The organism is Stenotrophomonas sp. SRS1, from assembly GCF_026130205.1.
Lineage (GTDB): Bacteria > Pseudomonadota > Gammaproteobacteria > Xanthomonadales > Xanthomonadaceae > Stenotrophomonas > Stenotrophomonas rhizophila_B.
Genome location: NZ_JAINFD010000001.1, coordinates 864,829 through 920,187, shown reverse-complemented (window position 1 = coordinate 920,187; position 55,359 = coordinate 864,829). Strand labels below are relative to the sequence as shown.

General features: G+C 61.0%; 53 protein-coding genes and 1 tRNA gene (2 of these 54 cut by a window edge). 29 read left to right on the top strand and 25 right to left on the bottom strand.

The genetic code is table 11. The features are described from left to right. The 5 genes from K4043_RS04075 to hutI form a co-directional block, all read right to left on the bottom strand. Nucleotides 1-1,152: the 5' portion of a serine hydrolase domain-containing protein gene (locus K4043_RS04075; protein WP_265308294.1), read on the bottom strand. It extends 282 nt beyond the left edge of the window; the window shows 1,152 of its 1,434 coding nt (coding positions 1-1,152); it begins with the start codon at nucleotides 1,150-1,152; its stop codon lies off the left edge, out of view. Between the two features lie 116 nt (nucleotides 1,153-1,268). Next, on the bottom strand, nucleotides 1,269-2,936 hold the full coding sequence (hutU, locus tag K4043_RS04070; RefSeq protein ID WP_265308293.1) for a urocanate hydratase: 1,668 nt from the start codon (nucleotides 2,934-2,936) through the stop codon (nucleotides 1,269-1,271). Then, a complete protein-coding gene (gene hutG / locus K4043_RS04065) occupies nucleotides 2,933-3,766 on the bottom strand; it encodes an N-formylglutamate deformylase (protein WP_265308292.1) in 834 nt (277 codons plus the stop codon). The genes hutU and hutG overlap by 4 nt, the downstream gene beginning before the upstream one ends. Then, nucleotides 3,763-5,304 (bottom strand): histidine ammonia-lyase, encoded by a 1,542-nt coding sequence (gene hutH, locus K4043_RS04060; protein WP_265308291.1) that lies wholly within the window; start codon nucleotides 5,302-5,304, stop codon nucleotides 3,763-3,765. Before hutH ends, hutG begins: the two co-directional genes overlap by 4 nt. Before the next feature lie 23 nt (nucleotides 5,305-5,327). Continuing rightward, the gene (hutI, locus tag K4043_RS04055) at nucleotides 5,328-6,527 is read right to left on the bottom strand and encodes an imidazolonepropionase (RefSeq protein ID WP_265308290.1); all 1,200 of its coding nucleotides are present in this window, start codon (nucleotides 6,525-6,527) and stop codon (nucleotides 5,328-5,330) included. A gap of 63 nt (nucleotides 6,528-6,590) precedes the next feature. Here hutI and K4043_RS04050 point away from each other — a divergent pair, with 63 nt between their 5' ends. Both K4043_RS04050 and hutC read left to right on the top strand, forming a co-directional pair. After that, on the top strand, nucleotides 6,591-7,967 hold the full coding sequence (locus K4043_RS04050; RefSeq protein ID WP_265308289.1) for a formimidoylglutamate deiminase: 1,377 nt from the start codon (nucleotides 6,591-6,593) through the stop codon (nucleotides 7,965-7,967). Nucleotides 7,968-7,994: 27 nt separating this feature from the next. Further along, on the top strand, nucleotides 7,995-8,723 hold the full coding sequence (hutC, locus tag K4043_RS04045) for a histidine utilization repressor (protein ID WP_123729625.1): 729 nt from the start codon (nucleotides 7,995-7,997) through the stop codon (nucleotides 8,721-8,723). 3 nt (nucleotides 8,724-8,726) lie between these two features. On the opposite strand, the gene K4043_RS04040 is transcribed toward hutC, so the two are convergent. The 3 genes from K4043_RS04040 to K4043_RS04030 form a co-directional block, all read right to left on the bottom strand. Then, entirely contained in the window at nucleotides 8,727-9,713 is a 987-nt protein-coding gene (locus tag K4043_RS04040; protein ID WP_265308288.1) for a restriction endonuclease, read from the bottom strand. Between the two features lie 267 nt (nucleotides 9,714-9,980). Then, nucleotides 9,981-10,475, bottom strand: coding sequence for a phasin family protein (locus K4043_RS04035; RefSeq protein ID WP_123729623.1), 495 nt, complete (start codon nucleotides 10,473-10,475; stop codon nucleotides 9,981-9,983). Nucleotides 10,476-10,573: 98 nt separating this feature from the next. Then, entirely contained in the window at nucleotides 10,574-10,849 is a 276-nt protein-coding gene (locus K4043_RS04030; RefSeq protein WP_123729622.1) for a polyhydroxyalkanoic acid system family protein, read from the bottom strand. A gap of 121 nt (nucleotides 10,850-10,970) precedes the next feature. Here K4043_RS04030 and K4043_RS04025 point away from each other — a divergent pair, with 121 nt between their 5' ends. From K4043_RS04025 to aroA, 4 genes are all read left to right on the top strand, one after another. After that, complete coding sequence (locus K4043_RS04025; protein WP_265308287.1) at nucleotides 10,971-11,771, top strand: FHA domain-containing protein; 801 nt, start codon at nucleotides 10,971-10,973, stop codon at nucleotides 11,769-11,771. Between the two features lie 252 nt (nucleotides 11,772-12,023). Further along, complete coding sequence (gene serC, locus K4043_RS04020) at nucleotides 12,024-13,109, top strand: 3-phosphoserine/phosphohydroxythreonine transaminase (RefSeq protein ID WP_265308286.1); 1,086 nt, start codon at nucleotides 12,024-12,026, stop codon at nucleotides 13,107-13,109. A gap of 51 nt (nucleotides 13,110-13,160) precedes the next feature. Continuing rightward, nucleotides 13,161-14,357 carry a prephenate dehydratase gene (gene pheA, locus K4043_RS04015; protein WP_123729619.1) on the top strand — a complete coding sequence of 399 codons (1,197 nt, stop codon included), beginning with the start codon at nucleotides 13,161-13,163 and terminating at the stop codon, nucleotides 14,355-14,357. A gap of 117 nt (nucleotides 14,358-14,474) precedes the next feature. Continuing rightward, nucleotides 14,475-15,788, top strand: coding sequence for a 3-phosphoshikimate 1-carboxyvinyltransferase (aroA, locus tag K4043_RS04010; protein ID WP_265308285.1), 1,314 nt, complete (start codon nucleotides 14,475-14,477; stop codon nucleotides 15,786-15,788). Nucleotides 15,789-15,891: 103 nt separating this feature from the next. Here aroA and K4043_RS04005 read toward each other — a convergent pair whose 3' ends face one another. Beyond that, nucleotides 15,892-16,470: an energy transducer TonB gene (locus K4043_RS04005; protein WP_265308284.1), complete on the bottom strand. Its 579-nt coding sequence runs from the start codon at nucleotides 16,468-16,470 to the stop codon at nucleotides 15,892-15,894. 148 nt (nucleotides 16,471-16,618) lie between these two features. Then, the gene (locus tag K4043_RS04000; protein ID WP_123729616.1) at nucleotides 16,619-17,254 is read right to left on the bottom strand and encodes an energy transducer TonB; all 636 of its coding nucleotides are present in this window, start codon (nucleotides 17,252-17,254) and stop codon (nucleotides 16,619-16,621) included. 112 nt (nucleotides 17,255-17,366) lie between these two features. On the opposite strand from K4043_RS04000, the gene serS reads away from it, so the two are divergent. After that, nucleotides 17,367-18,647: a serine--tRNA ligase gene (gene serS, locus K4043_RS03995; RefSeq protein ID WP_265308283.1), complete on the top strand. Its 1,281-nt coding sequence runs from the start codon at nucleotides 17,367-17,369 to the stop codon at nucleotides 18,645-18,647. 126 nt (nucleotides 18,648-18,773) lie between these two features. On the opposite strand, the gene K4043_RS03990 is transcribed toward serS, so the two are convergent. Next, on the bottom strand, nucleotides 18,774-19,133 hold the full coding sequence (locus K4043_RS03990) for an SH3 domain-containing protein (RefSeq protein ID WP_265308282.1): 360 nt from the start codon (nucleotides 19,131-19,133) through the stop codon (nucleotides 18,774-18,776). 319 nt (nucleotides 19,134-19,452) lie between these two features. Here K4043_RS03990 and K4043_RS03985 point away from each other — a divergent pair, with 319 nt between their 5' ends. Beyond that, nucleotides 19,453-20,100 carry an OB-fold putative lipoprotein gene (locus tag K4043_RS03985; RefSeq protein ID WP_265308281.1) on the top strand — a complete coding sequence of 216 codons (648 nt, stop codon included), beginning with the start codon at nucleotides 19,453-19,455 and terminating at the stop codon, nucleotides 20,098-20,100. A gap of 98 nt (nucleotides 20,101-20,198) precedes the next feature. On the opposite strand, the gene K4043_RS03980 is transcribed toward K4043_RS03985, so the two are convergent. Beyond that, the gene (locus K4043_RS03980) at nucleotides 20,199-20,780 is read right to left on the bottom strand and encodes an NAD(P)H-dependent oxidoreductase (RefSeq protein ID WP_265308280.1); all 582 of its coding nucleotides are present in this window, start codon (nucleotides 20,778-20,780) and stop codon (nucleotides 20,199-20,201) included. Between the two features lie 126 nt (nucleotides 20,781-20,906). On the opposite strand from K4043_RS03980, the gene K4043_RS03975 reads away from it, so the two are divergent. The 3 genes from K4043_RS03975 to K4043_RS03965 all read left to right on the top strand — a co-directional run bounded on the left by K4043_RS03975 (nucleotide 20,907) and on the right by K4043_RS03965 (nucleotide 23,603). After that, the gene (locus K4043_RS03975; RefSeq protein WP_019184298.1) at nucleotides 20,907-21,899 is read left to right on the top strand and encodes a LysR substrate-binding domain-containing protein; all 993 of its coding nucleotides are present in this window, start codon (nucleotides 20,907-20,909) and stop codon (nucleotides 21,897-21,899) included. Between the two features lie 73 nt (nucleotides 21,900-21,972). Continuing rightward, nucleotides 21,973-22,062 (top strand) — tRNA-Ser (locus K4043_RS03970). 86 nt (nucleotides 22,063-22,148) lie between these two features. Then, entirely contained in the window at nucleotides 22,149-23,603 is a 1,455-nt protein-coding gene (locus K4043_RS03965; protein WP_265308279.1) for a site-specific integrase, read from the top strand. A gap of 379 nt (nucleotides 23,604-23,982) precedes the next feature. Here the strand turns inward: K4043_RS03965 and K4043_RS03960 are convergent, their stop codons facing one another. Next, nucleotides 23,983-24,258 (bottom strand): hypothetical protein, encoded by a 276-nt coding sequence (locus K4043_RS03960; protein WP_265308278.1) that lies wholly within the window; start codon nucleotides 24,256-24,258, stop codon nucleotides 23,983-23,985. A gap of 303 nt (nucleotides 24,259-24,561) precedes the next feature. On the opposite strand from K4043_RS03960, the gene K4043_RS03955 reads away from it, so the two are divergent. The 4 genes from K4043_RS03955 to K4043_RS03940 all read left to right on the top strand — a co-directional run bounded on the left by K4043_RS03955 (nucleotide 24,562) and on the right by K4043_RS03940 (nucleotide 27,523). Next, nucleotides 24,562-25,644 (top strand): ankyrin repeat domain-containing protein, encoded by a 1,083-nt coding sequence (locus K4043_RS03955; RefSeq protein ID WP_265308277.1) that lies wholly within the window; start codon nucleotides 24,562-24,564, stop codon nucleotides 25,642-25,644. 66 nt (nucleotides 25,645-25,710) lie between these two features. After that, complete coding sequence (locus K4043_RS03950; RefSeq protein ID WP_265308276.1) at nucleotides 25,711-26,379, top strand: hypothetical protein; 669 nt, start codon at nucleotides 25,711-25,713, stop codon at nucleotides 26,377-26,379. 88 nt (nucleotides 26,380-26,467) lie between these two features. Beyond that, the gene (locus K4043_RS03945) at nucleotides 26,468-26,701 is read left to right on the top strand and encodes a hypothetical protein (protein ID WP_265308275.1); all 234 of its coding nucleotides are present in this window, start codon (nucleotides 26,468-26,470) and stop codon (nucleotides 26,699-26,701) included. 159 nt (nucleotides 26,702-26,860) lie between these two features. Continuing rightward, nucleotides 26,861-27,523: a hypothetical protein gene (locus tag K4043_RS03940; protein ID WP_265308274.1), complete on the top strand. Its 663-nt coding sequence runs from the start codon at nucleotides 26,861-26,863 to the stop codon at nucleotides 27,521-27,523. A 188-nt stretch (nucleotides 27,524-27,711) separates the two neighbouring features. Here K4043_RS03940 and K4043_RS03935 read toward each other — a convergent pair whose 3' ends face one another. After that, the gene (locus K4043_RS03935) at nucleotides 27,712-28,662 is read right to left on the bottom strand and encodes a DUF6216 family protein (protein ID WP_265308273.1); all 951 of its coding nucleotides are present in this window, start codon (nucleotides 28,660-28,662) and stop codon (nucleotides 27,712-27,714) included. A 363-nt stretch (nucleotides 28,663-29,025) separates the two neighbouring features. On the opposite strand from K4043_RS03935, the gene K4043_RS03930 reads away from it, so the two are divergent. Next, nucleotides 29,026-29,640 carry a hypothetical protein gene (locus tag K4043_RS03930; RefSeq protein ID WP_265308272.1) on the top strand — a complete coding sequence of 205 codons (615 nt, stop codon included), beginning with the start codon at nucleotides 29,026-29,028 and terminating at the stop codon, nucleotides 29,638-29,640. Between the two features lie 39 nt (nucleotides 29,641-29,679). Here the strand turns inward: K4043_RS03930 and K4043_RS03925 are convergent, their stop codons facing one another. Beyond that, nucleotides 29,680-30,168 (bottom strand): hypothetical protein, encoded by a 489-nt coding sequence (locus K4043_RS03925; RefSeq protein WP_265308271.1) that lies wholly within the window; start codon nucleotides 30,166-30,168, stop codon nucleotides 29,680-29,682. Nucleotide 30,169: 1 nt separating this feature from the next. Next, nucleotides 30,170-31,183: a toll/interleukin-1 receptor domain-containing protein gene (locus tag K4043_RS03920; RefSeq protein ID WP_265308270.1), complete on the bottom strand. Its 1,014-nt coding sequence runs from the start codon at nucleotides 31,181-31,183 to the stop codon at nucleotides 30,170-30,172. 166 nt (nucleotides 31,184-31,349) lie between these two features. On the opposite strand from K4043_RS03920, the gene K4043_RS03915 reads away from it, so the two are divergent. Next, entirely contained in the window at nucleotides 31,350-31,682 is a 333-nt protein-coding gene (locus tag K4043_RS03915) for a GrlR family regulatory protein (protein WP_265308269.1), read from the top strand. Between the two features lie 804 nt (nucleotides 31,683-32,486). On the opposite strand, the gene K4043_RS03910 is transcribed toward K4043_RS03915, so the two are convergent. Continuing rightward, the gene (locus K4043_RS03910; protein ID WP_049429742.1) at nucleotides 32,487-33,428 is read right to left on the bottom strand and encodes a LysR substrate-binding domain-containing protein; all 942 of its coding nucleotides are present in this window, start codon (nucleotides 33,426-33,428) and stop codon (nucleotides 32,487-32,489) included. A 127-nt stretch (nucleotides 33,429-33,555) separates the two neighbouring features. On the opposite strand from K4043_RS03910, the gene K4043_RS03905 reads away from it, so the two are divergent. The 4 genes from K4043_RS03905 (at nucleotide 33,556) to K4043_RS03890 (ending at nucleotide 36,592) form a co-directional block, all read left to right on the top strand. Continuing rightward, the gene (locus K4043_RS03905; protein ID WP_049429741.1) at nucleotides 33,556-34,116 is read left to right on the top strand and encodes a hypothetical protein; all 561 of its coding nucleotides are present in this window, start codon (nucleotides 33,556-33,558) and stop codon (nucleotides 34,114-34,116) included. Further along, the gene (locus K4043_RS03900; protein WP_049429740.1) at nucleotides 34,109-34,435 is read left to right on the top strand and encodes a hypothetical protein; all 327 of its coding nucleotides are present in this window, start codon (nucleotides 34,109-34,111) and stop codon (nucleotides 34,433-34,435) included. Before K4043_RS03905 ends, K4043_RS03900 begins: the two co-directional genes overlap by 8 nt. Nucleotides 34,436-34,444: 9 nt before the next feature. Then, nucleotides 34,445-35,296, top strand: a complete 852-nt coding sequence (locus tag K4043_RS03895) for an MBL fold metallo-hydrolase (RefSeq protein WP_265308268.1) — start codon at nucleotides 34,445-34,447, stop codon at nucleotides 35,294-35,296. A 138-nt stretch (nucleotides 35,297-35,434) separates the two neighbouring features. Then, complete coding sequence (locus K4043_RS03890; RefSeq protein ID WP_265308267.1) at nucleotides 35,435-36,592, top strand: SMEK domain-containing protein; 1,158 nt, start codon at nucleotides 35,435-35,437, stop codon at nucleotides 36,590-36,592. A 206-nt stretch (nucleotides 36,593-36,798) separates the two neighbouring features. On the opposite strand, the gene K4043_RS03885 is transcribed toward K4043_RS03890, so the two are convergent. Further along, nucleotides 36,799-37,704, bottom strand: a complete 906-nt coding sequence (locus K4043_RS03885; RefSeq protein ID WP_265308266.1) for a LysR family transcriptional regulator — start codon at nucleotides 37,702-37,704, stop codon at nucleotides 36,799-36,801. Nucleotides 37,705-37,844: 140 nt separating this feature from the next. Between K4043_RS03885 and K4043_RS03880 the strand changes: the two genes are divergently transcribed. Continuing rightward, a complete protein-coding gene (locus tag K4043_RS03880; protein WP_265308265.1) occupies nucleotides 37,845-39,239 on the top strand; it encodes an amidohydrolase family protein in 1,395 nt (464 codons plus the stop codon). An 8-nt stretch (nucleotides 39,240-39,247) separates the two neighbouring features. Next, entirely contained in the window at nucleotides 39,248-39,727 is a 480-nt protein-coding gene (locus K4043_RS03875) for a DMT family transporter (protein ID WP_265308264.1), read from the top strand. An 890-nt stretch (nucleotides 39,728-40,617) separates the two neighbouring features. On the opposite strand, the gene K4043_RS03870 is transcribed toward K4043_RS03875, so the two are convergent. Both K4043_RS03870 and K4043_RS03865 read right to left on the bottom strand, forming a co-directional pair. After that, a complete protein-coding gene (locus K4043_RS03870) occupies nucleotides 40,618-41,700 on the bottom strand; it encodes a DUF3800 domain-containing protein (protein WP_049429735.1) in 1,083 nt (360 codons plus the stop codon). Between the two features lie 74 nt (nucleotides 41,701-41,774). After that, nucleotides 41,775-43,166 carry a site-specific integrase gene (locus K4043_RS03865; protein WP_265308263.1) on the bottom strand — a complete coding sequence of 464 codons (1,392 nt, stop codon included), beginning with the start codon at nucleotides 43,164-43,166 and terminating at the stop codon, nucleotides 41,775-41,777. Nucleotides 43,167-44,190: 1,024 nt separating this feature from the next. Here K4043_RS03865 and K4043_RS03860 point away from each other — a divergent pair. The 3 genes from K4043_RS03860 (at nucleotide 44,191) to K4043_RS03850 (ending at nucleotide 46,492) form a co-directional block, all read left to right on the top strand. Continuing rightward, a complete protein-coding gene (locus K4043_RS03860; protein ID WP_265308262.1) occupies nucleotides 44,191-44,967 on the top strand; it encodes a toll/interleukin-1 receptor domain-containing protein in 777 nt (258 codons plus the stop codon). Between the two features lie 140 nt (nucleotides 44,968-45,107). Beyond that, complete coding sequence (locus tag K4043_RS03855; protein ID WP_265308261.1) at nucleotides 45,108-45,617, top strand: TIR domain-containing protein; 510 nt, start codon at nucleotides 45,108-45,110, stop codon at nucleotides 45,615-45,617. 14 nt (nucleotides 45,618-45,631) lie between these two features. Beyond that, entirely contained in the window at nucleotides 45,632-46,492 is an 861-nt protein-coding gene (locus K4043_RS03850) for a macro domain-containing protein (RefSeq protein WP_265308260.1), read from the top strand. 1,508 nt (nucleotides 46,493-48,000) lie between these two features. Here the strand turns inward: K4043_RS03850 and K4043_RS03845 are convergent. Continuing rightward, nucleotides 48,001-48,480: a hypothetical protein gene (locus K4043_RS03845; RefSeq protein WP_265308259.1), complete on the bottom strand. Its 480-nt coding sequence runs from the start codon at nucleotides 48,478-48,480 to the stop codon at nucleotides 48,001-48,003. A gap of 326 nt (nucleotides 48,481-48,806) precedes the next feature. Further along, on the bottom strand, nucleotides 48,807-49,469 hold the full coding sequence (locus K4043_RS03840; RefSeq protein WP_265308258.1) for a hypothetical protein: 663 nt from the start codon (nucleotides 49,467-49,469) through the stop codon (nucleotides 48,807-48,809). A gap of 300 nt (nucleotides 49,470-49,769) precedes the next feature. Here K4043_RS03840 and K4043_RS03835 point away from each other — a divergent pair, with 300 nt between their 5' ends. The 3 genes from K4043_RS03835 to K4043_RS03825 all read left to right on the top strand — a co-directional run bounded on the left by K4043_RS03835 (nucleotide 49,770) and on the right by K4043_RS03825 (nucleotide 52,918). Beyond that, nucleotides 49,770-50,681 (top strand): PDZ domain-containing protein, encoded by a 912-nt coding sequence (locus K4043_RS03835; RefSeq protein WP_265308257.1) that lies wholly within the window; start codon nucleotides 49,770-49,772, stop codon nucleotides 50,679-50,681. A 152-nt stretch (nucleotides 50,682-50,833) separates the two neighbouring features. Next, a complete protein-coding gene (locus K4043_RS03830) occupies nucleotides 50,834-51,826 on the top strand; it encodes a DUF4917 family protein (protein WP_102789643.1) in 993 nt (330 codons plus the stop codon). 327 nt (nucleotides 51,827-52,153) lie between these two features. Further along, a complete protein-coding gene (locus K4043_RS03825; RefSeq protein WP_265308256.1) occupies nucleotides 52,154-52,918 on the top strand; it encodes an OST-HTH/LOTUS domain-containing protein in 765 nt (254 codons plus the stop codon). Nucleotides 52,919-53,043: 125 nt separating this feature from the next. Here K4043_RS03825 and K4043_RS03820 read toward each other — a convergent pair whose 3' ends face one another. The 3 genes in view from K4043_RS03820 to K4043_RS03810 are tightly spaced (each overlapping or abutting the next) and all read right to left on the bottom strand, a layout consistent with a single transcriptional unit that may run on beyond the window. Then, nucleotides 53,044-53,520: a Mov34/MPN/PAD-1 family protein gene (locus tag K4043_RS03820; RefSeq protein ID WP_083279769.1), complete on the bottom strand. Its 477-nt coding sequence runs from the start codon at nucleotides 53,518-53,520 to the stop codon at nucleotides 53,044-53,046. Then, the gene (locus K4043_RS03815) at nucleotides 53,508-55,133 is read right to left on the bottom strand and encodes a ThiF family adenylyltransferase (protein WP_265308255.1); all 1,626 of its coding nucleotides are present in this window, start codon (nucleotides 55,131-55,133) and stop codon (nucleotides 53,508-53,510) included. Before K4043_RS03815 ends, K4043_RS03820 begins: the two co-directional genes overlap by 13 nt. Next, nucleotides 55,130-55,359 carry the 3' end of a cyclic GMP-AMP synthase DncV-like nucleotidyltransferase gene (locus K4043_RS03810; RefSeq protein WP_102789646.1) on the bottom strand. Its footprint extends 910 nt past the window's final position, so 230 of the gene's 1,140 nt are visible here — the last part of the coding sequence; its start codon lies off the right edge, out of view — the gene reads right to left on this strand; its stop codon occupies nucleotides 55,130-55,132. Before K4043_RS03810 ends, K4043_RS03815 begins: the two co-directional genes overlap by 4 nt.

Sequence of the window (55,359 nt, the reverse complement as noted above, 5' to 3'; positions counted from 1 at the left end):
CTCCAACGCGTAGGTGATCAGCGTTTCCGACAGGGCCTCCCGAGGGAACTGCATCGGGGCCACCACCGCCATGGTGCTGTCCACCAGCGTGCGCGACCACACATTCTTCGCACTGCCGTTGGTGAGGTAGATGAAGCTGTAGGTATCCCCGCCCAAGCCGTCCATGAAGGCTATCCGCGCCCGTACCCGCGTGCCACCGTCATGCCCCACGAAGCGGTAGTCGCCGCTTTCTTCGAATTCCCAACCCGTGGAGAAGCCGCTGCGTTGTCCGCTGCTCAGCAGCTGTGGCTGCCACAGCTGCTGCAGCGTGGCACGACCCACCAGCTCACCACGGGTCAGGGCCAGCAGGAAGCGGTCCAGATCACCGACGGTGGTATGCAGCGCGGCATGCCCGTAGGCATAGGATGGCCAGGCGATGTCGTCTTCGCGCTGCAGGGCGCCCTGCTTGCCGATGTAGGCGATGGCGATCTCGTGGCGCGCATCCGTCGCCGGGCCAAGCGAGGTATGCGTCATCGACAGCGGTCGCAGCACGCGGTCTCGGACGATCTGCGCATAGGGCTGCTGGTATTGCGCTTCCAACAGCGCGGTGAGGACCAGATAGTTGGTCTGCGTGTACCGGTTGGCGGTACCCGGCGTGAACTGGAGCGGCGCCCCGGCAAGTTCCTTGAACACCTCTGCCGGCGTGGCCTGGAAGCGGCGGTTGCCCTGCGAGGTGATCACCTCACCATCCCGATACTGGAAGTACTCGGGAACGCCGGACGCATGGTTGAGGAACTGCCGCACGGTGATCGCCTGCCAGGCCTCGGGCAGATCGGGAAGATAGCGGCTGGCCGGTGCATCCAGCTCGACCCTGCCGGCCTCCACCCGTTGCATGACCAGAGCGCTGACCAGCAGTTTGGCCAGGGAGTAAGCATTGAACACCGTTTCGGCGGTCACCGCCCGATGCGTGGTGACGTCGGCCTCTCCGGCGACGGCCTGCGCGAGAAGCGCGCCGTTGTGCCGTATCAGCACCGACTGCCCGGCGATGCCATAGCGCTCCGCGTTGGCATGGAGCTGCCGGGAGATCCGAGCGTCGAGGTCATCGGCACGAGTGGCGCCGGACGGCGTCGATACCGCGAGCAGCAGGACCGCGACAAAGGCGAAACGACGCATTGCGGGCATCCTCGTGGGTGAGCCCGCACAGTAGGAAGCGCTGGCACCCCGGTCAATGCGGCGGAAGTCACCCCCGGTCGTGAAAGGCCCCGACCGTCGGCCGGGGCCCACCCGCATCAGCCCAGAATCCCAGGCAGATCCAGCCCCTTTTCCTTCGCGCAGTCCACCGCGATCGCATACCCCGCGTCGGCATGCCGCATCACGCCCGTGGCCGGGTCGTTCCACAGCACGCGCGCGATGCGCTTGGCCGCCGCTTCGGTGCCGTCGCAGACGATGACCATGCCCGAATGCTGCGAGAAGCCCATGCCGACGCCGCCGCCGTGGTGCAGCGATACCCAGGTGGCACCGCTGGCGGTGTTGAGCAGGGCGTTGAGCAGCGGCCAGTCGGAGACGGCATCGGAGCCGTCCTGCATGGCCTCGGTTTCGCGGTTGGGCGAGGCGACGCTGCCCGAATCCAGATGATCGCGGCCGATCACCACCGGCGCCTTCAGCTCGCCATTGGCGACCATTTCGTTGAACGCCAGACCGAGTCGATCACGATCGCCCAGGCCGACCCAGCAGATGCGCGCGGGCAGGCCCTGGAACTTGATCTTCTCGGCGGCCATGTCCAGCCATCGGTGCAGGTGCGGGTTGTCCGGGATCAGCTCCTTGACCTTCGCATCGGTCTTGGCGATGTCCTCCGGATCGCCGCTCAGCGCGGCCCAGCGGAACGGGCCGATGCCGCGGCAGAACAGCGGGCGGATGTAGGCGGGCACGAAGCCGGGGAAGTCGAAGGCATCTTCCACGCCTTCTTCCAGCGCCATCTGGCGCAGGTTGTTGCCGTAGTCCACCGTCGGTACGCCGAGCGAGTGGAAACCGAGCATGGCGCGGATGTGGTTGGCCATCGATTCGCGTGCGGCCGCTTCCACTTCCTTCGGCGCGGAGACGCGCTTGGCGTCCCATTCTTCCACCGTCCAACCCTGCGGCAGGTAACCGTTGACCGGGTCGTGCGCGGAGGTCTGGTCGGTCAGCAGGTCCGGCTTCACGCCGCGGATCAGCAGCTCGTCGAGCACGTCGGCGACGTTGCCGAGCAGGCCGACCGAGAGCGGCTTCTTCGCGGTGCAGGATTCCTCGATCAGACGCAGCGCTTCGTCGAGGTCGTCGGTCCAGGTGTCCAGATACCCGGTGCGCAGGCGCATCTCGATGCTGCTCTTGCGGCATTCCACCGCCAGGCACGAGGCGCCGGCCATCACCGCGGCCAGCGGCTGCGCGCCGCCCATGCCGCCCAGCCCGCCGGTGAACAGCCATTTGCCGGCCAGGCTGCCGTTGTAATGCTGGCGGCCCATCTCCACGAACGTTTCGTAAGTGCCCTGCACGATGCCCTGGGCGCCGATATAGATCCAGCTGCCGGCGGTCATCTGGCCGTACATGGCCAGGCCCTTCTTATCGAGTTCGTTGAAGTGGTCCCAGTTGGCCCAGCGCGGCACCAGGTTGGAGTTGGCGATCAGCACGCGCGGGGCATCGACGTGGGTGCGGAACACGCCGACCGGCTTGCCGGACTGCACCAGCATGGTCTGGTCATCCTCGAGCCGCTGCAGGGTCTCGATGATCTTGTCGTAGCTCTCCCAGTCGCGCGCGGCGCGGCCGATGCCGCCGTAGACCACCAGCTCCTGCGGGCGCTCGGCCACGTCCGGGTGCAGGTTGTTCATCAGCATGCGCAGCGGGGCTTCGGTCAGCCAGCTCTTGCAGGTGAGTGTGGTGCCGGTCGGGGCGAGGATGGTGCGGGTGGAATCGAGACGGGTCATGCAGCACTCCGGGACGTAGCGAAGTCGAGACAGGCATCGAGCACCTGCTGCAGCGTGGCGCGCAGCGGGGCGGCGTGATCGGGATCCAATGGCGTGGGCCAGCTGTGCTCATCCACGGCCTCGGGCTCGTGCATGTAGCCGCGGCAGGCCAGCTCCATCTGCAGCGTGTGCACGCCGCCGGGGATGTCGCTGTAATGGCGGGTGATGTAGCCGCCCTTGAAGCGGCCGTTGCGCACATGGCTCATGCCGCTCATCGCACACAGGTTGTCGACCACATCGGTCAGGGCGTTGTCGCAGGTGGTATCGCCGTTGGTACCGAGGTTGAACTGCGGCAGCTGGCCATCGAACAGGTGCGGGATGTGCGAGCGGATCGAGTGCGCGTCATACACCACCACGGTGCCGTGCAGGGCACGCAGGCGCGCGATCTCCGCGGCGAGGGCGTCGTGGTAGGGCGCGAACCAGGTATCGCGGCGGCGCGCGATCTCCGCCTCGTCCGGGCCGTGGCCATCGCGGTACAGCGGCTGGTTGTCGAAGGTGGTCAGCGGGCACAGGCCGGTGGTGTTCTGGCCCGGGTACAGCGAGGTGCCGCTGGGGTCGCGATTGACGTCGATGACCGAGCGCGACACCGCGGTGCGCACCGTCGTGGCGCCCATCTGCTGCGCGAAACCGTACAGCTCATGCACCCACCAGTCGGCGTCGCGGCGGGCCAGCCACGGCGACACGAACTGCGCGGCCAGTGCATCGGGCAGCTCGGTGCCGGTGTGCGGGAAGCTGACGATCAACGGCACATCGCCGCGGTGGATCTGCAGCCAATCCGGTTGGGTCGTCATGCCAGCGGCTCCAACGGCGGCAGGATGTCAGCCAGCCCCTCAGCCAGCACACCACTGCGCACCAGGTCGGTCGCGGCCACCATGTCCGGGTGGAAGTAACGGTCGTCTTCCAGCGTCGGCACCTGCGCGCGCAGGCGCTGGCGCACCGCTTCCAGTGCATCGCTGGAGCGCAGCGGGGCATGGAAATCGCAGCCCTGTGCAGCGGCGAGCAGCTCGATGCCGATCACGTTGGCCGCGTTCTCGGCCATCGCCATCAGACGGCGCGCACCGTGTGCGGCCATCGAGACGTGGTCTTCCTGGTTGGCCGAGGTCGGGATCGAGTCGACGCTGGCCGGGTAGGCGCGCTGCTTGTTTTCCGAGACCAGCGCTGCGGCAGTGACCTGCGGAATCATGAAGCCGGAATTCAAGCCGGGCTTCGGGGTGAGGAACGCGGGCAGCCCGGACAGGGCCGGGTCGACCAGCATTGCGGTGCGGCGCTCGCTGATCGAGCCGATCTCGCACACGGCCATCGCCAGCATGTCCGCCGCGAAAGCGACCGGCTCGGCGTGGAAGTTGCCACCGCTCAGCGCCTCGTTGGTATCGGTGAACACCAGCGGATTGTCGGACACGCCGTTGGCTTCGATCGCCAGCGTGGTGGCGGCCTGGCGCATCACGTCGAACGCGGCGCCCATTACCTGCGGCTGACAGCGCAGGCAGTACGGATCCTGCACGCGCACGTCGTTGTCGCGGTGCGATTCGCGGATCGCCGAGCCCTGCATCAGGGTGCGCAGCGCGGCGGCGGTGGCGATCTGTCCGCGCTGGCCACGGATGCTGTGGATGCGCGGGTCGAACGGGGTGTCAGAGCCCTTGGCCGCTTCCACCGACAGCGCGCCGGTGACCAGCGCCGCGCGGAACACGGTATCGATCGCGAACAGACCGGCCAGTGCATAGGCGGTGGAGTACTGGGTGCCGTTGAGCAGGGCCAGGCCTTCCTTCGCGCCCAGCACCAGCGGGGCCAGGCCGACCTTGGTCAGCGCCTCGGCCGCCGGCAGGCGCTCGCCCGCCACGAAGGCTTCGCCGACGCCGATCATCACGCTGGCCAGGTGCGAAAGCGGAGCCAGATCGCCGGAGGCACCGACCGAGCCCTGGCATGGAATTACCGGAATGAAGTCGTGCTGCAGGAAGGCTTCCAGCAAGGCCAGCGTCTGCGGGCGGATACCGGAGGCGCCCTGCGCCAGGCTGGCCAGCTTCAACGCCATCATCAGGCGCACCACGGGGGCCGGCATGGGCTCGCCGACGCCGGCCGCATGCGAGAGCACGATATTGCGCTGCAGGGTTTCCAGGTCGTCGCGCTCGATGCGCACGCTGGCCAGCTTGCCGAAGCCAGTGTTGATGCCGTACACCGGAGCGCCCTTGGCGACGATGTCGGCCACGGTCTGCGCACTGCGCAGCACCGCCTCGGCCGAGGCCGGGTCCAGCCGCACCCGCGCGCCGTCATGGATCGCGCGCCATTGCGCCAGCGTGACGGCGCCGGGGTGCAGGGTCAGGGTAGTGCTCATGAAATCTCCAGACATCACTAGATTCAAACGGGTTGGCCGCGCATCACGCGGCCGTGCAGGGGGTTGAAGCCCATGCGGTAGACGAGGTCGGCAGGCGCCTCGATGTCCCACAGGGCGAGATTGCAGTCCAGGCCGACGGCGAGCCGGCCGATCCGGTCCTGCCGACCAAGGGCGCGTGCCGCTTCACGGGTGAAGCCGGCGATGCACTCCGCCACCGTCATGCGGAACAGGGTGGCGGCCATGTTCATCGCCAGTAGCGGGCTGGTCAGCGGCGACGTGCCGGGATTGGAATCGGTGGCCAGCGCCAGCGGCACGCCGGCCGCGCGCAGGTCGGCGATCGGGGGCAGGGTGGTATCGCGGGTGAAATAGAACGCGCCCGGCAGCAGCACGGCCACGGTGCCGGCGCTGCGCATGGCGGCGATGCCGTCGGCATCGAGGTGTTCGATATGGTCGGCCGACAGTGCGCCGTGACGTGCCGCCAGGGCGGCACCGTGCTGATTGCTGAGCTGCTCGGCATGGATCTTGATCGCCAGCCCGTGTTGCTGCGCGGCGACGAAGACCTGCTCGGCCTGCGCGGCGCTGAAGGCGATGTTCTCGCAGAACACGTCCACCGCCTCGGCCAGCCCTGCCGCCGCGACGGCAGGAATCATGACCTTGCAGACCTCGTCGATGTACTCCTGCGCTTCGCGGCCCGGCGGGATCGCATGCGCGCCCAGGAAGGTCGGCACGATCTCGACCGCGCGCTGGCGGCCCAGTTCGCGCGCGACGGTCAGCTGCTTGGTCTCGTCAGCCAGGGTCAACCCGTAACCGGATTTGATTTCGAGCGTGGTGATGCCTTCGGCCAGCATGGCATCCAGCCGGGGCAGGCTGGCGGCGAGCAGGTCGGCCTCGCTGGCGGCGCGGGTGGCGCGCACGGTGGAGACGATGCCGCCGCCGGCGCGGGCGATGTCGGCATAGCTCACGCCCTGCAGGCGCTGCTCGAACTCGCCCGCGCGGTTGCCGGCATAGACCAGGTGGGTGTGGCAGTCGATCAGACCGGGGCTGATCCAGCGCCCGGCGCAGTCGATGCGCTGGGCGGGCTGCAGGTGATCGGCAGAACCGGCCGCACCGACATGCACGATGCGCCCATCGGTCGCGGCGACGATGCCATCCTCGATCACGCCGAGGCCCGGGCCATCGACGGTGATCAGGTTGGCGTGGTACCAGAGGGTGTCACAGTGCATGGCAGCAACCACATCGGTGTATATGTCTATACAATATAGGCGCCTCTTCCGGGATGTCCAGTGATGCCAGCCACGCCCGCACCGATCCTTTGTTTCCACGCTGCCCACGCGCTGCTGCCACACGGCTGGGCGCGCGACGTGCGCATCCTCAGCCAGGGTGGCACGCTCCTCGAGGTGACCGAAGGTGTGTCAGCCGCGCCGGGCGATACCCCATTGGCGATCGCGCTGCCCGGTCTGGGCAACCTGCACAGCCACGCTTTCCAGCGCGGCATGGCCGGACTGACCGAGATCGGCGGCAACAGCGGCGACAGCTTCTGGAGTTGGCGTGAGCTCATGTACCGCTTCCTGGCGCATCTGCAACCCGAGGCCATGCAGGCGATCGCCGAGCAGGCCTATGTGGAAATGCTGGAATCCGGCTTCACCCGGGTCGGCGAGTTCCACTATCTGCACCATGGCCCGGACGGCGTGCCGTATGCCAACCGTGCCGAGATGGCCGACCGTATCGCGGCCGCCGCCCACTCGAGTGGCATCGGCCTGACCTTGTTGCCGGTGTTCTACGCGCATGCCGATTTCGGTGGCGCCGCGCCGAACCCGGCCCAGCGCCGTTTGATCCACGACGTCGACGGCTTTGCCGAGCTGCTGCAGCGCTGCACGCGCGCGCTGCAGGGCCAGGACGATGCGGTGCTCGGTTTCGCCCCGCACAGCCTGCGCGCGGTGACCGGCGAGGAACTGTCGGCGCTGCTGCCGCTCACCACCGGGCCCGTCCACATCCACATCGCCGAACAGACCCGCGAGGTCGATGCCTGCGTCGCTTGGAGCGGCATGCGCCCGGTGCAGTGGCTGTACGAACACGCGCCGGTGGATGCGCGCTGGTGTCTGGTGCATGCCACCCACATCACCGAGGCGGAGATGCAGCAGATCGTGGCCAGCCGTGCGGTGGCCGGGCTGTGCCCGATCACCGAGGCGAACCTGGGCGACGGCCTGTTCCCGGTGCAGGCCTTCGCGCGTGCCGGTGGCCGGTTCGGCGTGGGCTCGGATTCCAACGTGCTGATCGACGCGGCCGAAGAGCTGCGCCTGCTCGAGTACGGCCAGCGCCTGCAGCTGCGCGGGCGCAACGTGCTGGCTCCGGGCGATGGGCAGTCCACCGGCCGCTGGCTGTACGAACAGTCGTTGAACGGTGCTGCGCAGGCCCTGGGCGTGGCCACCGGGCTGCAGGCAGGTGCACCGGCCGATCTCGTCGAACTCGATCCGGACCACCCGGCGCTGATCGCCCGCGACGGCGATGCCTTGCTTGACAGCTGGGTGTTCGCCGCACGTAATGGCGCCGTGCGATCGGTGTGGCGCCAAGGGCGCCAGTTGGTCCGTGATGGTCGCCACCCGCAACGCGAGGCGGTGGCCGCACGGTTCGCCGCGGCACTTCGACCGTTGTTGAGGGTCTGATCCGACCCTCCCATGCAGGAATCCAGAGTGACGGGCAAGAAAGCAGCAACCCTCAATCAGCGCATCCGTGCTGATCTGGAAAGCCGCATCCTCAGTGGACAGTGGGAGCCTGGCTTCCGCATCCCCTACGAACACGAACTGATGGAGCAGTACGGCTGCTCGCGGATGACCGTGAACAAGGTGCTGACTGCACTGGCCGAGAGCGGCATGATCGAACGCCGCCGGCGTGCGGGCTCATTTGTCGCGCGCCAGCCGCCGCACCTGGAACAGGTGGCGCTGGAGATTCCCGACATCGCGATGGCGGTGCAGGCGCGTGGCCATGTGTATGGCTACCAGTTGCTGGAGCGCGCCTACCGGCTGCCGCGTGAGCACGTGGCCGAAGAAACCGCGCTGTCCGGCAGTGAGAAGTTGCTGGCGATCCGCTGCCTGCATCTGGCCGATGGCCGGCCGCTGGCGCTGGAGCACCGCTTGATCAGCCCGGTCGGCGTGCCGGAGGTGCTGGAGGTGGATTTCGAGACCACGGCACCGGGCAGCTGGCTGTTGCAGAACGTCTCCTGGACGCGCGCGCAGCATCGGATCAGTGCCTGGGGCGCGGATGAGGCGGCAGCGACGCTGCTGCAGGTCAAACCCGGCACAGCGTGCCTGGTCATCGACCGCCTCACCTGGCGCGGCGAGCAGCCGATCACCTGCGTGCGGCAGATGTTCCTGGGCGATGCCTACGATCTGGTTGCCCGGTTCTCGCCAGGCGCGCGCTGAGCCTTACAGCGTGGTGCACTGCCGCCAGCGGACCGGCTCATCCACGCCCGGGCGCGGGTTGAGCTGGATGCGCACCGTGCGCAGCGCCGGGTAGCGGGTGACTTCATCGCAGATCAGCGGCCAGATCGCCTCGATCTCGCCGGTGCGGTTGATCGCCAGCGTCTGGCGGGTCAGCCAGATGCCACTGGCCACGCCGGGATGGGTGGCGACCTTGCGCGACAATTCCTGCTGATAGCGGTCCAGCGTGGCGTTGTCCGGGTTCGCTTCCATTGCAGACAGGGGGTCATCGGCAGCGCGATTTTCAGCGGTCCCAGTGGCTACCGGGGCTGGCGTCGCAGCCGCAGTGGGCGGTGCGTCGGCCGTGGCGGTTTCGTCGTTGGCCCATTCCTTTTCCAGCCCGGCGGTCAGCGAGCCCAGCCCGACCATCAGGCCCAACGTCGCCGCGCCCAGTGCCGCGATCGAGATACGCCGAAGCGCCTCGCCACGGGCACCGGCCTCGACACGGGCTTCCATGTCGCCCGGCAGATAGGGCTTCAACAACGGCCACAGCAGCGGGCCATCGAGAACCTCGACGCTCTGCTTTTCAGCAGCGCTGCGACCGTCGCGCTCAACCTTGCCTTCGGTGATCAGGATGCCGCCACGGGCACCGGCCAGGCGCGCGGCGGCGCCCAGCTCGTTCACTGCCGCCGTGCCGATCCGGTAGGCGCGGCCATGCTTGCAGGAGAGCAGCCAGCGCTGCGGACCGTCGTGCATCAGGAAATCGCTGCGCGGTTCGCGGCTGTCGGCGGTCTCTTCCGGCACATCCTGCAGGCCGCGTTGCTCGTGCATCGCCCGCCGGACGATCAGGGAAAACTCGCGCCAGTGCATGCCCGCCAAGGCATTCAGGCCAAGCTGGGTCTCCTTCTGCTTCCGTTTGATCAGCCACAAGTAGGCCGTGGCCAGGAACCAGACGATGAGGGCCAACAGCAGGGCCAGAATCCAGGAGAGCATGCAGGGGGATATGAACAGGGAAGTGCGATAGACAGTTTATATGCGCCTTTGCACGTCTGCGGCGCGTCGTTTTTGCACTGGCCGTGCGTCGGGTGGTCACGTCGGTGACGGCCGTCTCACTTTGGACGATCCGCGGATCGAGAGCCCACAAAAAACCCGCCAATCCAGAGCCGTGAAGGGAGGGAACAAACGGCGGTGGAAGCGATTGGCGGGTCGGTTTCGATTGTCAACAAAGTTGTGCTGCTTTGCAACAATCGACGGAGGCGGTCAGGCGTCGGAGGTCGGCGACTGGTGAGTGCCCGGGGACGGCGCACCTGACGGCGAGGCATTGCGGGCCTCGGCACGGTTGACCCGGGTGTTGAGTGCGTCGATCCGGGCATTGAGCGCGGCGACGTCCTCGGCGGTCGGGATGTGCAGGCGCTTGAGCACGCCCTGGACCCGATCATCGAACGCCTTCTCCACCTTGTCCCAGGTGCCGCTGGCCTTTTCGCGGGCCTCGCCGAGGTGTTCTTCGACATTGTCGCGCCAGCGCGGCGTATCGCCGGTCTGCTCGCGGTTGCGGGCCTCGATGTTCTCGCCTTCCTTGACCAGGTTGTCGAAGACACGGCTGCCTTCGGCCTGCGCACGCCCGAAGGCGCCCAGGCCGGCCAGCCAGATCTGCTGGGCCGAATCGGTCAGCTTGCGCGAGAAGCGCTCGGCCTGATCCTGCAGCGAGGGCTTCTCGCCGGGGATGCGATCGTCGAAATCGTTGGGTGCATTCATGGGGCGATCCCTTGGGTGGACACCCTTGGATCGTATGCATCGCCGGCTTCAAGCGATGTGATGGCCGACGCCGTTGTGGCGCCGGGCCGGACGTCGGTTCAGCCGAGCTTTTCCTTGAGCACGCGCTGGATCTCGCTTTCCACCATGCCCTTCATGGCCGACAGCAGGAAGCCGAGCTTGGCGGTGACCTGCACCTGGCCGGGCTGCAGCGCGATCGCGCCATCCACGCCGGAGCCGTTGAAGTTCAGCACATCGCCCACCCAGTTGGACTCCAGGCCGAAACGTTCAGACAGTTTGGCGGCGACTTCTTCGATGGCTTTGCGCGCATTTTCGGCGGGCAGGGTGTGGGCGTGACGGATATCGATGGTGGACATACAGCCTCCTGGCGGACAACAGCGCGGATTTGGGCGTGCATTGTGCGCATCCTCAGGCACAACTCCAAGGTCTGCGTCACACTTCTTCTTCCCTGACATTCAACCTGCTAGGCTGCGCCGCGTGCAGAACCTGCTAGTTCACTTTACTCAACGCCAACATCCCGACCAGCCCCTGCGGCCCGGGGTGCAGCGCATCGTGCGTCATGCATCGGGCACCGTCCGGCTTGGCGATGACACGCCCGGCACCTTGTTGCTGGCCCAGTTCTGCCTGGACGACCGTGGCCTGTGGCTGCAGGTCGCCAACGGGATCCGTGGCATCCACGTCAACGGCCGCCCGGTGCGCCGGATGGCGCTGCTGCGCGCCGGTGACGCTGTCTACGCCGATGGCGTGGAGATGGTGGTGCAGGGCGATTGCGAGGCTGTCGTCCATGCGCCCCCGCGCAGCGATGATGGCGGCGACGACCAGCGCCTGTTGCGCGGGGTCGGCGGCCAGCACCACGGGCGCAGCTTCACCCTGGATCGCCCGCGCGTGATCGGGCGGGGGCCGGAGGCGGACATCGTCATCGACGACCCTGCCTTCGCCGAACAGCACGCCCGCCTGGAGCAGCACGGCGAGCGTCTGCTGCTGCGCGATCTGGGCGCCGGCGAGTCGACGCGGGTCAATGGCATCACCGTTCGCCATTGCTGGCTGCAGCCCGGCGACCAGCTGGTCTTCGATGCCCAGCACCGCTTCGTGCTCGAAGTGCCGCACGACGGCCGCAAGCGCATCATGATCGAAGAAGAGGACGATGGCTTCGACGCACGTCAGCGCCCGGAACCGGTGGCTGCGCCCAAGCGGGTGAGCCGCTGGCCGTGGCTGCTGGCCAGTGCGTTGCTGCTGGCCGCAGCGCTCAGCGGGCTGCTCTGGTTCGGGGCGCGGTAAACGTCATCGCATCCGCGCTGACGCCCCGTGATTTGCTACGCAAACCACGGGCCCCCGCGTGACATTGCTTCCAGACCCCGCCGCGTCGCGGCGCCCCCTGACTCAGGGGGCTCGCCTCCAGACATATGGCGGTGGCTCTGGCAGACAGCCGGGCCCTGGATAGATTCGTTTGCAACCAAATTCGCCTTGTCCTGCAAGGCCTAAAGGCTGGTGCGCTGCGGCATACTAGGGGTCTTGCCTCATAGGTGTGACATGACGCGCGCGTTCAATTTCAGTGCCGGCCCTGCAACGTTGCCGGAATCGGTCCTGCGCCAGGCGCAGGAAGAGATGTTGGAGTGGAACGGCGCGGGCGCCTCCATTGTCGAAATGAGCCACCGCGGCCCGGAGTTCATGGCCGTCGCCGCCCAGGCCGAGGCCGATCTGCGTCGCCTGATCGGCATCCCGGACGACTACGCGGTGATGTTCCTGGCCGGTGGCGCCACCACCCAGCAGGCTCTGCTCGCGCTCAACTTCGCCCAGCCTGGCCAGACCGTGGATTACGTGCTCACCGGGCACTGGGGCAAGACCGCGATCAAGCAGGTCAGCCCTTACGTCACGGTCAACGTCGCCGCGAGCAGCGAAGCCAACGGCTTCCACGACATCCCGGCGCGCGCCCGCTGGCAGCTCTCCGATGACGCGGCCTACGTGCACATCACCGCCAACGAAACCATCCACGGGGTCGAGTTCCGTGACACCCCGGACGTGGGCGAGGTGCCGCTGTTCGCCGATTTCAGCTCTTCGATCGCCAGCGAGCCGCTGGATGTCAGCAGGTACGGCCTGATCTATGCCGGCGCGCAGAAGAACCTGGGCCCGGTCGGCGTGTCGGTGGTGATCGTGCGCCGCGACCTGCTCGAGCGCAGCGGCCAGCCGCGCGCGGACATCTTCGATTACCGCTCGCACGTCGCCCGCGATTCCATGCTCAACACCCCGCCCACCTGGAACTGGTACCTGGCCGGGCTGGTGTTCCAGTGGATGCTGGCCGAAGGCGGCGTGGAGGAATTCGCGCGCCGCAATGCGGTCAAGTCGGGCCTGATCTACGGGGCGATCGACCAGTCCGGCGGTTTCTACCGCAATGAGGTCGTGCCGGCCGCACGCTCGCGCATGAACATCCCGTTCTTCCTGCCAGACGACACGCTCACTACGCGTTTCGTCAGTGAATCCAAAGCGGCCGGCCTGCTGGCGCTGAAGGGTCACAAGGCGGTCGGCGGCATCCGCGCCTCGTTGTACAACGCCATGCCGGTGGAGGGCGCGCAGGCGCTGGCCGCTTTCATGCGCGATTTCCAGCAGCGCAACGGCTGACGCATTCGTTTTTCCCGGGGCGCTCGCCGCCCCACTGCATTTGGAACCCAGATGGCCACCAAACCCGCCAAGCCCAAGGCCGCCAAGCCGGCGCCGACCCCGCCCAAGGGGGCTGCCCCCGCGAAGAAGGCCAAGGCCGCCAAGCGCGGCGCCGCGCCGGCCGTTGCCGCGCCCGTGCTGTCGGACGTGCGCGCCAAGATCGACCATATCGACCGCAGCATCCAGGCGCTGATCGCCGAGCGCGCCAACTTCGCCCACCAGGTCGGCAAGGCCAAGGGCAAGCTCGCTGCCGCCGTGGATTACTACCGCCCCGAGCGCGAAGCGCAGGTGCTGCGCATGGTGGTGGACCGCAACGAAGGCCCGCTCAGCGATGAAGTGCTGGTCCACGTCTATCGCGAAATCATGTCGGCCTGCCTGGCCCAGCAGGAGCCGCTGAAGATCGGCTACCTCGGTCCGGAAGGTACCTTCAGCCAGCAGGCGGTGCTCAAGCATTTCGGCCGCTCCGCGCTGGGCCTGCCATTGGCCAGCATCGAAGAAGTGTTCCAGGAAGTGGAAGCGGGCAACGCCGATTTCGGCGTGGTGCCGGTGGAGAACTCGGGGCAGGGCACCATCCAGATCACCCTGGACATGTTCCTGACCTCCAACCTGAAGATCTGCGGCGAAGTGGAACTGCGCGTGCAGCAGTACCTGATGTCGCGCAGTGGCCGGCTGGAGGATGTCGAGCGTGTCTACGGCCACCCGCAGTCGTTCATGCAGACCTCCTCGTGGCTGCGTGCCAATCTGCCCAAGGCCGAGAAGGTGCCGGTCTCCAGCAATGCCGAAGGTGCGCGCCGCGCGCGCAATGCCGATGACGCCGCCGCGATCGGTGGCGAGAGCGCCGGGCATGTGTACGGCCTGAAGAAGGTCGTGACCAAGCCGATCCAGAACGACGCGGACAACACCACGCGTTTCCTGGTCATCGGCCGCAACATCTTCCCGACCTCCGGCCATGACCGTACCTCGGTGCTCGTGTTCATCCACGACAAGCCCGGTGCGCTGTTCGACGTGCTCAGCCCGTTCGCGCGGCATGGCATCAGCATGAACCGGATCGAGTCGCGGCCCTCGCACAACGCCAAGTGGGAGTACGGCTTCTTCATCGATCTGGCCGGCCATGTCGAGGACGACGCGATGCAGGCGGCCCTGGCCGAACTGAAAGCCCACTCGGCGCAGATCAAGATCCTCGGCTCCTATCCGGTCGCCGTGCCCTGATCCGAACGGCGTAGCCGCCTCGCGCGCTACGCCCGGCCCGGCGCCCGTGTGGGCGCTGCGGCCCCTCCCGCACACCGTTGCATCGCCGCCGCGGCGGCCCGCCCCATAGGATTTCCGATGACCGCATCTCCGTACTGGATCGCCCGCAAGGGCCAGCCCCTGCAGGGCAGCCTGACCATTCCCGGCGACAAGTCCGTCTCGCATCGCTCGGTGATGTTTGCCGCGCTGGCCGATGGCGTGTCGCGCATCGATGGCTTCCTGGAGGGCGAAGACACGCGCGCCACCGCCGCGATTTTCTCGCAGATGGGCGTGCGCATTGAAACGCCGTCGCCCTCGCAGCGCATCGTGCACGGCGTCGGCGTGGATGGCCTGAAGGCACCGGGCGCCCCGCTGGATTGCGGCAATGCCGGCACCGGCATGCGTCTGCTGGCCGGGCTGCTGGCTGCACAACCGTTTGACTCGGTGATGGTCGGCGATGAATCGCTGTCGCGCCGCCCGATGCGCCGCGTGACCGGTCCGCTGGCCGAGATGGGCGCGAAGATCGATACCGAGGCCGATGGCACGCCGCCGCTGCGCGTGCATGGCGGCCAGGCGCTGCACGGCATCGCGTTCGCCTCGCCGGTGGCCAGCGCGCAGGTCAAATCCGCCGTGCTGCTGGCCGGTCTGTATGCCGATGGCGAAACGTCTGTCACCGAGCCGCACCCGACCCGCGATTACAGCGAACGCATGCTGCGCGCGTTCGGCGTGGATATCGAGTTCTCCCCGGGCAAGGCACGCCTGCGTGGCGGCCAGCGCCTGCGCCCGACCGATATCGTGGTGCCGGCCGATTTCTCCTCGGCGGCGTTCTTCCTGGTGGCGGCGAGCGTGATTCCGGGTTCCGAGCTGCGCCTGCGTGCGGTGGGCCTCAACCCGCGCCGTACCGGGCTGCTGGCGGCGCTGCGCCTGATGGGCGCGGACATCACCGAAGAAAACCATGCCGAGCAGGGTGGGGAAGCGGTGGCCGATCTGGTGGTGCGCTACGCACCGCTGCACGGTGCCGAGATTCCCGAAGCGCTGGTGCCGGACATGATCGATGAGTTCCCGGCCTTGTTCGTCGCGGCGGCAGCGGCGCAGGGCCACACCGTGGTGCGCGGTGCGGCCGAACTTCGGGTCAAGGAATCGGATCGTCTGGCTGCGATGGCAACCGGCCTGCGCACCCTGGGCGTGCAGGTGGATGAGACCGATGACGGCGCGACGATCCACGGCGGCGCCGTGCTTGGCAGCGGCACCATCGAGAGCCACGGCGATCACCGCATCGCGATGGCCTTCGCGATTGCCGGCCAGCTCAGCAGCGGCGAGGTGCGGGTAAACGACATCGCCAATGTGGCGACGTCCTTCCCGGACTTCGATGGCCTGGCGACCGGTGCGGGTTTCGGGCTTCGCGCCGGCTGAGGTAGCGCCGGGTTCGGTCCGGCTCCTTGCGGCACAAAGAAATGCGGCGCAAAAAAAGGGAGGCCATTGGCCTCCCTTTTCGTTCCCGCTTCAGCGCATCACGTTAGCGCTCGGTACGGAAATCCACCGGAACGCGCACCACGCTCGCCACCGCGCGGCCGTTATTCATGGCCGGCTCGAACTTCCAGTCGCGCACGGTGGTCAGCACGGCGCGATCCAGATCGCGGTCACGCGTACCGGTGCGCTGCACGATGCTGGCATCGGTCACCTGGCCACGGGTATCCACGTTGAGGCTGGCCACCACGCTGCCCTGCACGCCGCTGCGCAGCGCGGTGCGGGGGTAGGCCGGCTTGGCATTGCTCGCCAGCGGGCGGGCCTCACGGTTGCGCACGGCCGGCGTCGTCTTGCGCTGCTCGGCGGCCGGTGCCGCCTGTCGCGCAGCCGGGGCAGGCGCGGTCGCCACGGGGGCGGTCTCGGTGGCCGGCAACATGCGCTGGCCCACCGGCGCGTCATTCGTATCGCCCGGGGTGGCATAGCGCAGCCATACCAGTGCGGCGGCGAACATCGCCACGATCAACGCCACCCACAACCAGGGCGAGGTGCGGCGATGGTGAGGTTCATCGATCACGTCGCGCTGATGCTGCGGCGAATGGGGCATGTCCGGGGCATGGGTAACACTCATGGCTGACTCCTGGTGTCGATGTGACACTCGCAGTCTTGCCCGTGACCGGTTGTGGATGTGTCAGCGCAACGTCAACGCGACGACTGCATTCCCATCGAGGTTCAGTTTGCTGAGCCGTTGCACAATCGCCGCACGTGGCGGCGATGAATCACTGCGGCGTGAAGTCGAACGGCACTTCCAGGCTGCCAGGTACTGGCACACCGTTGTTCTGCGCCGGCTGGAAACGCCAGCGACGCACCGCATCGGACGCCGCGCGGTCAAGGTCGCGTGAACCGCTGCGCTGGATCAACGTCACGGCCGAGGGATAGCCAGTGGCGTCCACATCCACGCGCACCACTACCGTCCCACTGTCACCGCGGCGCAAGGCGGCCGGCGGGTAATTCGGCGGCGGCGACTGGTCGGCGATCGGCTGCGGGCGGTCGCTCGGCGCCATCGCGGTGGGGGTAGCCGGTGCGGCAGGTGCCGCCGGGGCGGCCGGCGGTGGCGGCGGGGCCGTCTCGACCAGCTGCGGCTTTTCCTCGTTGGCTGGCGGGGCCTTGGCGTCGGGCATGTCGCTGGAGCCGGCGGCAGCAGCCAACGGCTCGGGCAGCGGTACCACCTCGGCCACCTGGGCAGGGGTCTGCGCGGCCGGGTCGGCCTTGTAGAAGTCGTTGTTGCGGCTGCTCAGCCATACCACCAGGAACAGCAGCAGGCCCACGCCGAAGGCGATCGCGGCGATCACGAGGCTGCGGCGGGGCAGGTGGAAGGTGATGTTCTTGCCAGAAGTCGAGCGGGAAGCAGACATGGGGCATACCGTATGGATCACCGCGATTCTGCCACGCCCGGGATGAACCGGCGGCAGAAAAACGCATAACAGGCGATAATCCCCCTCCGAATCCGTAGACCCCTCTGCCGCCATGCTCGATCCAGCCCTGCTCCGCCAACAGCCCGCCGACCTTGCCGAACGCCTGCGCTCCTCGCGCGGCTTCGAGCTGGATGTCTCCGGGCTGGAGTCGCTGGAAGCCGATCGCAAGCGTATCCAGGTGCGCACGCAGGAGCTGCAGAGCCTGCGCAACAGTCGTTCCAAGGCCATCGGCCAGGCCAAGGCCAAGGGCGAAGATGTCTCGGCGATCATGGCCGAGGTGGCCGCGTTCGCCGATGAGCTGAAGGCCTCGGAAGTGGCCCTGGATGAGCTGCGCGAGAAGATCGAAGCGATCGCGCTGGGCATTCCGAACCTGCCGGCCGAGGATGTGCCGGCCGGCAAGGATGAATCCGAGAATGTCGAACAGAAGCGCTGGGGCACCCCGCGCGCGTTCGATTTCCCGGTGCTTGACCACGTCGAGCTGGGCGCCCGCAACCGCTGGCTGGATGGTGAGACCGCCGCCAAGCTGTCCGGCTCGCGTTTCACCGTGCTGCGTGGCCCGATCGCGCGCCTGCACCGTGCGCTGGCGCAGTTCATGCTCGATCTGCACACCGGCGAGCATGGCTATGAGGAAACCAATGTGCCGGCGCTGGTCAATGCCGAGTCGCTGCGTGGTACCAGCCAGCTGCCGAAGTTCGAGGACGACCTGTTCAAGACCGCCGTTGGAGATTCCACGCGCTACCTGATCCCGACCTCGGAAGTGCCGCTGACCAACATCGTGCGCGATGAGATCATCGACGCCGAGCAGCTGCCGCTGCGCATGACCGCCCATTCGCTGTGCTTCCGTGCCGAAGCCGGCAGCGGTGGCCGCGACGTGCGCGGCATGATCCGGCAGCATCAGTTCGAGAAGGTGGAACTGGTCGCCGCGTGCACCCCGGCGCAGAGCGATGAAGAACACCAGCGCATGACCCGCTGCGCGGAAGTGGTGCTGGAAAAGCTCGGCCTGCCGTATCGCAAGGTGCTGCTGTGCACCGGCGACATGGGTTTCTCGGCGATCAAGACCTACGACCTGGAAGTGTGGCTGCCCTCGCAGGACACCTACCGCGAGATTTCCTCGTGCTCGAACTGCGGGGATTTCCAGGCGCGCCGCATGCAGGCCCGCTGGCGCAACCCGGAAACCAGCAAGCCCGAACTGCTGCACACGCTCAACGGCTCCGGCGTGGCGGTTGGCCGCGCGATGATCGCGGTGATGGAGAACTACCAGAACGCCGACGGCAGCATCACCGTGCCGGATGCGCTCAAGCCCTACATGGGCGGTGTCGAGATCATCGGTTGATCCAGCGCTGTGACCGTACGAGAAAACCCGCCGGAAGGCGGGTTTTTTGTTGGCGCCCGGTAGAGCCACCCCATGGGTGGCTGCAGGTTACGCATGACCGGTACGGCAGCCACCCATGGGGTGGCTCTACCGGGGCGTCAGCGGCGCCAATACGCCCAACGGCACCCAACCAGACGTATCACCGCCCACCACCTCGCACCACAGCCAGCCATTGAGCACGCGCTCCCCCCGCACGTGTTGGCCCACGTCCACATCCAGCTCGCGCGCGCAGTACGCCTCGGCTGCCACGGCATCGCCCTGGATGTTCCTGCCGATCACCTGTGCGGGCACCCAGCCGGCCTCCTGCCCGGGCGTCTGGCACAGATACCAGTTGTCCCACCCTTCCGGCCCTTGATAACGCTCGCCGACCTGCAGTGCGTCGCCGGGGTGCAGGGCGATCGGGTGCGGGAACTCACTTCGGTGTGCTTCGGTGACGCGGTAGTCCATGTGGATGGGTCCGTCTACAAAGGGCTCAGCTTACCGGCCATGCATCGAACGCCGTAGGGCTGAACGCGTCAGTTGAATGGCTTCCCGGAAAGCGCTCACGCATGTCGGATATTGCAGCGATGCGATGTAGGCGAAGTGACCAGTCGTGACGCGTAGCGCGACGCGATCTCCAACAACCGCCGCGTGGACGACGCGGCATGGCGCCAGCACGCGTCAGGCGATCGGCTGGGTCGGCAGGATGAGATGTGATCGGTGCCCATTTCCGGCGCCACAGAGCAGACAGGCTGAGCGCTGATATCCACTTCCTACAGGACGCCCCGTGAACAAAGCGGCCGCACCCCTCCCATCCTCCAATCCCGCCGGAATCGCCGCATGGCTGATGCTGGGCATCGCCTGGTTGTGCTTCCTGATCCCGTTCCCTGGGCTGGGCATCGTTGTTGGCTGGCCACTCAATCTGGTGGCCTTCATTCTTGCGGTCGTTGCGATGGCCAAGGGAGGCGCAGGCAAGGGAATTGTCCAGCTTCTGCTGTCGTTGATCGTGTCGCCGCTGGTGTACTTCATGGGGGTCGTGGTCTTCGCGGGCGCCATCGGAGCGATGAGCCAGCCATCTGCCGAGATCCGTGCTGACCCGGACAGCGCAACCGAAACGGCTACAGCGCAGGCCGCTGCCGTGGAAGTTGCGGCGCGCCAGCTGTATCTGGACTACCAGGCCAATGAGGTCGCGGCGGACGTGCTCTACAAGGGCAAGCCACTGCTGATCGCCGGCGAAGTAGCGATGATCCAGACGGATCTGCTGGATCAACCGCAGGTCCACCTGAAAGCCGGACCTATCGAGCAGGTCACGATTTCCGGCCTCTCCAAAGACGAGGCGGCAGGGCTCAGCAAGGGCGACGCCGTGATTGTGGCCTGCATGGGCAACGGCATGGTGCTGGGCTCGCCGGTCACGCGGGACTGTGCGCTTCAGTAAGGCGGGCCGTTGAAAAAAAGATGGCCCCGAAAGGGGCCATCAGTGCCACATCCACACCGTCACGACGAGGGGGAGGGAACGGTGTGGGTCGCGGCGGCTCAGGCCGCAGCGAGTGCTTCCGGCTGCGGGAGCGCGGCCAGGGCCTGCGCAATCGCGTCGGTGCGGTGCTGCGGCGAATAGGCAATGCCCTCGGCGCGCACGAACTCGACGTTGTCGATGCCGAAGAAGGCGAACACCTGGCGCAGGTACGGATCCTGGAAGTCGGTCGGCGCGCCGGTATGCAGGCCGCCGCGGCTGCTGGCCACGATCACGCGCTTGCCGCCGGCCAGGCCCACCGGGCCATTCTCGGTGTACTTGAAGGTGCGCCCGGCCACGGCCAGGCGGTCGATCCACGCCTTGAGGGTGGAGGCGACGCTGAAGTTGTACATTGGGGAGCCGATGACAACCACGTCCGCGGCCAGGAACTGTTCCAGAACCTGCTCGGCGTCGGCCACTTCGGCCGGGTCGGACTGGGCCAGGGAGGAGCTGCGCAGGTGGGCCACGGGCTGGGCGTCGAGGTCGCGGTAGCTCACTTCCAGGCCCGGCACCTGGTCGCGCCACTGCTGGACCACGGCGGCGGAGAGCTGGCGGGAAACCGAGTTGTCGCCAAGCACACTGGCGTCGATGTGAAGAAGCTTCATGGCAATCACCTGTTATCTGGGGAGGGGCGGGGCAAGGCGCCGCCGACGAAGAACAGGTTAGGTTGTTGCTTGATTGGAATAAAGGTGGTTGAATACCACGTATTGTTCTATATCTGGAACTTCGGTATGCAAGACCTCAACGACCTCTACTACTTCGCCATGGTGGTGGATCATGGTGGCTTCGCCGCAGCAGAACGCGCGCTCGGCATCCCCAAATCCCGCCTGAGCCGCCGTATCAGCCAGCTGGAAACCGACCTGGGCGTCCGCCTGCTGCAGCGCTCCACGCGCCGCTTCGCGGTGACCGACGTCGGCACCAGCGTGCATCGCCACGCGCAGACCATGCTCGCCGAGGCCCAGGCCGCGCGTGAGGTGGTGGATCGCCTCAGCGCCGAGCCGCGCGGCCTGGTGCGCGCCAGCGTGCCGGTCTCGCTGGCGCAGATGCAGCTGCCCAAGCTGCTGCCGATCTTCTTGGCGCAGTACCCCAAGGTGCGGCTGCAGCTGAACATCAGCAACCGGCGCGTGGACATCATCAACGAAGGCTACGACGTCGCCCTGCGTGTGCGCTCGCGCCTGGATGACGATGGCAGCCTGGTGATGCGCAGCTTCGGCCAGGTGCAGGAACTTCTGGTCGCCAGCCCGAAATACCTCGACCGCGCCGGCCGCCCGAAAGACCCGGACGAGCTGACCAATCACGTCACCCTGAGCATCAGCGAAGACGAAGCCCGTCAGCGCTGGGAACTGCACGGCCCCGAGGGCGCGGTCCGCCGCGTGGACCTGCAGCCGCGCGTGGCCGGCTTCGACTTCCCGCTGCTGCAGAGCATGGTCAAGGACGGCTTCGGTATCACCATGCTGCCGGAGACCGTCTGTGCCGACGCCGTGCGCAACGGGGAACTGGAAGTCGTCCTGCCGGACTGGTCGTTGCCGCAGGGCATCTGCCACGCCGTGTTCGCCTCCCGCCGCGGCCTGCTGCCGGCCGTGCGCGTGTTCATCGACTTCCTGGCCGAACACCTGCCGCCGCAGCTGGAGGCCTCGCGTCTGGATTGCGGTGGGGCGTGCGAGCGGGCCAAGGAGAAGATCAAGGCCAGTGCCTTGGGGGCGTTGGCGGTGGATGCGGGGTGAGCCGCCCGGGTCTTGGGTAAACCGGGCCTCTCATGCGAGAATGCGGCCCCGGCCAAGCGCCGGACCGCACACCGGAGAGATGGCCGAGCGGTTTAAGGCACCGGTCTTGAAAACCGGCGAAGGGTCATTCCTTCCGTGGGTTCGAATCCCACTCTCTCCGCCAATGTTCATCTAAGTTGTTGATTTTATTTAACTTATTTCGAGCATGCAGGTCTGCCAGCGGGACACAGATCGGGACACATCTCCCGAATGCGCATCCCCCATAACCTGATCCGCACCGCCTCAGGCACCTATGCCTTTCGTCAGCGCGTGCCCAGCGATTTGCAAGTCGTCATCGGCCGTAAGCTCATCAAGCAAACGCTTCGAACCTCAAATATGGCATCTGCCAGGCTTCGCGCGATTGTCTTGGCATCAGGCTATGCTCACGCCTACAACCTGCTGAGGGACCAGCGAGTGGACCGCCTTAGTAAAAAAGACTTGGACGCCCTCGTTGACCGCCTAAGCAGCGGCGGAGATCGGCGCGATCTGACGCTTCATCGAACGCAGGCTGCGGACGGCACCATCACGGAATGCTGGCAGATCGACAGCGAAGACGATGTTCGTCTGTTCCGCCAAGCGCAGAGCTTCGCGACCGCGGCAGAGGTGGCGGCCATCGGCATGCTCGACCCCGAGCCGCAGCCCGTCCGAAGCACCCGGCCTCAGGTCAGCGAGACGATCTCATTGGAAAAGGCGCGCGACGCGTGGTTGGCGAGCATCAAGCCGCGGACCCTGACTAAAACCTACACGATTAAGAAAGCCGCAGTGGAGTCGCTCGTCGCATTCCTGGGGCCTAAGTCAAAGCTCCACACCGTCGCAAGGCCCGACCTCGCGCGCTGGTATCAACATCTTCGTGACGGTGGGGCCTCCACGCCGACGCTGACGAACAAGCAGAGTTATGTCGGTGGGAAAGCGGGCTTCTTCGACTGGGCCATCGCGTCCGGTTACTACCCGACGGGTGACAATCCCGCGAAAGGCCATGTGAGCTATTCGCTGCGTGAGAAGCGCGCTCGGCGGAAGCTTGGCTTCAAGGCGTACGACCGTGATCAGATCCAAACGATCTTCTCGCCGAGCAATTTCGACAAGCTCTCAGAGAACGCCCGATGGGCTTCGCTCCTTGGGCTCTACACAGGCGCCCGAGCCTCGGAAGTGGGTCAGCTCTTGATTGCCGACATCGTGTTGGAAGGAAAGCTCCCTTGCATTCGAATTTCTGACGAGGGCGAGAACCAAAAAGTCAAAACGGAGGTCAGCCTTCGGACAGTTCCTCTGCATCCAGATTTCCTGGCACTGGGCTTCATGGAGTGGGTTGCAACGCGCAAAGCGGCAGGGCACAAGCGTTTGTTCCCCCAGGCAAAGGGCGATGCGCTGAACGGCCAGGGAAACTGGATCACCAAAGCGTTTAGCCGGCATCTGGCGACGTTTGGCAAGGATTGGCCAAAGGCGAAGCGCGGCTTTCATTCCTTGCGAAAGACCTTCATCCAAGAGCTGCAATCACTCGGTGTGGCATCCGAGCTGCGCGCTCAGATCGTGGGACATGAGCTCGATGACGAGCATCACGCCACTTACAGCCGCGCATTCACGGCTAAAGAAAAGCTCACCGGAATGGGCAAGCACTCACCGGGAATCGCTTCTCTGAGCTATGGCCTGAAACTCCTCCCTTTTAATTGACCATGTGATTTTCGAAAGATCTAGACGCGAGTGATGGCGCGAAAATTCACGGCAGGTATCGGAGCTGACGTGTGATAGAGTCAGCTCTGAATGGAATGATCTTCATTAAGAGATAAAACTCATGTCTCCGATAGGCAAAGGTAGGTTCCCGCCAACTGGCGAAAGAAAGCCAACCCCAGCTGTGATAGTCCCGCCCAAGGGTTCCTCAACGCCTTGTCCTCCAGGCTGGGAGGGTTTCCAAGAGGATCGTGATTTTGTGGTCTACAGCAACACACAGCCGCCGGTGATGCTAGGTAGAGCTGGAACGCTCGAAGCGGCCCAATCCATTGCAAGCCGTTACGACCCTGATTAGGTTGCAGATAGCCGTACTGATTGATGGTTAGTTTTGATCTTCGTTAGGAACATTCTTTGCCGGGCTACTAATAAGTCCAAATGCTCCGGGAACGCGTTGGCCGCCGTCTGCAGGCCATCGAACATTTGCAATGTCTACGTCCTGTACGCGCGGGAAGTTTGCCGGGGAAAAGTTGTATATATTCGATTGCCAGTGTTCGATGCAAACTGCTGTTGCCTGGTCGGCATCAACTTTGGCCTGCTCAGGGGGAAGTCTGCTCAGTGCAGCCAAGAAAGCTCTGTTCCAAAATTCTTCGATACTCATAGCTGGTGTGCCAGATCAAGGTGGCACTCAGAAATAACGGCGTCCGAGAATTTGTCAAGAGGCGAATATCAAAGGTTTGGGTTGCATGCCACAAGCCGGTTCTTGCCGATTACGAAAGGCTCAACAAGTCGACGTAAGGGATGTATCGACGGGAACGGCGATCGTGTTGGGGCTGTGGCCACTTTCGAGAGGATGAATGGGACAGCCCACGACGCCCTCAGGAGGAGTTCTTGAGCTATCTCAGTAAAGGATCTCCTCCTCTGTAAGTATTGACGAAGTCAATATTGGCGATACGTTGGAAGGATGAGCAGCAAGAACAGAGAACAGTTCTTTCGAGGACTTAAGAGAGCGATCCATGAGGGCGATTTAGGCACGATCGTATCTCTCTGCGAGAAGCAACAGGATGTAGACGAGGCGGCTCGAAATGCCATTGTCTTGGCGATCAGATTGGATCGTGACGATATTATTGAGCAACTGCTGCCGCTGCTGACGGGCTCCTGGCAGAGCGAACCATTGAATGAGGCGGCTAAAGCAGGCAAAACGGCGTGTGTGGAAATGCTCAGCCCGCTCTGCAACGTCGAAAGCGGAGATGCACTTATCCTCGCAGCGAGACATGGGCATGTTGATACCGTCAGGCTGCTTATGCGCTCTTGCAGCCCTTTAGAGGGCGACTCCCAAGCGCTATATGAGGCCTCGCTTCATGGACATGCCGATGTCGTTTTACAATTGGTTTTGTTCTCGAATGCTAAGGCCAGGGGCAGTCGAGCACTGATCGCTGCTTGCAGGGCAGGTCATCTGGAAGTGGTCAGGCACCTTCTACCGTTCTCGTCCAAGATCCAATGCGCGCAGCGGGGACTTGAAGCTGCGGCAGAGCATAATCATGAGGCCGTTATCAAGTTCCTCATCGGCGCCGGACTTCCCGATCCAGAGGACACTTACTCCTTAGGGTTGAACATTGCAGCTGCTAGGGGGCACGCCCCGTTGGTCCGAACTCTGCTTTGGGCTATTGTCCGGACCGGCTTTACCCCACGCGACTTCGGCCAGGAGGCCTTATTCGTTGCAGCCAAGAACGGTCATGCGGAGGTGGTGAAGTCGGTAATGGAATTTTCGCATAAAACTGCTTATCCCGAAGCGGCCCTATACGCTGCATTGCGCGGTGCACACGATGAGGTGGCCGATTTATTGGTTCGTCGGGTCAGTCTGGACCACGTGCGTGAACTGATTTCAGACGAGGACGTTGAGGTGAGGCTCGATCGATCAATCGCAAGGGCTGGTGCCGCGGCGCAGAAGAAAGAACTGCGATTCAACGAGAAGAGTCGGGAAAGAGAGTGTGACGCGGCGGCGGGAGGCCTGCCCCAAAAGCCCCATCCTGCGCGCAGACTGTGATGCGACCTTTAAGGCATAATTTGCGTGGATTCAGAGTGGTGTTGGGTCCGGGGAGGGCTCGAACTAATGACACTGATTAGCAATCAAGACAGCTTGGAAGAGGGGTTCATTCGCTCTGCCTTAGAGATCATCGCCAACCCCGGGAGAAGGTCGGCCATCGTGGCGCGGTCAGACCATCAAACGGTCCGTCAGCTGTTGGATCAGGCGCCAAGCAGCACGCGCTTCACGCAGTCAATGGCTGAGTTCTACTTGACCATCCCGCGGCGGCAATTTGAAGCTCTAAAGCGCGCACATTCCAACCCGTTCGCGCAGAGTGTGGGTCGTCCGAAAATGATCAGCAAAGCCGAGCTTTTGACTTGGTTCGGCCGCGTGAATAAGTCTGTGCATGCCATTGCAGGCGAACTGGAAGGACGTCTTGGCAGAACGCCCAACGGAACTCCCTTTATCGTGATGCGCGACAAACATAAGAAGGTCAATCGCATCATCTCGCATGCCGGCATCACAACCCTGGATCTAGACGCGATTGAAGAGGCTTTTGCACACGGCGCGAAGATCGCGGCGCTTGGCGTTGGTCAAGCATTGACTCTGCCGTGGGCTGACCTTGCCGAGAAGCGCCTATGGCGACAAGCCTATCGAATCCATATCGACCGAGCTCATGCAGAAATGGTAGCGCTCTTGGATAGGCAGGAGCTCGATGAAGCAACGGTCATATCGCCTGAATCGATCGTCAGCTAGTCGGTACGGGTTCGTACTCGATGGTCCAAGCAACTCACTGTAACTTTGTTTCCGAAGCCGAGCAGGGTGCTCGGTAAGGAGAAGTCCCATGAAGTACGAAGTCGAGTTCAATGGTCTGGCGCAGTGCGCGCACTATTTGGAAGTCGAAGCTGACAGCCCGGAAGACGCCTTGAGGATGGCCAAGGAGGCGGTCCTGTCGGATGCGTCATTTGCCATCGAGGAGTGGGTTAATGAGCCCACGATCGAGAGCTTGAGCGAAGAAGGCATGCTCATCGCAAGCAACTACGAGTTGGATATCGCGAACGTGGAAGACTACGAATGACGGAGAGGGCTCTTACCCGCATCGGTCCCAAGGGTTGAGTTGAAAGCCTTTGCCGTGCATGTCCTCGCGTTGCGGCTCTCTTTTTCCGGCAGGTCGCAGCTTTCAGGAGGGCGCTGCAGCACACGTTGACAGTTAAGGACGTTAAGTTAACGTGGATGAATGGATCAAGCTTCGAATTCCGACAGATCGGCGACTCCGTCTGATCTTGAGCAAGGCCAAGACGAGGAACAACGCCGCCGTCTGTTGATTGCAGTGGTGAGGGGCGACTGTTGTGCTGTGAGGCTGGTGCTGGGATCCCTGTCGGACGGACGGGGCGCGCAGCACGCGTTGAGAGTAGCGGCTGGCTTGGGTCATGCTGATATAGCTTCGTTGATCATTCAATGTGCTCTTCCCGATGCTGCCGATGCCCTGGACGGGGCGTTGGCGGCAGCGATCAAAGACGGTCAGGCTGCGACCATCCGCCAGTTGTTCTTGGAGGCATCTCGATTCGCCCAGCCACCCGCGTTGGTGAAGTCTCTCTATGCCGCAGGAAGCGCCGGCGCGATGGAAATCGTAGATGAGATCATGTCGGCGCATCGCCCGCCCAACAAAGTTCTTCTTGCAATCTTTCAGGTTGCGGTAGCGAAGAAGAGGTGGCCTATGGCAGTTCATCTGTTCGATGGCGGCGACGCCAGGTTGTTTGATCGGCGGATCACGGAGACTGATCGCAGCTGCATGGACGCATATCGGGCACTTCGGCGGTCTGATGCTGTCCGGGAAGAGTTGGATCTGTGCACCAAGCCTCAGGCGGTAAGGCATAGGTTGCCACAGCGGAGAATTTGAACGCGTCTCAGTAGACGCGCACGCAGGGGCTGCCAGTGCTCTTGCGGCGAGGCTCAGAGGCTAACGCTTCCTACATCTGCCTGACTCCCCGATCGCTGGCAGTGCTTTCCAGGCGCGCTGAAGTGAGGCCACACGCTCCCATTTCGGGAGCGCGACGAGCACCCCACAGCCACTTGGGCTGCCTTGAATCAGCGCCCGCGACGAGCACCTGTGGCGGGCGGCTTACGGGGGGGCGTTCTGATTCCAACTCGCCAATCGAGCCAAGCTCCGAGCTTCAGCAGCATGACGAGCTTATAGCGGCCTTTCCCGGAGGGCGTGTCGATCTGCGCCGAAGACTGCGGCAATGAACGAGCAAGAGCGCGGATGGCAAAAGAGCGCCTTAGTCCGTCGAAAAGCATGAGGCAGGTCCACGCCAGAAACGCTGAGGCAAACAGGAAGGTAAGCCGCTGCTCGCGAACCGATGTCATGAGTTCCGCGGACGTCCTCGGGTCTGCCCAGATGCCGCAGAGGATATTTGGGTCGGCTGGACGAAATCCATCCGCGCCTTGGTCTTCGTACTTTGCTCTTGAGGGATCCGTGCAGGACGCCACGGAGAAGATCGGGCGCTTTCCTGAGAGGGTAGGCTTGGCAATCTGCGCTTGGTCCTTCCCGAGCCAAAGCCAAGTTCCGGTGGTATTGAGTGAGATGAGTAACCTCTGCTCGGTTGCACCTAGGGCCAGGATCAACGTGACCCAGAAGCACGCAAAGAGCATGAGACCGCAAAGTGCAACACTGACGCCGCGCGGGCGTTTCTTTTCGATGACCGTAAAGTTATCAAGATCGAACGCACTGCCTGCCAAGCCAACTAGGTCAAGCGGCACGTTACGCGCTTGTGCCTTCCCGATGATCTTCTTAGCATCCACCAGCGTTCGGGCAGGAATTCCGTAAGTGAGCCGAAAAACCGCAAGAGCAGAGTAGTCCGAGAGATTTTTCTTAACGAAAGGGTCCTGGATGTCGTCCCGGCTAATGAACAACCTCAGCAAACGATTGTTCAATGGGTGCAGCGAACCGGCTCGCCAGCAAATATGTAGCGCTGCCGCGACTAACCCAAGCACCGAAAACCACTCTGGTGCTCCAGAGTAAATACTATCCCAATTCATCCTAACGTCCTGTTTGTTCTGCGATTGGAAGGCTTTAGCTCCTCCCGCTATCGGCACAGGCCAGGCGGAACTTTAGATCGTTTTCGGGGAGGCGACTGGGGGCGTGGACCGCGGTGGCCCGGAGAAGGCGATCGTCTTGGCTAGCGTTTTGTGCATGAGAAAGAGCTTGCCATAGGCCTATGTCCGCCTTTGGCCTTTTCACTTTGGTTCCCCCAGATGAGTGCTTTCTCAACGTGCTCTTCCACGGGTTTAAGTTGGTCGCCAACCGCGCTGATACTACCTAGTAAGAGGACGGAGGCGGATCCGGGTGGACAGCTAAGTTAGCTGGGCGATAGTCTCCGTCTTTTGATCAGTGGCGATCCTATGAGCATTCTCAATGTGTTGCTGCGCCCCGACCAACTCCTTGTTGCGGTCGATACGTGGGCCGAGGACGCGCTGACGCATAAGTCATCAGTGGGCGCCAAGCTGCTGCTGATCCCGCAGCACAACCTGGTGCTGGCCAGTCGCGGCTCCGCCCAGTTTTTCTTGAAGATCTACGAACTCTGCCTTCAAGCCAGCTTCCGTGCCGACTTCACCATGGAGCAGCTCATGGCCGAGCTGGGATTGGTCATGGACCATCTTTGGCCGGACTATGTTCGGGGGGCAGCGGAAGCGGGCATTGCTCGGGACATCTTGCATAGTGAGCTTGTTTTGGGCGGCTGGTCGCCGAAGAACAGCCGGATGATGGCAACGGCCTATGCCAAGGATGTGGGTGATGGTCCGGCACGGGTGCAGCCATTGGAAGGCGGCGTTGCGTCACCTGGGGAGCCACTGCGCGGGCGGCAAGATAGCTTCGAGCTCGGGGCCGTACTTGAAGCCGGCCGGCTGCAAATGGCCTACCTCAACGAGAGCGTGGGTCGGACCGTTGCTGGGGGGCGCCTGGTAGTCGCCGATCTTCGTAAGGGGCAAGCGACCATCACCGATTTGGCGGAGCTGTAGTGCCGCCTTATCGCTCAACCCGGGATTTATGGAGTTCGTTTACCGAGAGGATCCAGGCTGCGCATCAGGGCTCTGTCCGATCTGCCAAAGAACCCGCTTTTCGTATCCGCTGCCGAGAACGACCTGCCACTTTGCGAATCCGGCGGAAAGGTCTCCCGTCGGAGGTAGGTCGCTCTCAAGGACAATGGCATCGAAGCCACCGAACCCTTGAGCTTTCGCCCTCGCGTAGAGGGATGTTCCCTCTCTGACTGGGTTGCCAGGCAAAGCGCGGGAATAGTCTGCGCTGAACACGCTCGTCTCATCGATTTCGATGCGAACTGCAGGAAATACCAGTCCAATCCAGCCGTTCGCACCGTCTGCCTCGAACCAAGTGAACTGGTGGCTACCAGTCAGGATCAGGACAGCTGTGTTGCCCAACTTGGAAGTGCCGATGAGCAGGGCCTCTTCTGAGCTGTGCCTCGGGAGGATGACCGAAAGAGCGGCGCAGGAACTCGCACTGGCTACCGTGAACTCGCTGGTCGATATCATCTCAGCGCCTGTGTGGATGGTTGCTACGGCTTTGAAGGGGGCCAATGAGCTGTTCCCAGAGCAGCTCGGCCGCACCCTCTTGCGTCAGCTTTTGACCCCGACTCGACCCATACGCGGACATGCCCATGCTGGTGAGGAACAGGGATTGATCATCGCAGTCAACCGATAGTGATTCGTTGTAAGAGTTGCTATCAAGCGTCTCCCCTTGAATGTAGTTGATGCCCCCGAGCATTCCCCCCAGGTAGATCGTTGCCCGAGCTACGTCGTTCCCCTCGTGGTAAATCGTGGAGAAGAAGCGGTTGGCGTCGATTCGACGGAACGAGCCTTCGTAGGCCGGGTTGCGTTCTTGGAGTTCGTCGAGCGAGTTCTCGAAGTGCTTCGCGATGTATTCGAAGGTCTCTGCCTTGAACTTATCTTTGTCCCGCTGAGTGAAGGCCTTGGCGAGACGCAAATTGCTCGACCTCGGGCCATGCTTGCCTTGAGCGCTGCTTTCAGTGCTAGCGGTGCCGGCTGTGACTGGAGAGGCCTGTGCCAAGGGTTTGTTGAACGCAACTGGCTTGATCTGTTTGGCCGCGCGCTGTCTGGCGGCAGCTCGAACGGCTTGGGCCACATCCAAAAATGCTTCGTCGATATCCGCCCATTTTTTCACGGGTTTGCCATCCTTCGGGGTCGCCATTAGCTTCCCAAAAGGTGCGTGGTGCCAGTCGCAGGCTCTGAGGATGACGGGGATGACGGTTGCCTCACCGAGTTCATGCCGTTCCAGGGCCCGGGTCATCTCCTTGTCATAACAGTAGTCCGACGCAATGAAGTCCGGACTTACAAGAAGAAGGATGATTTCATCGCTATTGATGTGCTCATCGATCGTCTTATCGATTTCCTGGCCGGCATTGATGCGGCGGTCATGCCAGGTCTCAATGATCCCTTGGCGCCTGAGCATTGATAGCTGCTTTTCTAGCTGGTCGCGGAGGTCTTCATCTGTATGGCAATAGGAAAAGAAGACGGTGGGCAAGGTCATGCTCCTCTACGTGCTGGGCGAAGACTCGTGAACTCGATTCTATCCAAAGCGGGGATTTCGGGTCATTGGACTGCTCGATGTGCCTTTCAGTATGGCTGGTGGCAGTCGCGGCTTGTGAGACTGAGCAGTGATCTGATTGCTTTTCCTACCCAGTGGAGGCGCGGCAATGAAAGACGGCATTTACCATGTTCGTTTCTCGTCGAACATGCAGGGAGTGGGCGAAGGCATCGCTGTATTTAAAGGTGGCAGCGTCAACGGCGGTGATTCCGGATACACGTATTCAGGATCCAAGCAGGGCGACGGCGCTGGGTTTACGGCCGAGCTGACCATCAAGCGCTGGGATCCGGGCTCCGAATCCGTGTTTGGCGGGCTCGACCAGTTCGAACTCGAGTTCCGGGGCGATGCCACGGAAGCCGGCTTTAGTGCAAAGGGCAGCATCGTCGGGCGCTCTGAAGCCACCTTGGTAGTGGAAGGGCGCTACTTGACCCCTGCGCTCTGAGCGACACCAACGAGAAAGCCCCCAACCTGAGGGCCTTCTTTGATCTGCCGGAGCTGCTTCGAATTGGATCGCTGTGCCACGAGCGACAGAAGCGTGTGCTTCGTTAGTGGCGAGCATCCGTATTGTCAGTCATTTCGTTCAGCATCAAGCCGGTGATCGATCGGGTGTTTTCCTTCTCTGAAGCGCCTGCTGCGTTCGAGCGGCTTCAGGAAGGGCCATTCGGGAAGGTGGTCGTTCGGATTGCATGACCGTGTGACGCCGATCAGCCAGTGGAAGTTGGCCGGTCCCGACTTCTTTATTGTAGGTGACGTCGCGAATGTGCCCTGGAATTGAGGCGATGAGAGGCAGGCTGCCAATGTGGAAAGCTGTATCCTCACAAGTGCGTTCGGATGAAGCCGGCCGTACAGGACACGCCAAACGCTCAGTAGTTTACGCCGCTTAATCCGCGTTTTAACCGTCAGTGATCTGAGGAGCGCAAGTGATGGCAATCAAGCCTGGCCCCAAGCCTATCGCCAAGTCAACTGGCAAGCCCGATCAGCGTAGAAGGGATAACAAAGCTACGCCGGGAAACACAGACGCCCTTAAGCCTCACAAGCATAAGAAGGGTAGTTGAGCCTGCCGCTCAACCAGTCAGTGTGCGTTCGTTTCGCTTACGCGCGCCCGGCCAGTGGTCGGGCGCGCTTAACGATCCGCGGGCAGCGCTTTGGACCAGGTGTTCCAAGGCACTGGCTGGGATCTTCAACCCCGTTGCGGAGTATTCCCAACCAGGACCGCTACTGGCCTATAGCTGATTGGTAGCGATATTCACGAATGTCCTGCGAGCGCCCTGGTTGCTTGTCCGTCAAGTCCGCTTTCCGTCCGAGCCGTGCGGGCCTCCTCCAGCAACCAGTGCGAAAATGCTAGTAGTGGGCCCGTAGTTAACCCGATTGGCTCTGGCAGCACTAAACAGAACGTCTTGGACACCGCCTCGCCTTGCGGCCATGGCGCCACCAGCTGCCCTTGCACGAGCTCTGCCTCCACATAGAGGCGAGGCACCAGGGCGACCCCGAGGCCTGCAAGCGCTGCTTCAATCAACATCGCATGAAGGTCGTAGCGTGCACCCACCGCTGGGTTGGTGAGGGGTATCCCTGAGGCCTTCGCGTAGCGCCGCCAAGCATCGGGGCTCTGTCGTCGGTGTAGCCGCGGCAGTTGGTCCAGTAAGACGCGAGCCTCTGCGCCTTTGATGAGCGCGGGATGGCACACCGGCACCAGCACTTCCTGCAGCAGCGGGTAAGTGCGCATACCCGCCCAGGCTGGGTGCTCGAAGTGCACGGCTGCGTCGAATCCACTGCCGGCAAGCGCGAACGGGTCAGTGCGCTCGCAAAGGTGCACGGTGATGTTCGGATGCGCGCGGCTAAACGCGGGCAGGCGAGGGATAAGCCATCGCAACGCGAAGGTGGGCGTTACGGCAATGTCCAGGCTTGCAGCGTCCTTCGGTTGGCCCATCAGGTATTGGCTGTCCCGGTCCAAGCGGTCCAGCGACTCGCGGACTTGGGCGGCGTATCGCTCGCCATTGGGCAGCAGGCGGACGCGATTGCCGACCCGCTCAAATAGGGGGACCCCCAGGAAGGATTCCAGCCTGCCGATCTGGCGGCTGATGGCCCCCTCGGTGAGGGAAAGCTCTTCCGCTGCCCGCGCAAAGCTGCCGTGGCGGGCGGCGGCCTCGAAGGCGGTCAGGGAGGTGCTGCTGGGAATCTTCCTGCGCATGGGGATTCAGCGTGATCTTTTGTCACTGAAGCATACCGAAACGTCGATTTGATGTGGGCTAATGTAGGGCTAGCATGACGGGACATCAACAAGGGCAACGCGCACAAGCCGGCCCAGGAGTGTTCCCATGATCTACACCGTCGAATGCAGCTATTCCGACTCCGCCAGCGAGGAGCAATGGAACGATTTCTACAGCCTGCACAAACTGCCTGCGCTCATTTCCGTGCGGGGATTCCACACCTCGCAGCGCTTCAGGGCATGTGGTGCAGCGTGCCCGACCTACCTTGCCCTTCACTCGATAGACGGCATGGAGGTCCTGCAGGGGGACGAGTATGCCCGGAAGGGAGGGGGCAACTTCGCACGCTGGCAGCAGCACATCACCGACTGGCATCGCAACCTATACAGTGGCTTGGATCGGGCCCCCGCCGTCGAACAGGGCGATTACCTACTGGTGAGTCGCGTCGGCCCTGAGCCGCTCATTGAGATGGGGACTGCATTCGAGGCCTTGCATGCGGTTGCGCTCGATCACGCGCCAGCAGCGCTCTGGCTTTCGAGCGTCCCGGCCGGGCAAGTCCCGGTCGTGGAGTCCCTTCCTGGCGGTGTGCACGCTTATACGCCCATGACAGCACAACTCAAGTGCTTGTCCGAGGCAGGCCGGTCAGGGGCGGAGCCGCACCCAAATGCCTAGGCTCTCGATCTACTTCACCGAGGAGCGGATGCCGGCGAAGGACAGTCTGGACGCGCTCACTGAGCGATGCGCGGTGCTGTTCGCGGACGTGCTTGGTGCTGCGTTGGACAATGTCCACATCCTTTACCTGGTTGCGCGTCAGGGGCGGGGCCATCCGGCGTCTGCGGAAATGGCCTACCGACTGGGTCCGGAGAGGACGCCCGAGCTCATGGACGAATTCATGCGGCAGCTCGATCTGGCCATCCAAGACCATGCAGGGCTGACGGCGCGCATCCGTTGCTTTGGCTACGCCAATGATTCCCTTCACGCGCGAAACTGACGAGCGGCCATGAACGCATCCATCATTGAACGGGCTCTGCCCACCCTCCAGATCGGTGACTTCCTGATCCAAGCGATCAGCGATGGCCATCTGACCGCCAGTCTGGATCTGCTCTCCCACATCGATCCGGCCGAGGCCGAGCAGCTACAGCTGAAGGCCGGGGTCAGCGACCCGTCCTCGATCCACGTCAACACCTACCTGGTGCGGGGGAAGGGCCGCACGATCCTCATCGACGCCGGTGCCGGGGGGATCAAGGGCTGGGGAGGGGAGTTGAGGGGCAATCTATTGCGAGCCAGTGTGCAGCCCACGGATGTGGATACGATCTTGCTCACGCATGCGCATCCTGATCATGTTGGCGGTCTACTCGATGCTCAAGGTCACCCCGTCTTCCCCAATGCGGAGCTGCTCATACACCCACGCGAGCTGTCCTTCTGGGAGGACGACGGCAACCTTGCCCGCAGCAATGATCGTGCCCGGGGCAACTTCCTGCTCGCACGGCAGGTGTTCGCCGGATATCGCCGCAACTTGCGCTTGTTGGCCGAGGGCGATGTACTGCCCGGTATCAGTATGGTTCCGCTTTCAGGCCATACGCCAGGGCACACCGGCTATCGGGTGGAATCGGAGGGCCGCAGTGCGTTGATCTGGGGTGACATCGTGCATTTTCCCCACATCCAAATTGCCCGGCCCCACGTATCCATCGCATTCGACCAGGATCCGCAGCGGGCTGCGGCGGCCCGTTCTGCGCTTTTGGATATGGTCAGTGCAGATCAGTTGATGGCGGCCGGCATGCACTTGGGTGAGCTGGGGTTTGTTCGCATTCAGCGCATCGGAAGAGGTTATTCCTTCACATACGCCGGATGAAGAAGGACTGGTTGTTGTAAGGTCTGCGCCGCTCTTGGCCGAAAGCGGCGGCGCCGACGCAAGAGGGCACCACCAGAATGCTAGCGTCCTCTCTCGACCCGTAACGGACACCAGCATTTCAATCCTTTGACCTTATGGATGCTGCGCCAGCTATCAAGTACTCTGCTGCAGAAGATCCAGCCCTACAAGGTAGGCTGGTTGAGTTACGACAGAATTGTAGCCCTGTCACTGAAGAGAGAATCAAGGTGCATTGGAATGATAACTAGGGGTTTCTATATTGGAGAGGTTATCGATGAGCTCTCAGTTGTCGCAGGTCAGGTTTCCATACGCAATAAGCTAGGGCTGACGGACCTATCGACGCTTACTGAGAACTTTTTCCGTGACCTTCTCAATGCAATTCACAGTAGTTCGCTCATCAACCTTAACGAAGAGCGGTCCAACTCGCCTGGCCTCGATCTCGGCGATGACGTATCGGGCCTAGCGATCCAGGTAACAGCCACAGCCAGCGCGACGAAGGTCGAGAAGACACTTGCTAAGATCACCCCCGACCATCAAACGCGATACAAGCGTTTCGTGGTGTTGGTAGTTGGAAAGAAGCAGGGCTCTTACTCCATTGACGAGCAGGCCGCTAAGCGCCTTGGGTTTGCTAAAGAGCGCGACATTTGGGACGTAGATGATCTCGCCCGGCAAATCGTTGCGCTTGACATTGCTCGCCTGGAGGCCGTACACCGGCTGATTCGGAAGGAAGTGGGGAGGCTTAAAGTTGATCTCGAAATCCCGGACGCCGATGGCAAGTACCCCACGAGCGGCTACGATCTCTGGGAGCAGCGAGTTAAGCCAAAAGTAGGTGATGGGAGTGCCTTTCGAACGTTCGTTGCACAATCGGCAGAGGTGAGCGAAGAAGAGATTGAAGCAGATCTGCCTAAGGAGATTAGACTTTTAGCAAAGCGGCTTTCCCGGCTGCCTCGAGTCACACGTGAGTTCTTAGTCATGCTCCTCACGCGCCAGACAAATCGGGATTCAGGGCGGTTCCATCCGCCGTGGATGACGTTACTGTACGACACAGTCAAGCGCGAGTTTCGGGGTGACGATTTAGATGGTGAACTCGGAATCCTCGAGGAAGAGGGGTTCGTTGAAGTGCGGGTTGAGGATCGTCACGAGAATGGTCCGCCTGAGATCGGCGTCCGGTTCCCAAGTAAGTGCGAGGATCTATCGCACTCCCTGCTGAGCTTCATAGATGAAAAGGGCCTCAGCCTGCGCACAGTGATTGGTGAGGTGGACTTCTCTGCTTTTTAATTGCGAGAGGTCTGCGCCGTGCTCTTCGATTGTTGAATCAGTCGTCGCACCGAATGTCCGCTTCTGGCCGGAAGCGGACATGTTGGCCAGCGGTGGCGTCCGGGAGGCATCTGTCTGAGGGATTCGCTCGCTAAAGTAGTCCACCTGAGCGACACAGGCTCGACATCGCCTCGGGATATCTGGACCCTGACGGCTGAGTTCGCGATCTATGCCTTCTCGCTCTTGGCGGAGAAAAGCTCTGTAGCCCAAGCGGTGAATGCTTGGACGATGGGCGATCCATAACGGTGATGCGGATACAGGATCGACACCGGCACCGACGGCGGACGCCACTGCCGCAGCACCTCGACCAAGCTGCCATCCTGCAACTGCTTCTCCACCAATACGCGTTGCAACTGTGCCAAGCCGTATCCCTGCATGCACAGCTTGATGTAGAGCTCGGTCTCATTCACGGCGACCGAGCCGTCAATGGGTACCACCCGTCGCTTCCCATCGACAGAGAAGAGCAGGTTGCCGCCGCCCCTCGAACCATGGGAAAAATGGTGGACCGCGCGGTGGCCGGCGAGGTCTTCAAGTGATTGCGGGACGCCATATCTCTCCAGATAGCGTGGCGCGACGCAGGTGATCCAACTGAAGTTTCCCAGCGGCCGGGCCACGAGGCTGGAGTCTTCCAGCGGCCCAGTCCGGATCACGCAGTCCACGCCTTCCTGGACGAGGTCGACCGGTCGGTCACCCACGCCGATCATCAGATAGATCTCGGGATACTGGCGGCGGAAACTCTCCAGATTCGGAAGGATCACCGCGTGCGCGATGCCGCCCGGCATGTCGATCCTCAACCGCCCCCGTAGGTCCTTTGGTGCGGGCTTCAGGCCGGTCTCCGCCTGTTCGATCAGGTTGAGGATCTCGCGGCACTGGGCGTAGTAGCGTTCGCCGTCCGAGGTGGGGCTGACGCTGCGCGTTGTCCGGTTGAGCAGGCGGACTCGCAGGTGTTTTTCCAAGCCCTTGATCAGACCTGTGACGGTAGACGGAGGCAGGGCGAGGGCCTCGGCGGCACGCACGAAGCTCTTGGCGTCCACCACGCGCACGTAGACCTGCATTGCGAGGATTCGGTCCATTTCGCTCACCCCCCTTGGGCTGACGGCACGTTCGATCCAGATTATGCCGATTTTACAAATAATAAAACCGGCAAATTCGGCTTTTTCGCACGGAAAGACGGCAATAGAGTGCCTGCATTCCAGAAGCCGAGCCTTCCTCAATGAGCACCTACTCGCGAGACATCCTTCAGCATTCCGCCTCTACTACCGAAAAGACGCTTATCCGAGGCGCAACCATCATCAGCATGGACCCGGACGTGGGCAACCTTGTGCGGGGGGACATCCTGGTCAGGGGACGCACCATTACTGCGGTTGGCGAACACCTGAGCGCAGAGGACGCCGTTGTCATCGACGCCAAAGACATGATCGCCATTCCGGGCATGGTGGACTCCCACCGCCACGCCTGGGAGGGGCAGCTGCGTCGGATCAACTCCAATGCCGAGACGCTGGAGCACTACTCCAACGCCACGCATTTCTCGTTTGCCAAGCACTACCGGCCGCAGGACATGTATGTGGGCACCCTGCTGTCCGCGCTGGGAGCGATTGATGCGGGCATCACCACGGTGATCGACAATTCCCACAACAGCCGCACGGCCGCGCACTCCGACGCGGCAGTCGACGCGCTGCTCGATGCCCGTATCCGTGCGCTGCATGCATCAGGTGCGCCGGTTTCGGGCACCTGGGACCGTGCACACTGGCCGGGCAACCTTGAACGCCTGCAGGAAAAGTACTTCAAGGACCCGGCCAACGCGTTGGTCACACTGGCCACCATGGCCAACATCGAGCCGGAGCTCTGGGCCGAGGCGCGCCGCCTGGGCATCCCGATCGTCACCGAGTTCTTCGGTGAACAGATGGGCGCCCAGCTCCCCGAGCTGCATGCCCAGGGCCTGCTTGGACCGGACAACATCTTCAACCACTGCACCTGTCTGAAGGATGAGGGCTGGGAAATTCTTCGCGATGCCGGTGTGCACATCAATGTCTGCCCGCGCTCGGACGCGCACTACGGCATCGAAGATGGCATGTTTGCCTGGGATGCGGCGGTCCGGCATGGGCTGCGCCCTGGTTTCAGCGTCGACAACGAGACGTCCTACAGCGGCGACATGTTCATGGAAATGCGCGTGGCCTATTACCTGGAGCGCGTGCTGCGTGTCAACGCACGCCCGCCACGTACTGCTGGCACAAAGCAAGACCCGCTGAATTCCCACCGCCTGCTCGAGGCCGCCACGCTCGATGGTGCGGCTTGCGCAGGGCTGCAGGACAAGATCGGCAGCCTGAAGCCGGGCAAGCAGGCAGACATCGTGCTGTTCCGCACCGGCGACATCAATCTGTATCCGTCCAACAATGCGTTCGGAACGGTGGTGCACGCCGCTGAGCGCAGCAACATCGACACGGTGATGGTCAGTGGCCGCGTGCTGAAGCGGGGTGGCGAGATGTGCGGCCTGGATCTGACCAAGCTGCGCGCTGCGGTGGACGAATCCTGCGAGCACCTGTTCTCTGCAGCCGGCTACGAGCCGGACGTGTTCGGCACGTTCTTCCCCGCACTCGCCCCGAACTGAGGACCACCATGAACAGCTTCGGCGTTTGGGCCTTTCCGTTGGCAATGCTTGCGGGAATGGCCGTCACATTGCAGACAACGCTCAACGGACAGTTGTCCAAAGGCCTGGGTGGCGACCCTGTTGCAGCCGCCATTTTCTCATTCATGGTGGGGCTGTTGTCGCTCACCATCATCGGCCTCGCGCGGGGTAACACGTTGAGCCTGCTTGCAGGCATCCCCGCGCAGCCGGCATGGGTGCTGCTGGGAGGTGTGATGGGGGCATTCGCACTGCTCAGCAACGTAATCCTGGTACCCCGCATTGGCATGGCCGCCCTGGTGGGGCTGGTCATCGCTGGGCAGCTGCTGTCCTCACTCGCCATCGACCATTTTGCGTTACTGGGTTCTGCCCATCGCCCTGTTTCCATCATCAAGCTTGCAGGTGCGCTGATCATGGTGATGGGGCTTGCCATCTCTCTGTTCGGAGAGCGTTGGTCAAGATTGATTGCGTGACGGCGAGATGGCCGACGCAGGCAGGCATCGAGGGGCAACATACAGGCCGCGCTTTCAGACCTCGCCTTGGCCGCAGGTGTCCGCTTTTGGCCGATAGTGGACACGGCGGAGGGGTTAGGGCGCTCCCCATGTCATTCACTCAACCTGCGCCGCCAGAGCTAATTTGTGTGGTCAATAAGCCAGTCAGGCTACGGCGCGCAAAGTCCTCCTGGGACCGTTGCGCTTTGAAGGTTCTTCCTCTTATTTGAGCGTGGCTACTTCCCGATGCTCAATGCAGTAGCTGCCCGAAGCCCGACACCGCTCTGCTTGGCTCGCGGTGACCGTCACCGCGGTCACGTCCAGACCAGTGGAGGCGGCTCGGAGTTGCTGAGCGCGAGGTGGGTAAGCTGCTTGCATACAGCACAGTGGATAGAGGGGACGGACTCTGGCCGCACCTAAGTGTGCGCAATCTGATCGAAGAGGTTCGAAGCAGCGAGATGGAAAGTGCGTTGGTGATCGAACTGTTTAACAAGCGGGGGATTCACACCCGCTCTAGAGACGGAGGGAGGTGATCAGGAGCGAGAGCTCGCAAGAGATGCATCAGACTTGGCGAAAAAATTGCAAGGTAGTTGGCCCCGAACCGCCCAAGTTCTTCGTGAACGCGCCGCGGACTGGATCCGTCATGCAGAATTAGAGGACAAATGGGCTGCCGAGCAAAGGATCAGCCTTTGACGTGTCCTACTCAGGGAGTACCTTTGTTAGTGCCCTGCTTTGCGCAAAGCAAGGAGGTAACTGGGCTGTGTGAAGCAGGGTCGATCTAGCGCCAAGCGAAGCCATTCATATGCTCACTGTGGCTCTGTAGATTAGCCGCGTTGTCCACCTTGGCTGATGGTCGGCAGGGCAAGTGAAGTTCAGGGAAAAATGCATTCCTTCGTCGGAAGAACTTGGTTGATGCCAAGGGGCACGGCAGGGGTGGTCAAGTCAAAGATCTTCTCAAACGCTAGGCGATGGGCATCGCTCGGTTTCCGGCCAGCCTTACGGTCTCGGTAGAAGCGCATGATCAAGCCCGCGATGATGTCGGCGACTTGAACCCCGGCACTTAGCTTCGAGCTGGAAAATTCGAGTTGGGCGCGTTCCACAAAGCGGTAGTCAGCATAGGGGGTGAAAGGTAGCTTTTTCAGTTCTCCGACTCGCTCGGCCTGTTTGAGACTATCCAGCAGAGTGCGCGCATACTGCTGCTGCTCGTCGTGAACAAGCGTGACGTCTGCGAGTTTCCTTGTAAGCACTAAATTGATTCGGGCATAGAGGTTGGCAAGGGATGTCTGGTTCGGGAGCATCCACACTGGCTGCCTGCGCTTTGCGAGATCCGGTGAGGGTAAGAAATCCAGATGTGCCTGCGGGTTGACGTCTCGCGCAATTTTGTAGCGTATTCCCGCGTCAATGACGACTTCCTTTAGAAAGCGCTCTGTATTAGACAGGCTGGCATCAGCCTTAGATATGAGCGGCTTGAGTAGGCGTCCGAAGAACGTCATAAGCGAATGGTCAGTAGGGCTTATGCAAGCTTCGATAAAGCCTTCTAACGCCTCATCGGAAGCCAGCTCGGAAAGCGCGTCTGCCGCTTGATTGCTGAGTAGGTACGCGCCATGCGGCCCTAGGCCTTCATAGTCATGGCGAGCCAGCGTTGCGATCACCATATGCGTACAAAGGTAAAAGCGCTTGTCTACGACTTCGACAAGGATGGGTGCCTTGTTCATGCAGAGCCAGTCGATCAGCTCACTTACGAAAGCTTCATGATGCAAATGCTCAGAAGACTTGAGTTCACCATTTCCGATCCCGTGTCGCTTCCGGAGCGCCATAAGTTCGCGCTCTAGGTCGCCCTGATCTGCAATGCCAACACTAGCTAGGACGAAGTAGGGTTGTCCAGCAAAGTCCAGGTCAGTCCCGGAATTGACTACGTCGCCAGTGTGGCCACTTTCATCGATGTAGAAGCGCATCTGGCGTCCTCGCTAATGGTGTCGCATTGTAATCGTATGCGATAGGAATGGTCTGCGCGCGTCACTAGTCGAGGTTACGGATACATCCTCGCTTCCTTGCCCAATCGTTCCTTGAACTGACCCTTCAGATAGATAGGCAGCGGCGCCGAGGGCTGGTATTGAGCCAGCGCTTCAACCTGGATCTTCCTGATATTGCTGGCCGACTTGTGCACATAATTGTCCTGGAGCACCGGTGCCTTTTTGTTCAGCGAGTGGCCTGTAATCAAGGCGATGTGCTCAACCGGCACTCCTTTGGCATCGAGCTCAGTGGCCAGCGTATGGCGGAACGCATGCGAGCCGATACCTTTGGCAAACCCGACACCTTTTAGGTAGCTGCCAAACTGATTGACGAAGCCTTGACTGTAGCGTCCGGTGACCTTGCCGGTCTTTTTGGAAACGCTGGCGGATAGGTGTGGGAAGAGGCGGGGGTGTCCACAGGCTTTGATGTCAGCCAAGAAATCCATGAAGCCTGCTTGGATCAGGCTGGCGTGGATTGGGACCTTGCGGATCGCGCTCTTGCCCTTGATGCTCTGGCGACTTCGGCGCCCCGTGCTTTGGGCGAGATCCTCATCCACGGTCCTTTGCACAGAGAAGCACCACACGCCGTGGTCTTGAACGATATCAGCCACCTTGAGCTGGGCGATCTCATTGATGCGCGCCCCTGTATACAACGCAATGAGCGGACACCACCAGCGGTGGGGATATTTCTTAGCCCATGGGAGGAATGTCTCGGGGTTGAAGATCTTCTGGACCTCCCCGGTGGAAAGCAGTCGCTCGGGCTCATCTTGATCGATCAGTAGCTCTTCTCGTGCTGGCTTGAACGCATCCATTGGTGAGTGGGGAATGGCGCGGGCTTTGACTAAGGTGTTGAAGAAGGAGGCTAGGAAGCGGCGATGGAGTTCAAGGGTGGAGTTAGCCGGCTGCGGTCGTCCTTGGCTCTGGCCCTGGGCGATCAGTAGTTCAGGAGTTAAGCCCCTACAGGCAGGGTTTGTCATGAAGTCATGAGGCGCCCAGCGCAGCAGACCCCACATCTGATAGATGTGCGTGTGATCGATCCGAGAGGCAGAAGTGTTGCCGGTCACTCGTTGCAAAATGGCAAGCGTCCGTTGGTAGGCATCGATGGTGGTGGTGCGAAGGTTCTGCCGTTCCTTGTCTTTGAGGAAGTCGTCGACCTCTTCTGAAAGAAGCCTGGCGGGGGTGGCTAAGGGCAGGGGCTCCGGATAGCGGGTACCGTTTCGCCGTAATCGGCGGATCTTCTCACTGTGGTCGTAGGTCGCTTGAACCAGATCCTGCAGATGAAGCGCGCCTGCGCGATCTTGAATCACCATATCGCCAAATTCGACGTTGCCGATACGTATGCTGCGGATATAGAGCTGCCCCGTAGGCTTTTGTAGATAGTGATTAAGTTGAGGGTGTTGAAAGTGCATCTACGATCCAATTGCAGAAGGTAGATCTTTGATAAGGTGGCTCAGATTTCTGTCAATCCAAAATCATGGCAAAAATTTCAAGTTCAAGGACGACTTAGGCAATGCAAAAATGTGTCTCGAAAGTTTCGGGAGTTATGAGGTGAGTTTTGTCTTATTCTTTGGCGGAAGGTTATATGCGACATGGCTTCCGCCTGCGCCTGGTCGGTCAAAACCATATATGCGCGTGTAGTGTTTAAAAGTAACAAAAGCCAATTAAGTGAGACTTATATCTCAACGTGAAAATGAATGCAGAATAAATGAGGGGCAATTTGCCTAAAGTAAATTTACTTAAGAAGGCAGTTAGGCAATGTGAAGCTGGCACGCTTCAAGCCGAGCAAAATCTACGGCGCTGACCTTGCGATTTTTAGACAAAACAATCGGCAAAGGCCGGCGGCTGGCGATCTTTCTTGGGTAGCTTCACGCGGGCCTAAGGCGCAAAGGCATGACGGGTGCGCCAACCGCTCTCTCGCTCCTCCTGTCGCGGAGAAGGTGCTGTTGACAGCCACCGACTAGGCGCTAATTTGGTGTGAGGAGCACCCCATGAACTACGCCGATGTCGAGCAATGCCAATGTAAGCCAGACCGGATGTGTTCCCTTGCGTCGGGCCCTGGCGCGTGTGTCAACTTCAGGGTCAGGTGGGTTTCGTCGTCTTGACAATGATCGAGTTGATGAGCCACGTGGAGCGGTAAGGAGGCGAGACATCGCTACACAGTCAGGCTATTGAGTGCTTTCATGATCCCGACCACCGCGAAAAGGCCTCGACCAAAGTTTGTAAGAGCAGCTTCTTGGAGGGGGAGAGTGAACTTTGAACCGGCAAGTCCGGAATGGTGTGACTCAAGTTGTGCCGTCTCGGGTCGATAGCAGTCAGGCGAACATTGCGTGTGTGTCTTGCGCAGTCGAATATAGTAGTTGTCATGCGACCTCTAGAAGCGACGTTGTAAAATAGAGGTAAAGTAGACTTGTGAAGTCTCAATAATAATCAGGGATGGATATGTTTAAAGGATTTCAGGTTGTTTCTTTGCCAGCTTTTTTTGACGGCTATCAATTGCAGGGCCAGGCCCTGAAAATCGTCCAGCAGGACAGTGTGGAGCGCGCGCTGGAGGGTTTTATCGGCCCGGATCAAGTCATTTATGCTGAAGCCCTGGGGAAAGAGTGGTTCCCGGTAATTGAGGCGGACGTCTTCATCTCTCATTCCCACACAGATGAAGTGCAAGCGCTGAACTTGGCGGCATGGCTTAAAAGTGAATTCGGCCTCAAGGCTTTTGTTGACTCCCTGGTTTGGAAAAGTGCCGACAAATTGCTCAAGGCAATCGACGATAAGTATTGTTTAAATGATGATAAAAAATACTATAACTACTCATTGAGAAACTTGTCGACAAGTCATGTGCATGTGATGCTTGCCATGGGTATCGCCAAGATGATGGATCGCTCGGAGGCCGTCTTTTTCCTCAACACGCCTAACTCCATGACGGCGGAGAGTACGACAAAGAAGGGGGAGACCTCATCGCCGTGGATTTTCGCAGAGATGGCTCTTACTCATCTTCTTCGCCGATCACCGCGCATACGAGACGGCATGGCTCTGGAGTCAGCGGAGGTCAAAGCTATGGATAGCGCGACGGTGCCAGTGGTGCATGGACTAGATCTGTCAAAATTGAGTGTTTTGGATCAAGATGGCCTGGCACTCTGGAGGAGCGAGTGGCGTGAGGAGGGTCATCCTTTGGACGTGCTCTACCGTATGAATCTTCCTCACCGCTCGCTGTGAATAGGCGGGTGACGATTGTGCCTTAGGTGGGTTGCTTTAGTCCCACATCTAAATTGATTCCACTAGAGTGAATTCGCGAGCAGAACGAAAACGACTAGTCGATTGCGCGATCAAGCTACAGGACTTACGGAGTACAGTAGATGAGCTACAAGAACAAGACCTACATCGCCTTCGCAAGCGAGGACATCAAATACTACCGCATGATGGAAGCCTGGCGGGACAACGACAAGATCGAGTTTAGCTTCTTCGACGCGCATGAGTTCTTTATTTCCCGCGATAGTAGTACAGCCGAGATCATCAAGAGAAACTTGCGCGAGCGTTTGAAGAACGCCAAGCAAGTCGTGTTGCTCGGAAGTGCGGACGCGAAGAAGAAGGGCGGGGATGGGAGTTCATTCTTGGCGCACGAAATCGAAGTGATCAAAGAGTTCGACCTGCCGATCATTGTGGCCAACCTAGATGGTGATCGCACGGTTGATCGTAACTTCATCCCGAAGCCTTTGCTTGATGTCCACTACTACACGATGTCGGTCTCGTTCCAGATGAAGATCATTAAGTACGCCCTAGATCATCATCCGGTAGCCTATCCGGCCAACAAAGGCAAGGGGCCGCATCAGTACAAGTCGTCAGTCTATGAAGGCCTTGATCTTTAAGGAAATTGATCGGCATGAAAGAACTTCTGCAAGACATGCGGACCCGGCGGTTCTGGCTGAAATTTTTGACCAAGACTTTCGCGCTTCTCGGCACGGTCACCGCTGTCGTGAAAGGCGTTGTGGCATGGCTGCCAGAGCGCGCCGATTGGTTCGGTGGCGGGACGGTTTTCGTGATTGCCTTGATTTGCTGCGCCCTGATTGGGCTGGCGCTGACTTGGCCACGCCCAATCGAGTGCGAGTATGCATCGCCCCAGACTAAGATCAGAATTGTTAAAGGAGACCTCTTTGAGCAAAACGGGGATATCGTCGTCGGAATCACCAACTCCTTTGACACCGAGATTCCTCAAATTATCGAGCAGAAGAGTTTGCTCGGGCAGACAATCGCGCGTTTGTATCGCAACGACTGGAAACGCTTGGATGCCGATCTCGAGACGGCGCTTAGCGCGAAGCCGGTGATCGATACCATTGAGAAGCCCGGCAAGCAGAATATTTATGAACTCGGCACCGTTGCCACCGTATCTAATGGGCCGCGTCGAATCTTTTTTTCGGCCTACTCGGAGATGTCGGGCAGCAATAACGCTAGCACGAAGATTGAAGTAGTGACAAAGAGTCTATATATGCTCTGGGACGAAGTGGGCAGCAGAGGCAATGGTCAACCGGTAGCAATTGTCCCCTGGGGCGGTGGTCTATCAAGAATTTCCTCCGTTCTGCCAGCTCAGGACTCGATTCGCTTGATCATATTGACCTTCATGTTCGCCTCTCGCCGTCAGAAGGTTAGCGATGAATTGACGATGGTGGTGCCAGAGCCATTCTTCAAGAATTTAGATAGATTGGAGTTGCAGGCCTTCTTGTCTTCGCTAAGGGGTTCTCAGTGAGCTCAGGTCTTTTGCTTCCCGAGAAAGGCGACTGCGCGTTTTGCGCTTATCTAAGCGGTGGGCGGCCTTACACAATTTTACGCCGGGATGCTTTGACCGCAACGCTCGTTACGCGCGAGCAGCGAGGCAAGCCGCACTTATTGATCATTCCGATAGCTCACCGCGCCACGCTTCTCGATCTGCAAGACCAGGAGGCCTACGCTCTCATGGTTGCTGTGCGCGATGCGGCAAGGCTAATTGATCGAGCTTACAAGCGCCCAGGGATCGCGGTATGGCAGAACAATGGCGTAGACGCTGATCAAACCATCCGGCATCTGCACTTCCACGTTGCGGGGACGCTCGATGAAGGGGGGACTGAGCGAGGGAAGGTAATAGAGCTCTCGGTAGAGCAGACAGACAAAATTGCCGAGAGATTGTGTCAAGGCGAGCAGAGTCTTCGTAACGACGCAAGTAGCTAAGCGAAAAGCAAAGCGGATCTCATTTTAGAGAGTTGACATCGCGGACTTGTATCTTAGCCTGCCTTATTGGCTTACATTAAAAGAAAATGCAATGAAAACAAGCGGCAAAGGCGAGGGACTGGCAATCTTCCCTGCATGCCTGGCTGGGGCCAACACGCAGAGGTCTGACGGGTGTGTCAACCGTCTCCTGTCACGGGGAGGGCATGTTGACAGCCATTGATCAGACGCTAGGTTGGGTAGAGGAGCACCCCATGACCTACGCCGTCTTTGAACAATGCCATTGCACGCCTGATCTTGTGCCCCTCGTCAGGGGTCATACGGTCGATATGCGATTGCTCTCGCGGAGCTCTAGGGTGCATGTCAAGGCTCTAATCTCGCCCGGGGCCCGCTTTATAGCCAACGATCAGTTCGACACGCCTGTACGGGCCGTCAGACGGCGTGACCTCGCGGCGCTCATTAGGATGCTTGACCAATTGCATGAGGCTGCCCGCTGTGATCGGGCGCTCACCGAGGCCTGCGAGAGCGGTTTCCTGGAAGCTGTACGCGTGCTTGTTGGCCGAGCGAGCACGTCTTTGAGGATGGAGCGCGCGTTCCTCTTGGCCGCCGAGAGAGGTCACACGCGCGTGGCTTTGTTTCTACTCCGTCAAGGACTGCCAGATGTCGCTCGATTTTGCTCGAGAGGAGCTGCACTGGCGTTGCCGTGGGGTCATCGCACTACGGCGAGAGTCCTGGTTCGCGTTGCTCTCTCCACACAGTCGGATGATCAGCGCGCCTTTATAGGGCTCCTTTCTATAACGAACAGGACGGGCGACGCTCACCTAGGCCAAGCGATCCTTGAGAGGGCTCTGATCCCTAATGCGGCATACGCAATGCGCGCAGCACTCCTGACGGGGCACTGGGAGTGCGCATCCGTAACCTGGCGCTATCTCAACGACGAAGGTAAGGCTTATATCGAGCGATACTATGGCCGTGAGATGGCCCAGATGGAAGCTTGGCTGGCGCGCTCAATTTTGTTGCACAGCACGCCCCCGGTTGACCCAAAGGTGCCCTTTATCTGCCGGGTGTAGAACTCCATGGCGAGCGGGGCCGGGGCACTTCGTTCAAATTCTCCAACGTATCCTCAGGCTTGGCATTAATTAGTGTTGAGGCAAGATCTGAGACTTGCTGGGAGGTCGAGTCGGGGTCGAACGCATTATTCTCATCATATGAAGGCCAGTCATTCGGGAGCGAAACATCTCTGTAGTCGTCCAGCCCCAAAGAGGATAGATAATTCTCGATCACGCTTAAATCTTCCGCGGCGTGCTCACCGAAGTCTAGCTGGTCTGAAATAGATGCCAGCGCTTCTGTATTTTCCACCCATCGTCCTTCGCGCCGCCCTTTGATCAGCCATGAGATCGTCAATGCCGTCTGAAAGGCTGTGTAGTTCCAGTCCAGCATGCTTGTCGAAAGAAATTGATAGGGCTTATCGAGCGGAAAGAGAAGGATGGCTTGGACTTCCTTGATGCGTTCAGTTTGCTCCGGTGTGAACATGCTTGGTCCTTTATGGGCGGGTCCAGAGCCCCGAGCATACAGTGGCCACGCGTTGCCTGCTCAGGCGCACAGACCAGAAGGGAATGTTGCGATTGATTGGGGATTGGGTGCGCCTCAGAGCGGCGTTGGCTTGAGATGGCGACTGCGTGGCTTAGCAGCTGGTAGTTGGCTTTCACGCTAGGAAGCGGCAGGATCGCTTCCATTCCGGATGCCAGCAGGTATAAATCGGCTCTTCTTACACTGCCACCCCATGCTGTCTTGGCTTGGAAGGGCGACGTCAGTGAGCGTTTGCAGCTGGGAGCTGTTCCCGCCCACAACGGCTACCATCAGCTTTCCTGCGGTCTCTTCGCAACCGGGATGATCTCGTTGAGCTCGCCGAGAACAGCATGCCCGAGGTCAGGGTCAAAATCTCCAGCAATCATTACCATAATTTGGACCACCATCATCGCAATGGCTTCAGCGTGGTTTAGCACTTCGATGATGAGCTCTGGTTGGAACGCGGGGCCGACGCTCTCCCCCTGCGTATAGGCACCAACGATCTGGCTTCCTGCGTGCGTAAAGCTATGGAACTTGTCCCAGGCATTTGCGTGCTGTTTGCTAAACAAAGGGAACTCATCAAAGGGCGGGACCTGTTCGATCTGTTCGGCGAGATTGACTTTGGGGAGCTTGTCTTTGGTGATGAACGTTTCGACTTGGTCGTCCGTCGCGCAGAGTGCAATCCAGGCGCCTCGTTTTAGTGCCTCATTCATTGGCCGGAGTAGTGCAAATGCTGATCCGGACAGTTCGATGCCATGGTGATAGAGGAGCGAATTGATGCTCGCAGCATGATCGAATGAGACCCTGAGCAGCGTCCATGCCACCATATATTTGTCTGGCAGGCCAGCTGGCAGGCTAAGGCGGTTGGCGAGCACGCCTGCGGCATTCAAGGTTCCCGCAGTCCGCTTGGCGTAGTCTTGGATGGAAGTAGGGGGATTGCTTGGATTGTTCATTTCACCGCCTAAGCTCTTATCAGAAGGGGAAGTCACCGCGCCCCGGACGTCAAGCTCAGCGTCCTCGCGATCCAGTATTGCAGTATTCCCCGGGTTGCCGGGTTGTGCTTCAATCCGGCCAGCTCGCCGACGCAGCTGCTCGACGTTATCAGGCTTCCCGCCGTTCAGTTCCCCGGGCCGGGCTGTTTGCTTCGGTCTAGCAGGAGCGTGTCGGCGGGCCGCCCCTGACCTGTGTAGTTTTCGTTAAAACGGCTACTATTGCGGGAATGCTTGACGTCGAATGCTCTAGGGGGAGCGCACATGACCATTCACAGGCTTGTATTTCTGCTCGGTTCCATCGTCCTGCCGTTCACTGCGGCTGGTTCCCAGCTGTTCGCTGTAACTCCCAGCGGTATGCCGGAGGCGGTGTTCCCAAGCAAGGCGTCGGTTGCGGTTTCGCGCTTGTCGAGCAAATGCATGGACGTCCAGTGGACGGTCGTAAGCAGCGGTGATACAGAAGTTGTTTGCGAGTCTCCATTGAGCACCGGCCAGTCCATCATGGGGCAGATGCTGCTCGGGAACAGCTACTCCACACCGCCACGGCGTTTCTTCCGCTTTAACGTCAGTGAGATTTCCGGAGTATCGCGCGTCCAGGTATCGGGTTGGCTGGAGACCCAGATGGCATTCGGCCAGATGCAGCGTGCTCCTTTCTCCGGGGCGGATTTCCATAACAGCATCATGAACTTCCTAGTCAGCGCGGGAGGCTCGTTTCCCCCAGGAACGACGTTCCCTAACCACGCCATGCTAGGAGTCTTAGGGCAAGTCGCTCCGCGCGGCAGGCACGCGGGCTACGTGGTGAGTGAGGTGACGCCGGGTGCAGCTGCGGACCGAGCGGGCGTCAAGGCAGGAGACGTCATTACCTCAGTGGCCGGAAAGAAGTTCAAGACCGAAAGTGACTTCTTGGACGGCTTGGAAAAAGCCACCAAGGCACCAACTTATCAACTCGATGTGACGCGCAGCGACTCTGCACTTACGTTCACCGTCGAGCGTGACTACCGCCCCACAACCACTCAGGTCGTCAACGCGGTAGAGGAGCCCGCAGATGCGCCGGTCCCTATCGCAAAACCCCTATCGGTCGCTGACGAACTGGCGAAGCTTCTGAAGCTGAAGGAGCAAGGGGTCTTGACCCAAGCCGAGTTCGACGCTCAGAAGAGCAAGCTGTTGAGCCAATGAGCATGCGGCGTGACTGGTCCGGTGTTTAGCCAGGCAGCTCGCCTGCCACGGACCTAGTCTTACCGTTTCTCGTCTCCATGCTTGCCAGATGCGGATGTCGGACTGAGCGCAAGCAAAAATGATGTAGGAAATTCCCCAGTGGACTGGCATCTATGACCTACGCGATTCGACAGTGGTTGGACATTGCGTCTAACTATCGAGGAACCGCCATTCTGGGAAATGGCGCAAGCATTGCAGTAAGCTCCAGTTTCTCCTATGGATCGCTACTCGGGGAGGCGAGCTCAAGCAAGCTCATGGCTTCTGATGTAGAGCAGCTATTCACTTTCTTCAAGACAACGGACTTCGAATTGATCCTGCGCATCGTATGGCAGGCATCGAATGTCAACCGATCATTGAGCATTGAGGACAGCCGAACACGTAAGGCGTACTTGGGGGTTCGAGAGTGTCTCATTCAAAGTGTGCAAGCAATTCACCCCGAGTTCGACCAGGTCAGGGAACACTTGCCTGCGATTTACCAGTTTCTCAAGCACTTCGACACGGTTGCGTCGCTGAACTACGACCTCATCGTCTATTGGGCCCTGATGCATGGCTATGAGCAAGATGACGAGCATGCCATTAAGGACTGCTTCGGTGCAGGCGGGCTATTTCAAGATGATTGGCGCAGATTGAGAGCGCCTATTCGTGGGCAGCGTTCTACAACACTAGTGTTCTACCCTCACGGGAATCTGTCGTTGTGCCGCGACAGCGTAGAGCAGGAATTCAAGATCCACAGCAACGATGCTGGTCTGCTTCAATCGATTCTAACGCGCTGGCGCAGCGAAGAAGTAGTGCCGCTTTTTGTGAGCGAGGGGATTTCGGAGCAGAAGGTGGCTGCAATCAAGAACAGCTACTACCTTTCTACGGTGTATCGGGAGGTGCTGCGTTGCGAGCGCGAGACGCTCGTCATTTATGGCTGGGGCTTGGGTGAGCAGGACATCCACTTGTTGCGGCGGATGCGGGATACAGGTATCCGCCGAGTAGCGGTCTCAGTGTATGGCGGAGACCAAATTTATTGTAATCGGGTTTTTCCGATCATCCGAGACGCTTTAGGTGCGGTGCTTGTGGAATTTTTCGATAGTCAAAGTATCGGGTGCTGGAACAACTAGAGCGTGTCGTGTCAGCTTTCCTTGTGCCTAGGTGTGTAGCGACGGCACTAGTCGCCAGCGGAGCAATGTGGATCAAGGGGACTGTCGGTCGCTCGGAGGCTGTTGAATTTAGGATTGGAGACATCTATCTAGATGCATAGCAGTAGGGCTTCGCCGGCTAGATTTTATGCTGGCTGTGAATCGATAAGCCCGTCTTGATAGTCTTGCATACGCATGGAGCCGAATTGCATGGTTGACTCTTCACCCGCTGATCCACTGCGAGTTCCCCAGCGGGAGGTGCAGCGGCTCTTGGGCCGTTGCCTTCTTCGCATTCAGCAGTACGAGCGCTTGATCAAAGCCATCGTGGCGCACCATGAGATCTGTGGACCCATATCGTCCCTGGATGCAATCCGGTCCGCTCGTATCGCTGACGCGTCAACAAAGAGCCTGGGGCTCTTGGTCGGAAAACTTGTGGGGTCCTATCTGGTCCATGGTTCTGGGCGCGACACCGACCTGCCCGACCCTGGTTCTGGCGAGGTCGCAACGGTTCGAATGCAGCTCCGGCTTGAAATGGGCGCTGAGGACTTTGAGCGGACCCAAGCGGATCTCAAAGATCTGGTAAGGCTCCGAAACGACTTGGTCCATCACTTTATTGATCAGCACGACATTTGGACTGTGCCGGGCTGTGCGCGCGCCGAGCAAGCGTTGCTCACCGCCTACTCTCGTATTGATAATCATTTCGAACAGTTGCGTAGCTGGGCTGAGCACATGGAGCAAGCGCGCCAGCTTGCTGCCGAGTTCGTCCAGTCTGAGGTCTTCCGCGACCTGGTGATCAACGGTATTGCCCCCGATGGCTCAGTTGACTGGCCCAGTTCAGGCATCGTTCGACTGCTTAGAGAGGCGATGTCTGAGTTGTCCGTGGATGGTTGGACATCCATCGCCAACGCTGAAATTTTCATTCAGGAGCGAGATCCCGGACAATCGCCAGTAAAGTACGGATGCCGCACCTTGAAGCAGGTCGTGCATCAATCTCGGCTCTTCGAGCTTCAATACCAGGAGCGATATGGCAGGCGTGAGGCCTACTTTAAGGATCGTGCACGCAGATCGTCTTGATCAGGTCCGTCGAATCGCATTGGCGGTCATCGACTGGCGAATAGGCCACGGTTGTCAATTATTTTTGAGCTTCAACTGCCGGGCATTGGGCCCGTCGAGCATGAGACGGGGCTTTATGGGGTCGTTCACTCGATGGATCGGAGCACCAAGCCCGGCCCAAGCGTCGTAACGAGCTCTACTCGTAGGCTCTTCCGGCCGACGATCACCGCTAGCAAGGGGCGATTGTCTTTGCGATCGTTCGCTAAACGTCGCCACTCAGAACGATCCAGTGAGGAGGGCGTAGGGTGATCTTCGGGATGCGTATGCCACTCCCCAAGATAGCGAACGGTGCCTTGACTTGCCTTCCATCGGGCCAGAGCAATGCCTGCATGTCCAAGAGGCGTTCGTTCGAACAGATATCGAAAGCGCCTGTCCCATTTCGTCGGTGCCGTTGCTTCATCGATCAGCAAGTGGACGCCATGGACAGTCCCCAGCAGCAGTCCACCTGCTTCGCAGTCTGTGTCACGGTGCTGGATGTGGTTGTTGAACACGTCAAGTGTGGATGCAGAGAAGCTCAGCAGCATCTTGCGATCGGGGCTGCCCCAGGAACTCATGAACGGCATATTGGACACTCTGCATCCGGTTGAAGGTCACAATCTGCGGCGGCTGCAGTTTGGGTTGTATCCAGAACTCTGGTGCGCAGCGTGGGCGACGATTTGCCATTGACCCAGTCGAGCACCAAGTCCATGGCCAGGCTGGCCGCCTGCACGGAAACAGAGGCGGGGAAGGGCACATAGAGCCCCTCGCAGCCATGTCCTGCCAGAAGCAAGGGCACGTCCCCGACCACTGAACGAAGTTCACCCCGCCGGTTGCCGTGCCACAGGCATCGATAGCAGCCTGCGCTGACGTCTTCCGTCCGGATCATTGCTCGGACGGCAGTCCCCGGGCCCTCAATCCAAGCAGAGATCATGGGAACGGTGCGAGGTGTCGTATCGCAGAGCCAGTGGCCCAGTGACTCCTCGCCAGTTGCGTCGATCAACAGGTCAAAATCATCGAGCACAAGCTGCCGAGCATCCCTTTGGATGGCCTCAACTTCAATCCCAGGAGAGAGGCGTTGAAGTTCATTGACCATGGCAACAGCCTTGTTTTTCAGCAGATGTGAAAAACCCAGGCGATGTCGGCCCAAATTCTGAGGGAGCAACTTGTCAAAGTCGACCAGCGTCAACTTGCCGCCAACTGTGCCAGCGCCCGCCTTGCAGAGCATCTCCGCGAGATAGCCGCCGATTGTGCCGCATCCAATCAGTCCGACGCGTTTTCCAGCGAGGGTCCTCATGCCTGGAATGTTGCGCTGAGCCAGGTACTGATCATCGATGCGCATTGCCGTCAGGAGCAGCACTTTGAGGCCAAAGGTGGTGTCTCGTCTGTCCGCGAGCTTAACCTTCGCTTTGCTGCGGTCATAGATGACAGCAAATCCGTAGGTCATGAGCGGTGAGTCGATGAAGATGAGGATGCAAATCCGCTTCTCTCGTTCGCCCAGCTGGATGCGTTCATGGATCTTGCGACGGCAACTCCGATCAAGCTGACTTTGCCACTCCAAGATGTCATTGACGGTCTTAGGGGGCCACGATCGGGGGTTGGGGCGTGGCATTGCGGTCGTCTTGATTCGATACGTAGGTGGTGGGCTTCTAGTCACCTTCAAACCAAGAAGGTCGATCTTCTTTGTGGTGCGCTCAACGCTATCGGTGATGAACCAATGCAAGCCGTCGTCGCCTTCTGCGATCAGGCAGTGCTGGCGCCCGGGGATATCTCCGAGGACGTCGAACAAGCAGTTAGGTCCATTCCAATAGGCGAAAAATTCCTCCAGAAGATCCTCGACCAGCTCGCCTTTTGTGATTTGGCAAAGCACACGGTCGGCCTGGTCCAAGCACGCAATCGTTTGGCCCACTGGGTCGAAAATGTTGAGGACGATGGAGCCTGGGGCGAGGTAGCAAAGATCCCCGTAGGCGCCAATGTGGGGCACCGCAGCCGGGAAGTGTTTCGGAATGTCCAGCAAGCGAACACGAGGAAGTGCAAAGAAGTCAGGATCCAGCGCAACTTCGCAGCGGATACCTTGTTCGGATGCGTTCCGGGCGAGCTCACCGGTCAAGGTGAACCACCCGTCAGCATCCTTCCCTGAGTAATGGAAGCCCCTTTCTTTGAGGGCTTCAATCACTTCGCTGGCCCGCGCCCGCTTCATCCAGCCTTCGTCCTGCCAACAAGCTCACTCGGGCCTGCCGAGGGGGCGGTAGCTAAAATGGTCGCCTTAACGCTGCTGACCTTCACGCGGTCAGGCTCGTCGGGGAAGCGCGATCCGAATTCCTTGCGCAGCCACGAGCATGCTTGCGCGGCGTTAGACGCGTCGATCGAGCCGCGCAGGGCAACCTCCAAGGCTTCAAACGCCTTGGCGGCCTCTTCAACCCCGT

Excerpts from the sequence above, each read along its gene's own strand:
- K4043_RS03940 (WP_265308274.1), top strand. The coding sequence starts at position 26,861 with ATGGATCAAGCTTCGAATTCCGACAGATCGGCGACTCCGTCTGATCTT.
- serC (WP_265308286.1), top strand. The coding sequence starts at position 12,024 with ATGACGCGCGCGTTCAATTTCAGTGCCGGCCCTGCAACGTTGCCGGAA.
- K4043_RS04035 (WP_123729623.1), bottom strand. The coding sequence starts at position 10,475 with ATGAATGCACCCAACGATTTCGACGATCGCATCCCCGGCGAGAAGCCC.
- K4043_RS03975 (WP_019184298.1), top strand. The coding sequence starts at position 20,907 with ATGCAAGACCTCAACGACCTCTACTACTTCGCCATGGTGGTGGATCAT.
- K4043_RS03925 (WP_265308271.1), bottom strand. The coding sequence starts at position 30,168 with ATGATATCGACCAGCGAGTTCACGGTAGCCAGTGCGAGTTCCTGCGCC.
- K4043_RS03850 (WP_265308260.1), top strand. The coding sequence starts at position 45,632 with ATGAAAGAACTTCTGCAAGACATGCGGACCCGGCGGTTCTGGCTGAAA.
- hutG (WP_265308292.1), bottom strand. The coding sequence starts at position 3,766 with ATGACGACCCAACCGGATTGGCTGCAGATCCACCGCGGCGATGTGCCG.
- K4043_RS03885 (WP_265308266.1), bottom strand. The coding sequence starts at position 37,704 with ATGGACCGAATCCTCGCAATGCAGGTCTACGTGCGCGTGGTGGACGCC.
- K4043_RS03845 (WP_265308259.1), bottom strand. The coding sequence starts at position 48,480 with ATGTTCACACCGGAGCAAACTGAACGCATCAAGGAAGTCCAAGCCATC.
- K4043_RS03935 (WP_265308273.1), bottom strand. The coding sequence starts at position 28,662 with ATGAATTGGGATAGTATTTACTCTGGAGCACCAGAGTGGTTTTCGGTG.
- K4043_RS03960 (WP_265308278.1), bottom strand. The coding sequence starts at position 24,258 with ATGAGTATCGAAGAATTTTGGAACAGAGCTTTCTTGGCTGCACTGAGC.
- K4043_RS03910 (WP_049429742.1), bottom strand. The coding sequence starts at position 33,428 with ATGCGCAGGAAGATTCCCAGCAGCACCTCCCTGACCGCCTTCGAGGCC.
- K4043_RS03900 (WP_049429740.1), top strand. The coding sequence starts at position 34,109 with ATGCCTAGGCTCTCGATCTACTTCACCGAGGAGCGGATGCCGGCGAAG.
- K4043_RS03950 (WP_265308276.1), top strand. The coding sequence starts at position 25,711 with ATGACACTGATTAGCAATCAAGACAGCTTGGAAGAGGGGTTCATTCGC.
- K4043_RS03890 (WP_265308267.1), top strand. The coding sequence starts at position 35,435 with ATGCTGCGCCAGCTATCAAGTACTCTGCTGCAGAAGATCCAGCCCTAC.
- K4043_RS04000 (WP_123729616.1), bottom strand. The coding sequence starts at position 17,254 with ATGTCTGCTTCCCGCTCGACTTCTGGCAAGAACATCACCTTCCACCTG.
- K4043_RS03815 (WP_265308255.1), bottom strand. The coding sequence starts at position 55,133 with ATGAAGCGGGCGCGGGCCAGCGAAGTGATTGAAGCCCTCAAAGAAAGG.
- K4043_RS03830 (WP_102789643.1), top strand. The coding sequence starts at position 50,834 with ATGACCTACGCGATTCGACAGTGGTTGGACATTGCGTCTAACTATCGA.
- K4043_RS04005 (WP_265308284.1), bottom strand. The coding sequence starts at position 16,470 with ATGAGTGTTACCCATGCCCCGGACATGCCCCATTCGCCGCAGCATCAG.
- K4043_RS03920 (WP_265308270.1), bottom strand. The coding sequence starts at position 31,183 with ATGACCTTGCCCACCGTCTTCTTTTCCTATTGCCATACAGATGAAGAC.
- aroA (WP_265308285.1), top strand. The coding sequence starts at position 14,475 with ATGACCGCATCTCCGTACTGGATCGCCCGCAAGGGCCAGCCCCTGCAG.
- K4043_RS03820 (WP_083279769.1), bottom strand. The coding sequence starts at position 53,520 with ATGCCGTTCATGAGTTCCTGGGGCAGCCCCGATCGCAAGATGCTGCTG.
- K4043_RS04030 (WP_123729622.1), bottom strand. The coding sequence starts at position 10,849 with ATGTCCACCATCGATATCCGTCACGCCCACACCCTGCCCGCCGAAAAT.
- K4043_RS04040 (WP_265308288.1), bottom strand. The coding sequence starts at position 9,713 with ATGCTCTCCTGGATTCTGGCCCTGCTGTTGGCCCTCATCGTCTGGTTC.
- hutH (WP_265308291.1), bottom strand. The coding sequence starts at position 5,304 with ATGAGCACTACCCTGACCCTGCACCCCGGCGCCGTCACGCTGGCGCAA.
- serS (WP_265308283.1), top strand. The coding sequence starts at position 17,367 with ATGCTCGATCCAGCCCTGCTCCGCCAACAGCCCGCCGACCTTGCCGAA.
- K4043_RS03875 (WP_265308264.1), top strand. The coding sequence starts at position 39,248 with ATGAACAGCTTCGGCGTTTGGGCCTTTCCGTTGGCAATGCTTGCGGGA.
- K4043_RS03865 (WP_265308263.1), bottom strand. The coding sequence starts at position 43,166 with ATGCACTTTCAACACCCTCAACTTAATCACTATCTACAAAAGCCTACG.
- K4043_RS03905 (WP_049429741.1), top strand. The coding sequence starts at position 33,556 with ATGATCTACACCGTCGAATGCAGCTATTCCGACTCCGCCAGCGAGGAG.
- K4043_RS03965 (WP_265308279.1), top strand. The coding sequence starts at position 22,149 with ATGCGCATCCCCCATAACCTGATCCGCACCGCCTCAGGCACCTATGCC.
- K4043_RS03835 (WP_265308257.1), top strand. The coding sequence starts at position 49,770 with ATGACCATTCACAGGCTTGTATTTCTGCTCGGTTCCATCGTCCTGCCG.
- K4043_RS03840 (WP_265308258.1), bottom strand. The coding sequence starts at position 49,469 with ATGAACAATCCAAGCAATCCCCCTACTTCCATCCAAGACTACGCCAAG.
- K4043_RS03915 (WP_265308269.1), top strand. The coding sequence starts at position 31,350 with ATGAAAGACGGCATTTACCATGTTCGTTTCTCGTCGAACATGCAGGGA.
- hutI (WP_265308290.1), bottom strand. The coding sequence starts at position 6,527 with ATGCACTGTGACACCCTCTGGTACCACGCCAACCTGATCACCGTCGAT.
- K4043_RS03855 (WP_265308261.1), top strand. The coding sequence starts at position 45,108 with ATGAGCTACAAGAACAAGACCTACATCGCCTTCGCAAGCGAGGACATC.
- K4043_RS03930 (WP_265308272.1), top strand. The coding sequence starts at position 29,026 with ATGAGCATTCTCAATGTGTTGCTGCGCCCCGACCAACTCCTTGTTGCG.
- K4043_RS03880 (WP_265308265.1), top strand. The coding sequence starts at position 37,845 with ATGAGCACCTACTCGCGAGACATCCTTCAGCATTCCGCCTCTACTACC.
- K4043_RS03895 (WP_265308268.1), top strand. The coding sequence starts at position 34,445 with ATGAACGCATCCATCATTGAACGGGCTCTGCCCACCCTCCAGATCGGT.
- K4043_RS03990 (WP_265308282.1), bottom strand. The coding sequence starts at position 19,133 with ATGGACTACCGCGTCACCGAAGCACACCGAAGTGAGTTCCCGCACCCG.
- pheA (WP_123729619.1), top strand. The coding sequence starts at position 13,161 with ATGGCCACCAAACCCGCCAAGCCCAAGGCCGCCAAGCCGGCGCCGACC.
- K4043_RS03945 (WP_265308275.1), top strand. The coding sequence starts at position 26,468 with ATGAAGTACGAAGTCGAGTTCAATGGTCTGGCGCAGTGCGCGCACTAT.
- K4043_RS03860 (WP_265308262.1), top strand. The coding sequence starts at position 44,191 with ATGGATATGTTTAAAGGATTTCAGGTTGTTTCTTTGCCAGCTTTTTTT.
- K4043_RS03955 (WP_265308277.1), top strand. The coding sequence starts at position 24,562 with ATGAGCAGCAAGAACAGAGAACAGTTCTTTCGAGGACTTAAGAGAGCG.
- K4043_RS03870 (WP_049429735.1), bottom strand. The coding sequence starts at position 41,700 with ATGCGCTTCTACATCGATGAAAGTGGCCACACTGGCGACGTAGTCAAT.
- K4043_RS04050 (WP_265308289.1), top strand. The coding sequence starts at position 6,591 with ATGCCAGCCACGCCCGCACCGATCCTTTGTTTCCACGCTGCCCACGCG.
- hutU (WP_265308293.1), bottom strand. The coding sequence starts at position 2,936 with ATGACCCGTCTCGATTCCACCCGCACCATCCTCGCCCCGACCGGCACC.
- K4043_RS03980 (WP_265308280.1), bottom strand. The coding sequence starts at position 20,780 with ATGAAGCTTCTTCACATCGACGCCAGTGTGCTTGGCGACAACTCGGTT.